Raw genomic sequence first — 46,651 nt, 5'->3', positions numbered from 1 at the left:
AGCTTGCCTCGCGATCTTTTGCCCTTTTAAAAGATCGCGAGGCAAGCTCGCTCCTACAGGAGGGTGATCAGTTGAACTCATCCCCCACCGGATAACGGCTGGCATTCAGGCTTTCTTTGATCTTGCGCAAATGCGGCTGGAAATCCACGCCCCGGCGCAGGGTCATGCCGGTGGCCAGCACGTCCAGCACCGTGAGCTGGATGATGCGCGAAGTCATGGGCATGTAAATGTCCGTGTCTTCGGGCAGCGGGATGTTCAGGCTCAAGGTACTGGCTTTGGCCAGCGGTGAGTTCTCTGCCGTCAGGCCCAGCACCGAAGCCCCATTGGCGCGGGCAATGCGCGCCACTTCAACCAGCTCGCGGGTACGCCCGGTGTACGAAATGATCACGAACAATTCGCCGGTGTGGGCCACCGAGGCGATCATGCGTTGCATCAGCACGTCAGCATGGGCCGTGACCGCCAGGTTGAAACGGAAGAACTTGTGTTGTGCATCCAGCGCCACCGGGGCCGAAGCGCCCAGCCCAAAAAAGTGGATTTGGCGTGCCTGAATCAACAAATCAACGGCGCGGCTGATCAGGTTCGGGTCCAGGGCCTGGCAGGCGCTGTCCAGCGAGGCAATAGCACTGCCGAAAATCTTTTGCGTGTACGCCGCCGGATTGTCATCGGCCTCAACCGCCCGACTCACGTAAGCTGCGCCACTGGCCAGGCTTTGTGCCAATTGCAATTTTAATTCCGGATAACCGCTGACCCCAAACGAGCGGCAAAAGCGATTGACCGTCGGCTCACTGACCGACGCCGCCTGCGCCAGGGCAGCAATGCTGAACCGGGTCGCTTGTTGCGGGTTCTGGAGAATAATTTCAGCTACCTTGCGCTCAGCCTTGTTCAGCTCTTCGAGGCGGCCTTTGATCTGTTCGAGTAAATTTCGCACGCGGTCCATTTGTGTTCCTTGGGTCGGCGATGCAATCAACCGTGCTAAAGCGGTTCGTGAGGTGGCCTATCCTACTGGTGGCCCGAGATGACCACTAGCGGGAATCTGTATTTAGAGAAAATGTTGTGTTTATTACTACATTTTTCCTTGAGTGATGCCTTGAAAAAAGGTATTTGTAGCTTAACTTGATAAAAGAACAAACATCATGCCTTCGATTACGGTTGAACCGTGCACCTTTGCCTTGTTCGGCGCCTTGGGCGATCTGGCCTTGCGCAAACTGTTCCCTGCCTTATATCAACTGGACCGTGCCGGCTTGCTGCATGCCGACACGCGCATTCTGGCGCTGGCCCGTGAGCCGGGCGACGCACTGAGCCACCTGGCGCATATCGACAGTCAGTTGCGCCAGTATGTCGGTGCCAAAGAAATCGAAGATGACGTGCTCACGCGCTTTTTGGCGCGCTTGAGCTACCTGCATGTGGATTTTCTCAAGACCGAAGATTACGTGCCGCTGGCCGAACTGGCGGGGACCGAACAGCGAGTCATCGCTTACTTCGCCACCCCGGCCGCGGTCTACGGCGCCATTTGCGAAAACCTGTCCAAAGTCGGCCTAGCTGACAACGCCCGTGTGGTGCTGGAAAAGCCGATCGGTTCGGACCTTGAGTCGTCGCGCAAGGTCAACGACGCCGTGGCGCAGTTCTTCCCCGAGAACCGCGTGTACCGCATCGACCACTACCTGGGTAAAGAGACGGTTCAAAACCTGATCGCCCTGCGCTTTGCCAACAGCCTGTTCGAAACCCAGTGGAACCAACGCTACATCTCCCACGTGGAAATCACCGTGGCCGAGAAGGTCGGCATTGAGGGCCGTTGGGGTTACTTCGACAAGGCTGGCCAGTTGCGCGACATGATTCAAAACCACTTGTTGCAGTTGCTCTGCCTGATCGCCATGGACCCGCCTGCGGACTTGTCGGCAGACAGCATCCGCGACGAGAAAGTCAAAGTGCTCAAGGCCCTGGCGCCGATCAGCGCCGAAGGCCTGACCACCCAGGTGGTACGCGGTCAGTACATCGCCGGCTACAGCGAAGGCCAGTCGGTGCCGGGCTACCTGGAAGAAGAAAACTCCAACACCCAGAGCGACACCGAAACTTTCGTCGCCCTGCGTGCAGATATTCGCAACTGGCGTTGGGCCGGTGTGCCGTTTTACCTGCGTACCGGCAAGCGCATGCCGCAAAAGCTGTCGCAGATCGTGATCCACTTCAAGGAGCCGTCGCATTACATCTTCGCTCCTGAACAGCGCCTGCAAATCGGTAACAAGCTGATCATTCGCTTGCAGCCGGACGAAGGCATTTCCCTGCGGGTGATGACCAAGGATCAAGGCCTGGACAAAGGCATGCACCTGCGCAGCGGCCCGTTGCAATTGAATTTTTCCGACACGTATCACAGCGCGCGGGTCCCGGACGCCTACGAGCGTTTGTTGCTCGAAGTGATGCGCGGCAACCAGAACCTGTTCGTACGCAAAGATGAAATCGAAGCGGCGTGGAAGTGGTGCGACCAGTTGATCGCCGGCTGGAAAAAGTCCGGTGACATGCCCAAGCCTTACGCGGCGGGCTCCTGGGGGCCGATGAGCTCCATTGCACTGATTACACGAGACGGGAGGTCTTGGTATGGCGATATCTGATTTGAAACTGCCCGAAGGTGTCACTGCGCACACCTTCAAAAACCCGGCGGTACTGGCCGAGGAGCTGGCCACTAAGGTGGTCGGGCAACTGAGTGACGCTATTAAAGCGCAAGGCACTGCGACCTTGGTGGTCTCCGGTGGGCGTAGCCCGGTGGCGTTTTTCCAGAGTTTGATCAAACAACCGCTCGACTGGTCAAAAGTGGTCGTCAGCCTGGCTGACGAGCGCTGGGTGCCGGTAGAGCACGCCGACAGCAATGCCGGTTTGCTGAAAAAACATTTGCTCCAGGGTCCGGCTGCTAAAGCGCGCTTTGTGGGCTTGTACAACGTTGCTGCCAATCTCGAAGATGCCGCAGAACAGGCCGATCGAGCCTTGGCCGAGCTGCCGCCGATTGACGTGCTGATTCTGGGCATGGGCGATGACGGGCATACCGCTTCGTTGTTCCCGAACAGCCCGAACCTGGCCGAAGCGTTGACGCTGGACAACCCCCGTCGCTGCTGGCCGATGCTGGCGCCAACTGTGCCGCATCAGCGTTTGAGCATGAGCCGCAGCCTGTTGGCGAGCGCAAAACACAAGGTCCTGTCGATTAGCGGGCAGGGCAAATTGAACACCCTCAACGATGCGCTGGGAGGCACCGACATTGCCGCCTTGCCGATTCGTGCCTTTCTGCAACCTACGTTAGAGATTTACTGGTGCCCATGAGCCAAGGATCAGCTGCCATGACAACACGCATTGCCAACGTCTCGATGGCGCAAAAAGTCGCCCTGATCGACGATTTGTGCGCCAAGGCGCGCATTTTGCCGGTGATTACCATTGCGCGTAAGCAGGACATTTTGCCGTTGGCCGATGCGCTGGCGGCAGGTGGCCTGACAGCCCTGGAAGTCACCCTGCGTTCAGAGTTCGGCCTGGAAGCCATCCGCGTACTGCGTGATCAGCGCCCTGAGCTGGTGACCGGTGCTGGCACCATTCTGGATCGCCACATGCTGGCGGCTGCCGAAGAGGCCGGTTCGCAATTTATCGTCACGCCGGGCATTACCCGTGACCTGCTCGAAGCCAGCGTGGCCAGCGATATCCCGCTGCTGCCGGGCATCAGCAATGCCTCCGGCATCATGGAAGGCTATGGCCTGGGCTATCGCCGATTCAAACTGTTCCCGGCTGAAGTCAGCGGTGGCGTCGCCGCCATCAAGGCGCTGGGCGGCCCGTTTGGCGAAGTGAAGTTCTGCCCGACCGGCGGTGTAGGCCCGGCGAATATCCGCAACTACATGGCGTTGAAAAACGTCATGTGCGTGGGCGGTAGTTGGATGCTAGACAGCGAGTGGATCAAAAACGGTGATTGGGCGCGCATTCAAGAATGCACCGCCGAGGCACTGGCACTGCTGGATTGATGACCTTGTAACGAATTGTTGTGTGTTCTACGGTTTTTGGTGCGCTTGGTCGGCGCACCTTTTTTTTGCCTGTCGATAGGGGCCTTTTAACCTTGCGGATCAAGATCAAAAGATCGCGAGGCAAGCTCGCTCCTACAACTACGTCCGGGCGCGCAGCGGCCGTATAACCCTCTCATCGTTCAATGACGTGGCTTGGGCTTGCCATGTTTGGCCCGCAACGGGTCCAGCAGGTCCGAGAGGCCGTTGTGATCGATCTCTTGCATCAACGCCAGCAAACCACCCAATTCCCCTTTGGGGAAGCCTTCGCGGGCAAACCAGTTCAGGTACTGACCCGGCAGGTCGGCGATGATTCGGCCTTTGTATTTGCCGAAGGGCATTTCGTGGGTGATCAGCAGTTCGAGTTTTTCGGGGTTCATTCCTGGGCCTTCAGTGCGTGCAGCAACAGGTGGAAAATACAGGCATTTTGCATGCAGGCCAAATGACAGATCATGCAAAACCGCCGGAAGCTGGTTTTCTATAATTAGGTAAGTTATTGATTTATAAGTTTTTATTTTTATTCAAAAGCTGGCACGAGGACTGCAATCTCTATTGCACGATCCTCAACTCAGCAAGGAATTGAAAAATGACTGACCTTAATAAAGAAGCCATCTCTGTCCTGAACGACCTGATCGAAACCAGCAAAGATGGCCAGGAAGGCTTCAAGACCTGCGCCGAAGACATCAAGAACCCTGAGCTCAAAGCGCTGTTTGTTAAGCGTTCTGCAGATTGCGGTACGGCCGCAGCTGAGCTTCAGGCTGAAGTGCGCAAGCTTGGCGGTGACCCGGAAACCAGCACCAGCGTAGCCGGTGACCTGCACCGTCGTTGGGTCGACGTTAAGTCGATCTTTACCGGCAAAGGTGAAGAGGCTGTGCTCAACGAAGCCGAGCGCGGTGAAGACCATGCGCTGAAAGCGTATAAAGAAGCGCTGGAGAAAATCTCCAAGCACAACCTGATCGGCATCCGTGATGTGGTTGAGCGCCAGTACTTGAACGTACAACGCAACCACGACCAGGTTAAAGCACTGCGTAACCAGGCGCGTGCCCGGGCTTAACCTCAGCCCTTAAGCCAATGTGGGAGCGGGCTTGCCCGCGATAGCAGCAACGCGGTCTTTAACAGGACCGCGTTGTTTTTATCGCGAGCAAGCCCGCTCCCACTTTTTTGGCGCTCAATCAGCCAATGCTGATGGCTGGCAACACCGGCAGGTTCACGGTTTGTTGCTTGCGTGGCGCAATGATCTCAGCTTCGCCGTCGACCACGATTTCTTCACGTTGGTTGAACACTCGGGTGGCAATGCGCACGCGAAACTTTGGCAGCTTTTCCAGAATCTCCAGACGCACGGTCAGGGTGTCGCCGATTTTGACCGGCTTCTGAAAGGTCATTTGCTGGCCCACATAAATAGTGCCCGGGCCAGGCAGCTCGCACGCCACGGCCGCGCTGATCAGTGCACCGCTGAACATGCCGTGGGCAATGCGCTCTTTGAACATGGTGGCGGCGGCAAATTCTGGGTCGAGGTGCACCGGGTTGTGGTCACCAGACATGGCCGCAAAAAGCTGAATATCACGCTCTTCGACGGTTTTGCTGTAGCTGGCAGTCTGGCCGACTTCGAGGGCTTCGTACGGGGTGTTGGTAACCTGGGTCATCTAGCGCATGTCCTGTGACGGGTGATTAGTTTCAAGTTTTTGATTTTAAAGTCTTTTTAAAAAAGAAGTGATTCGATTATTCGCTGCGCGGCGGGCGTGAACAGCTTAGCGCCTGATTCAGCCATGCGATGACATCAGCCGTCACATCGTCGCGGTTGGTTTCATTAAATAGCTCATGACGCGCGTGGGGGTACAGATTGAGTTGCACCTGTTGAAGTCCCGCCTTGCGCAAAGCGTCGCTCAGATCTACCAGACGCTTGCCTTCACTGACCGGGTCACAGGTGCCGCCGATAACCAAAACCGGAAGTGAAGAGTCAATCTGGACGAGATTGGACGCTTTGCTGATTTGCTGCAAGCCACCGAGCAGGTCGACCCACAACTGATTGGTGCACCTAAAACCGCACAACGGGTCATTGGCGTAGGCGTCGACCTCGGCCGGATCACGGCTCAGCCAGTCATAGCGTGTGCGATTGGGCTTGAAGGCTTTATTGAATGAACCGAACGACAGCCATTCGATCAGCGCGCTGCGGCCTTTAGGCCCTTGGCGCCAACGCTCGAAACGGGCAATCAGGCTGGCGCTGCGGTACAACGCCACCGGTTGAAAATTGGAAGCGCTGAGGATCGCGCCCTGTACGCTGGCGCTGTGATGCAGCAAGTACGCCTGGGCGATGTAACTGCCCATGCTGTGGCCGAGAATAAACACGGGTGTGCCGGGGTGCGACTGGCCAATGTGGCGGTTAAGGTTTGCTACATCGCTGACCACCGCGCACCAGCCGTCTTCATCGGCGTAATAACCCAGCGTGCCGCGTTCTGCCGTCTTGCCATGCCCGCGCTGGTCGTGGGCATACAGCCCAAAACCGGCCTCACTCAAGGCCTGGCCCAAACGTGCGTAGCGCCCACCGTGCTCGGCCATGCCATGGGCCAACAAGACAATTGCTTTGGGCTTATCCTCAGGTAGCCACTGGTGCACGAAAAGCCCTGTACGGTCATTCGTCTCCAGCCAAAAGGTGTGTGGGTTCATGGCAGTTCCTTTACACGGTGTCGTAGCACTGTATAGCGCATTAACGGCACCACAGGCGAAATCACAGTAATAAGATTCAAGATGTAAATGGCGAAGATCGCCTTATTTGCCTACTACTTGATAACTGTTAACGTCCGGATGCTGTGCTTTTACTGCATCACGATGCAGCCAGACATGCTCAGGTAAGAGGATAAAAACAATGCATCCTGATTTCTGGAACGACAAACGTCCCGCAGGCGTACCGCTGGACATTGATATGACTGCCTTCACCTCAGTGGTGGATGTCTTTGAGCGCTCCTGCAAAAAATTTGCAGACCGGCCTGCCTTCAGTAACCTCGGGGTCACCCTGACCTATGCCGAGCTTGATCGCCTCAGCGCGGCGTTTGCCGGTTATTTGCAGCAGCACACCAACCTGGTGCCCGGTGACCGCATCGCAGTTCAAATGCCCAATATTCTGCAGTACCCAATTGCGGTGTTTGGTGCGTTGCGTGCGGGCCTGGTGGTGGTTAACACCAACCCGTTGTACACCTCGCGTGAAATGCGCCATCAGTTCAAGAGTGCGGGCATACGTGCATTGGTCTACCTGAACATGTTTGGCAAGCGCGTACAGGAGGTGCTCGAAGACACTGAAATCGAATACCTGATCGAAGCAAAAATGGGCGACCTGATGCCCACCGTCAAAGGTTGGGTCACTAACCTGGTGGTCGATAAGGTTAAAAAGCTCGTGCCGTCCTACCGGTTGCCGCAGGCCATTCCTTTCAAGCAGGTGTTGCAGCAAGGAGCAGGGCATCCGTTGCGGTCGCTGCAAGTCAGGCTGGATGATATTGCTGTGCTGCAATACACCGGCGGCACCACGGGGTTGCCGAAAGGCGCAATGCTGACCCATGGCAATCTCGTCGCCAATATGCAGCAGATTCGCGGCTGCTTGTCCCAGCATGCCGAAGATGGTTTGCCGCTGCTCAAGGAAGGCCAGGAAGTCATGGTGGCGCCGTTGCCGCTCTACCATATCTATGCGTTCACCGCGAATTGCATGTGCATGATGGTGACCGGCAACCACAACATTCTGATCACCAACCCGCGTGACATCGCAGGCTTTATCAAGGAGCTCAAAAACTGGCGTTTCACTGCATTTTTGGGCCTGAACACCCTGTTTGTGGCGCTGATGGACCACCCGGAATTCAAGACCCTGGATTTCTCCTCACTCAAACTCACCAACTCGGGCGGCACGGCGCTGGTCAAGGCCACGGCCGAGCGTTGGGAAAAACTCACCGGTTGCCGCATCGTCGAAGGCTACGGCCTGACCGAAACGTCGCCGGTCGCCAGTGCCAACCCTTATGGCGGGTTTGCCCGACTGGGCACGGTGGGCATGCCGGTGCCGGGCACGCTCATGAAAGTCATCAGCGATGACGGAGCTGAACTGGGGCTGGGAGAGCGCGGCGAACTGTGCGTCAAAGGCCCGCAGGTCATGAAAGGCTACTGGAAAAACCCCGAAGCCACGGCCGAGGTGCTGGATGCGGAGGGCTGGTTCAAAACCGGCGATATCGCGGTGATCGATCCCGATGGGTATGTGCGCATCGTCGACCGTAAAAAAGACCTGATCATCGTCTCCGGTTTCAATGTGTACCCCAACGAAATCGAAGACATCGTGATGGCTCACCCCAAGGTGGCGAACTGTGCCGTTATCGGAGTACCCGACGAACGGACAGGCGAAGCCGTCAAATTGTTCGTGGTGCCGCGTGCTGGCGGGGTGAGCGTTGAAGAGCTCAAGGCGTACTGCAAAGACAATTTCACCGGTTACAAAGTGCCCAAGCAGATTGTGGTTCGGGATTCATTGCCCATGACGCCGGTGGGCAAGATCCTGCGCCGCGAGTTACGAGATACCGTCTGATTCGTTCAGTCAGGCGACAAATGCCCGTGTGCCATTGGCACGCGGGCTTTTTTATTGTGTGCAAAATCAACCGGTGCGCGTCTTCAAAAGGCCCTTAATGGCGCTGTAAGCCTTTGTTTAGACGGGTTTTGACAAAAATAGAGTTATGGCTCTAATGGTGACTTAGGATTGTAGGACAGTCAGAAAAGTGACGCTAAGGGCCTTTTTTGGCTCTAGGCGGCCTCTGGCAAAGCTGCTACTCTCGGCGCGCTTTGTGACTTCTCGGTAAGTAAAAAAGCCAGAATTACCATTACAAAAATCAAACAAATAATAACCGCATCAAATGCGGTGAAGAATTCGCGACGCTGAGGAGTGGGCTTCCATGATTGAAGACTTTTGGAAGGATAAGTACCCAGCTGGGATTGCTGCTGAAATCAATCCTGACGAATACCCAAATATTCAGACGGTATTGCGCCAATCTTGCCAACGTTTCGCCGATAAGCCGGCCTTCAGTAACCTCGGCAAAACCATCACCTACGGTGAGCTTTACGAGCTGTCAGGCGCCTTTGCTGCCTGGTTGCAACAGCACACCGACCTGCAACCTGGCGACCGTATCGCCGTACAACTGCCCAACCTGTTGCAATACCCGATTGCTGTGTTCGGAGCCATCCGCGCCGGTTTGATCGTGGTCAACACCAACCCGCTGTACACCGCGCGGGAAATGGAACACCAGTTCAATGACTCCGGCGCCAAGGCGCTGGTGTGCCTGGCCAACATGGCGCACCTCGCCGAAAAGGTCGTGCCGCAGACCTCGGTCAAGTATGTGATCGTCACCGAAGTGGCCGACATGCTGTCGCCGTTCAAGCGTGTGCTGATCAACAGCGTCATCAAGTACGTGAAGAAAATGGTCCCGGCGTACCACTTGCCGAACGCCATCAAGTTCAACGACATCCTCAGCAAAGGTCATGGCCAGCCCGTCAAGGAAGCCAACCCGATCAGCAGCGATGTCGCGGTGCTTCAATACACCGGCGGCACCACCGGCGTGGCCAAGGGCGCGATGCTGTCCCACCGCAACTTGATCGCCAACATGTTGCAGTGCAAGGCGCTGATGGGCTCCAACCTCAATGAAGGCAGCGAGATCCTCATCACCCCGTTGCCGCTGTACCACATCTACGCGTTTACCTTCCATTGCATGGCGATGATGTTGCTGGGCAACCACAACATCCTGATCAGCAACCCGCGCGATCTGCCGGCGATGGTCAAAGAGCTGTCGAAGTGGAAGTTCTCGGGCTTTGTCGGGCTCAACACCTTGTTTATTGCCCTGTGTAACAGCGAGGCTTTCCGCAAGCTGGACTTTTCGCACCTCAAGGTCACCTTGTCGGGCGGTATGGCGTTGCAATTGTCAGTGGCTGAGCGCTGGAAGACCGTGACCGGTTGTCCGATCTGCGAAGGCTACGGCATGACCGAAACCAGTCCGGTGGCGTCGGTCAACCCGATCCAGAACATCCAGGTGGGCACCATCGGGATCCCGATGCCTTCTACCTTGTGCAAAGTCATCAACGATGCGGGCGAAGAGTTGCCGTTGGGTGAAATTGGCGAGCTGTGCATCAAAGGCCCGCAGGTCATGAAAGGCTACTGGGAGCGCCCTGACGCCACCGCCGAAATCATGGACAGCGATGGCTGGTTGAAGTCCGGTGACATTGCGGTGATTCAGCCGGATGGCTATATGCGCATCGTTGACCGCAAAAAAGACATGATCCTGGTGTCGGGCTTCAACGTGTACCCGAACGAGCTGGAAGACGTCATGGCCTCGTTGCCAGGTGTTTTGCAGTCGGCGGCGATTGGTATTCCGGATGAAAAAACCGGTGAACTGATCAAGGTCTTCATCGTGGTCAAGCCGGGCATGACCCTGACCAAAGAACAGGTCATGGCGCACATGCGGGCCAACCTGACGGCTTACAAAGCACCCAAGATCATCGAGTTCCGTGAGAGCCTGCCAACGACCAACGTGGGCAAGATCTTGCGTCGCGAATTACGCGATGAAGAACTGAAAAAACTGGGCCTCAAAAAATAACCCCGCCCAGACACAACAAAGCCCCGCATTGCGGGGCTTTGTTGTTTTTGCAGCGGCTGCACACCCTCTGTAGGAGCGAGCTTGTCTCGCGATCTGTTTAAAAGATCAAAAGATCGCGAGACAAGCTCGCTCCTACAGGGGGCTAGCTCAATTACTTCTGCAGGAACTGCGCGAAATTGACGCCGGTGCCTGCTGGACGCACGTCCTGCAGGAAGGAGTCTTTGTCAGCGCTCAGTTCAAGGCTCATGGTCGGCGTGCGCTTGTGCGTCGCTCGGACCACCATGCCTTCGCGTTTTTCACGCAGGAAAGCGGTAGTGACCTTCAAATGCAGCAACTCATCGGTGCTCGGGGTGTGCAACAGCAGGTGCACCCATTCGTATTGACCGATGGCCAGGCGGGCCAGAGGAATATCGAACCACCAGATGTTCTTGTTGGTGTTCAACGTAGCGAGATGGCAGTTGTTGACGCCCAGTACCGCGCCGCCAAGTTCCTGGTTTCTGCGGGCGATGGCCTGCTTTTTATCGAGTTTCATAACCTTCCTACAATTGCGGATCTTCAGCGCCATAGCCTGAATACGTTGCGCATTCTCAGGGGTTAGCGGGCAAACATAAAGCGCAACCTGCGCTGCGCGACGAAATGAGCCACAGAAAATAAATGAAACTCTGCTCGACGTCTGCGGGTCAACCTAGATGTCGAGAATGACATCCGAACTTTCACTAGGAGAAATCCCATGAGCAGCACTGGCGATAAGATCAAAGGCATGGCGAACGAAGCAGTAGGCAATGTCAAACAAGCGGTGGGTAAAGCCACCGACAACGACAAGCTGCGCGCAGAAGGCAAAGCCCAGGAACTGAAGGGCGAAGCGCAGCAGACTGTCGGTAAAGCCAAAGATGCAGTGAAGAACACCGTCGATAAAGCGTAATCGGGTACTTCGTCACTTGCCCTGAAAACGGCCATCCTCGAGGTGGCCGTTTTTATGGGTTTTGCGGTTACGTATTTCCAAAGTCGCCATTTGAACTACTTTTGAGGTAAAACCCCCGTACTGAACCCGTTGCAGAGGGTGTGTCGAGCTCAATTTATAAGCGGCGAAAGGAGACGCTATGATTTTTCCGGTCTTGAATGGCCTGCCGTTAGGCAAAGTGTTGGTGCGTACGGTCAAAGAGTTTATCGACGATGAAATGTCGACCTACGCTTCGGCATTGGCCTATCAAATGCTCTTCTCGCTGTTCCCGTTCATCCTGTTTCTGATCGCACTGATCGGCTTTTTGCATTTGCCCGACTTTTTCAGCTGGCTGCGTTTGCAGTCCGAGCTGGTCCTGCCGCCACAAGCGCTGGAGCAGGTGAACCCGGTGATTGACCAGTTGGAGCAATCGAAGGGTGGCTTGCTGTCTTTCGGTATTGTCGTCGCGCTGTGGACTGCTTCGGCGGGTGTGCGCTTGATGATGAGTGCCATGAACGCCGCCTACGACGTGGTGGAAGGGCGGCCGATCTGGAAGCGTTTTCCGCTGTCGATTTTTTACACCATCGGCATTGCCGGAATGCTCCTGGCTGCTGCCGCGTTGATGGTGCTGGGGCCGCAAGTGATGGGCTGGCTGGCAGGGCAGGTGGGGCTTGAGGAGTTTGTGGTCACGCTGTGGACCATCCTGCGCTGGCCAGTGATTATCTTGCTGATGATGGTGGCCGTGGCGGTCATTTACTACGTGATGCCAGACGTTGAGCAGAAGTTTCGTTTTATTACGCCAGGCTCGGTGTTGGCCGTGGTGGTGTGGATCGCAGCGTCGTTGGGTTTTGCGTTTTATGTGAAAACCTTCGCCGATTACAACGCGATGTATGGCAGCATCGGGGCGATCATTGTGCTGTTGCTGTATTTCTATATTTCGTCAGCCGTATTGTTGTTGGGGGCTGAAATGAACGCTGTTATCGAGCACATGTCAGCTGAAGGCAAAGATCCGGGTGAGAAAACCTTCGAAGAGTCCGACGACACACCGCATGTGTCCGGGCTTGGGCGCGACCACTCCCTTAAATCCACTTCAGATGAAGCCTGATTATGATTCGTGAAATTTTGAAAATGGGTGATGAGCGCCTGCTGCGAGTTGCCAAGCCAGTGCCTCCCGAGATGTTTGACACGCCAGAGCTGTGGCAACTGATCGACGACATGCTGCAGACCATGGAGCACGCCGGGGGCGTTGGTCTGGCGGCTCCGCAAATTGGCGTTGATTTGCAACTGGTGATCTTTGGCTTCGAACACAGTGAGCGTTACCCGGACGCCGAACCCGTGCCGCAAACCATCCTGATCAACCCGCTGATCACGCCATTGAGCCCTGCGGTTGAAGAAGACTGGGAAGGTTGCCTGTCCGTGCCAGGGCTGCGCGGTGTGGTCGAGCGCTTCGAGAAGATCCGCTACGAAGGTTTTGACCCTAAAGGTGAACCGGTGGTACGCGTTGCTGAAGGTTTCCATGCGCGCGTGGTGCAGCACGAATGTGATCACCTGATCGGTCGTCTGTACCCGTCACGCATCAAGGACTTCAGCAAGTTCGGCTTTATTGAGGTGTTGTTCCCGGAGCTGGCGCCGGGCACGCAAGAGTAGGCTCAAGGCCCATCGCTATCATCGCTTTATTGCGTTGATAGCGAACCAGCCGCTCATGCAGCACATAGGGCAAGTCGACTTCCACGCTAAACCCCAGCCCTTCATAAAAGCCTTGCAACTCGGGGTCGCAGAACAGCCATACCGGCCCCTCGCAGGCTGCCACAGACGCCTTCACCAATGCTCCGGCAACCCCTTGCCCTCGTAGCGCGGGCGCAACAAATAACCCGGTCAGCCAGTAGCCATGTGCCATTGAGCGAAGGCACAACCCGCCAATGATGTCTTGTTGGCGTGCGACCCACAGTTGTGCGTCTTTACTGGCTTTCATCGACGACTGATGCGCGCGGTAAAACTTATTCATTAATGGCCACAATGGCGCTTCGAGCGGGGCGTAAACAATGGCGGTCATGTCGTCCACGGGCGTTGATAATAAGCGCGCAGTATATACACAGCGCTGAATCATTTAAGTCTCTCGATCTGTATTCGTTTGAGTGTTTATTGGCGATGAGAAAGTGCACTTTCCGGGCTTTTTTGAATATTCACGTTTAACCATAAGTTAGCCAGCTAACCGAATAGAGGAGCTGCGCGCAGCCCGTACTGTGCGTTTCGTCGCCCCTTGCTGGCAATTGGCTTGCACCCTGTTTAGGCCTGTCTATGCTTGGGATCATAGGGGCCCGAATATGAAGTGGTTTTTCCCCTGATTGGTTGTAATGCAAACAGCAAGCGTTACATGGGCTGAGGTTTTGTTGTGCCTTGAAAATTACACATCATCACAAGAAAGCACCATCAGGGGTTGAGTCATGTTTAATTCGCGTCGCAAAGCCGACCTGCTCGAGAATCAGCGCTTAAGTTGTTCTTTGGAGGACATGAAGGCCAAGGCATTGGCCGTCAGTCGTTCAATGGCCATCATCGAGTTCACCCCTGAAGGGATCATTCTTGAGGCCAATGACAATTTTTGCCGGGCGATGGGTTATACCGTCGACGAGATTCGCGGCAAGCATCACCGGATTTTTTGCGAAGACGCTTACCAGCGCGGCATTGAATACGCGCAATTCTGGAAGAGCCTGGCCAGTGGTGCGCCGTTAAGCGGGACGTTTACCCGGCTCGACAAAGCAGGGCGTGAAATCTGGCTAGAGGCCAGCTACATGCCGATCACCGACGCCAGCGGGCAGGTGCTCAGTGTGATGAAAGTGGCGGCCGACATCACCGACCGGGTCAATAAAGAGCACGAAAACCAGAGCATCGTGAATGCCTTGAGCCGCTCCATGGCCATGATCGAGTTTTCACCTGATGGCCGGGTCATCAATGCCAATCAGAACTTTCTCAACACTGTGCATTATTCGTTGCAAGAGATCGTAGGCCAGCACCACAGCATGTTTTGCCGTCGCAGCGAAGCCGAGTCCGCCGAATACAAAGCCTTTTGGGAGTCGCTTAATCGCGGCGAATACCATTCCAGACGTTTCGAACGGGTCGATAAATATGGCCACACGGTTTTTCTGGAGGCTTCCTACAACCCGATTTTCGATGCCAAAGGCCGCCTGTATAAAGTGGTGAAGTTTGCCAGCGACATCACTGCACAAGTCAGCAACCTGCAAACCGCCGCTGAATCGGCCCACGCGACCTCAGTGCAAAACGACGCGTGCGCGCAGAAAGGTTCGCAAGTGGTTCAGCAAACGGTGCAAACCATCGAGGCCATTTCCAAGGACCTCAACGAGGCCGCGAGCAGTATCGATGCGGTGAGCAAGCAGTCGGAAATCATCGGCAAAATCGTTCAGACCATTCGCGGCATTGCCGATCAAACCAACCTGTTGGCGCTCAATGCGGCCATTGAAGCGGCCAGGGCCGGTGAGCATGGCCGTGGCTTTGCGGTGGTGGCTGACGAGGTCAGGAGCCTGGCGGCGCGCACCAGTGCGGCAACCATTGAAATTGTCGAGGTGGTGCGTAAAAACCATGACCTGTCGTTGAGCGCGGTAAACAGCATGCAATCGAGCTTGAGCCGCACCGGGCTGGGGGTTTCACTGGCCAATGAGGCGGGGGAGGCGATTCTGGAGATCCAGCAGGGCTCCCGGCATGTGGTCGACGCCATCAGCCAGTTCAATTCGACGTTGCAGATCAGTTAAGGCGCGTGCCCGTGGGAACGGGCTTGCTCGTGATTGAATCGGCGTGGTTTAACGGTAAGACCGCGCCGATAGCATCGCGAGCAAGCCCGCTCCCACGATGCCCTTCTGTTACCGGGCTTATGATTCGAGGTGTGCGGTCACACCAGGTCGGTTGAGCGTTTCTCAGCAACCTGCTGCTGGGCGGCAGCTTGTTTGATCGCTTCTTTTTGCTGCATGAGCGCGGTGATCTGGTCGGTAATTGCCTGCTGCTTCTCTGGTGGCATGGCTTTCACATCGTCCTCTGTCAGGCCCATTTCCTTGAGCAATTGCTCGCGAATCCGTTGCGCCGGTGACTTGCTCATGTAGTCCTTGAACTCGTCGGTCGCCGAGGTCTTGGCCGCCGTGCCGGTGCTTGAAGCGCTGGCCTGCAGCATGACCCGGGTTTTGGCGAAAGCCGCGTTAACGTTATCCGCTTGCGCATTGCCGGCCACGGATGCCGGGGTTGCCTGGAGGTTGGTCAGTGGCTGAGCATTTTGCTGGGCCGCGCTGTACAACGCGCTGGCGGCAGCGTTCGCCGGGTCGAGGTCGGTGCGCTGGGTCTTTTGAATTGCAGACGTATGCTGCGTGCTGATCAACATGAATGTGCCCCTCTAAAAGGTGATGACTATTAGCAGGGCAATAACCGTGCCCAGTCGCAATTACCCATTTTTAAAGGGCCGCAGGCTGGGCGAGGGTGGAGGGGGCAGCGCGAGCGGACAATTCTTGCCGCTCGGCGGCGAACTCAGGTGCTTTCGCGCAGCATCAACTCAAAGCCCATGTCTTGCACCGGCTGTTGCACCTTGTTGCCCGCCATCAAGGTGAGCATCTGCTCGGCGGCGCGACGGCCAATGGCTTCTCGTGGCGTACGAATGCTGCTCAGGCGCGGCACCATGAACTCGGAAGAAGGCAGGTCGTTGAAGCCCAGAATGGAAATTTGCTCCGGGATTTTAATCCCGATGCGGGCGGCTTCCAGCAAGGCGCCGTGGGCAAGGTCGTCGTTACCAAAAAAGATCGCGTCCACGTGAGGGTGAGTGGCCAGCAGCTGTAAGAACAGCTCGCCACCCAGGCCCACGGAAGAGGGGCGTGGTGTCAGCACTTCCAGGTCCGGGTTGTACAGCCCGGCCTCCTGCAAGGCGCGGCGATAACCTTCGCCGCGCAAGAGCGTGCGCTGGTCGAGTTGCGCGCCGATGTAGGCAAGGTGTCGACGCCCGCGAGAGATCAAATGCTGGGCCGCTGTTTCACCGGCTTTTAACTGCGAGAATCCAACGCAATTAAGGCCAGCACCGGCATCCAGTTCCATCATGTACACACAAGGTGTATTGCTCGCTTCAAGCATGCGCCGCGAGCTTTCAGTGCGGTCAAAACCGGTCAGCAACAGGCCGCGCGGCTGGTACGCCATGTAGTTGCGCAGCAGGTTTTCTTCTTCCTCGCGGGAGTAGTGATAGTTACCGATCAGCACTTCAAAACCTTTGGGGCGCAAGACCTCGTGGATGGCTTCGAGGGTGTCGATAAACAGCAAGTTTGATAACGAGGGCACCAGCACCACTACCGAGTGGCTTTGCGCCGAGGCCAGTGCCCGAGCGGCAGGGTTGACCACGTAGTTCAGTTCGTCGGCAGCCTGGCGTACTTTTTCGGCCAGCTCTGTGGCCACGCTGCTGATACCGCGCAAGGCGCGGGAGGCGGTAATCGGGCTGACACCCGCCAGTCGGGCGACTTCATTAAGGGTCGGGCGGCCCGTGGTACGGGGGTTTTTATCGTTTTTAGAGGAGGTCATCAGGGCGGCTTGCCAAACAAAAAACAAGTCACTAAGGTAGCGCTGTCCTTGTCTGTCGGCAATTGCCTAATTGTCTGTGGGATTATTCAAGATCTTTGTATGTCGAGAGCGTCACGGCGTCTCCCCATAAAAATGAGAAATAGACGTCGGTAGCCTGGTCTTTGTGCTTTGCTTTCAGCTAGTGAACGCTTTGACTCAGACAGCGCTGTCTACGGACTGAGGTGTTTCATGAACCAACCTATCACTGCCCTGGTCATCATGGGTGTTGCCGGCTGCGGCAAATCCAGTGTGAGCCAGGCGTTGTGCCATCTTAATGGCGCAACGCCGATTGAAGGCGATGCCTTTCACCCGGCTGCCAACATTGAAAAAATGAGCGCCGGCATTCCCCTGACCGATGAAGACCGTTCTGGCTGGCTGGACAGCTTGTGCGATGAACTGCGCACGGCGATTGCCCGTGGCCAGCGCCCGGTGTTGACCTGTTCGGCGCTTAAACTGCGTTACCGCGAGCGTTTGCGTGCCGCCGTCGATGGCCTGGGGTTCGTGTTTCTGGAACTGACGCCGCAAGTGGCCGCTGACCGTGTAGCGCACCGCCCGGGGCACTTTATGCCCAAGACGCTCATTGACAGCCAGTTTGCGGCTCTCGAAGCGCCGAGCAAGGAACCCTTGGTGCTGACGCTGAACGCGGCAGCCCTGAACATTGACCAGTTGGCGCTCGCTTCTCATGAGTGGTGGCGTGAACATTCTTTACTGGCAACGTCATGATTTTGTTTCAAAAAGACAGCGCTGTCTGTTTGACCCCAGGCTGTTCATTCATCGTTGATAACAAAAACAAAGCAGGAGACGTCCCATGCTAGGCATGTCCCAACACACCTTTCTGCTGCTTGATGCAGTGGTGACGATCATCGGGCTGATCGTGCTGATCACCCGGTTCAAAATACATCCCTTTATTGCCCTTATTATCGCGTCGGCCTTTTTGGGCCTGACCACCGGTATGCCGACCGACCAGATCCTCAAGTCGTTCCAGGAAGGTTTTGGTGGCGTACTGGGTTTTGTCGGGATCATTTTGGCGTTGGGCACGATGCTCGGCAAAATGATGGCTGACTCGGGCGGTGCCGATCAGATTGCCCGCACCCTGATCCGTGCCTTCGGCAAGGAGCGGGTGCAGTGGGCGATGATGTTTGCCGCGTTCCTGGTCGGCATTCCGCTGTTTTTCGAGATCGGTTTTGTCTTGCTGATTCCGCTGGTCTTTATCGTGGCGCGGCGTACCGGCGTGTCGCTGATCAAGATTGGTATTCCGCTGCTGGCCGGTTTGTCGGCGGTGCACGGTCTGGTTCCGCCGCACCCTGGACCGTTGCTGGCGATTGGCGTGTTCGGGGCGGATATCGGTAAAACCATCCTGTACGGTCTGATCGTGGCGTTGCCTACAGCGATCATTGCCGGTCCGATTTACGGCACGTTCATCTCCAAATACATCCCGGGCAACCCGTCTCAGGAACTCGTCGATCAACTGGCCAGCGAGCCTGAGTCCAGCAGCCTGCCGAGCTTTGGCATCACCCTGGCCACGGTATTGTTGCCGGTGTTCCTGATGTTGCTGAAGACGTTTGCCGACGTGGCATTGCCCACGGGCAACTTCTTCCGCGGTTGGATGGACATGATTGGCCACCCGATCAGTGCGCTGTTGCTGGCGTTGCTGTTGTCGCTCTACACCTTCGGTGCGCGGCAGGGGATCGACTCCAAGCGCGTGCTCAAACTGCTCGATGCGAGCCTGGCGCCGACGGCTGCGATTGTGTTCATCATTGGCGCGGGCGGCGGCTTCAAGCAGATGCTGGTGGCCAGCGGCGTGGGTGACGTGATCGGCCATATGGCGGTGCACGCGAACATCTCGCCGATTTTGCTGGCGTGGCTGGTGGCGGCGGTGATTCGTATCGCGACCGGTTCGGCAACCGTGGCGACCATTACCGGGGCGGGGATTGTGTTGCCGGTGGTGGATTTGATTCCGGGCGTGAACCGCGAACTGTTGGTGCTGGCAACGGGCGCAGGCTCGTTGATCCTGTCGCACGTCAACGATGCGGGTTTCTGGCTGGTCAAGCAGTACTTCAACATGACCGTGGTTGAAACCTTCAAGACCTGGACCGCGATGGAAACCATCCTTTCGGTTGTCGGCCTGATCTTCATCATGCTGTTGTCGTTGGTGGTTTAAACGTTGTGAAACCTTGTAGCCGCTGCCGAAGGCTGCGATGGGTTGCGTAGCAACCCTCAAAAGCAGAAGGTCCTTCGGCCCTTAGCGCAGCCTGCGGCAGCGACTACAGGTATATGTTTAGCTGGCGCTCAAACCGTCCGCGCGGAACATCGCGCGGATACCGCGCAAGGCCTGACGGATACGGTCCTGGTTTTCAATCAGGGCAAAGCGAACATGGTCGTCACCATACTCACCAAAGCCTACACCCGGTGAGACACACACCTTGGCATCGGCCAGCAGTTTCTTGGCAAATTCCAGCGAGCCCATTTTGGCGTAAGCCTTGGGGATCTTGGCCCAGACGTACATCGAGGCTTTCGGGTTTTCGACCATCCAGCCCAACTCGTGCAACCCTTTGACCAACACGTTACGGCGCTGGCGGTATTGCTCGGCAATGTCTTTGACGCACTGCTGGTCGCCTTCAAGTGCGGCAATGGCCGCCACTTGCAGCGGGGTGAAGGTGCCGTAGTCGTGGTAGCTCTTGATCCGCGCCAGCGCGTTGACCAGTTCCGGGTTGCCGACCATAAAGCCGATTCGCCAGCCCGCCATGTTGTAGCTTTTGGACAGGGTAAAGAACTCGACGGCGACGTCTTTGGCGCCCGGAACCTGCATGATCGAAGGCGCTTTCCAGCCGTCATAGACGATGTCGGCGTAGGCCAGGTCGTGAACCACCAGCACGTCATATTGCTTGGCCAGGGCCACCACGCGCTCAAAAAAATCCAGTTCGACGCACTGCGCCGTCGGGTTCGATGGAAAGCCCAGGATCATCATTTTGGGTTTAGGGATCGAACCGCGAATGGCTTTTTCCAGCTCTGCAAAAAAGTCCACGCCCGGAATCAAAGGCACCGAGCGCACCTGTGCACCAGCGATCACGGCACCGTAGATGTGAATCGGGTAGCTGGGGTTCGGCACCAGCACGGTGTCGCCCTGGTCGAGGGTGGCGAGCATCAAGTGCGCCAGGCCTTCTTTAGAACCGATGGTGACGATGGCTTCGCTTTCCGGGTCGATCTCCACGTTGTAGCGATCGGCGTACCAGCGAGAAATAGCCCTGCGCAGTCGTGGGATGCCACGCGAAGTCGAGTAGCCGTGAGTGTCCTCACGCTGTGCGACGGTGCAGAGTTTTTCAACGATATGGGGCGGCGTCGGGCCGTCAGGGTTGCCCATGCTGAAGTCGATGATGTCTTCGCCACGACGTCGGGCGGCCATCTTCAGCTCAGCAGTGATGTTGAACACGTAAGGGGGGAGTCGATCTATGCGCGCAAAGCGGCGCGGCGAACCTTGGTCTGCCATGTATGCCTCTGATACGTAAGCGCCCGGAACCGTCCGAGCGACGTTGACCACTGCGGTGGTCTGCGGAAAGACAATAAACGGCGTAATGGCCTTTTGTCTAGATATCTGGCGGGAGAATTTTCTGAAAAAGAAGGTTTATTTAGGTGTTTTTCCTATTACCCACTCCGCGTTTTGCCAAAGGCTCGTTTTAACGGGGGGGCGGTCAAGCCGCAGGCTTTGCCTGCAAGGGCGTGAGAGGCAACACCAAACGCCGCTCACCCCGATAGGCTTCGCCGCGCTCAGACCAGCCCTGGCTTAAGTAAAAAGCCAGGGCTGACGTATTGTCGGGGCTCACCGACAACATCAACTGATTGACGTCGGGCCAGTAATGCTGAATGTCCTGCACGAGCAAGCGCAAACAGATTTTGCCCAGACCTTGGCCTTGCAGTTGCCTGTGCACCTGCAAGGCGTGCAGCGTGGCGCTGCCGGCGTCAGCCCAGTGCGCCAACAGCGGATGCCGCTTGAGCAGCATAAAGGCCACAGGTCGTTCATCGATTAACAGGGCAAAGCCTCTGATCCCCGGATGGCATTGCGCGGGCAATGAGTACAAGGCGCACGCGATGTCACCACTGAACGGTAACTGTTCTGGCAGCACCTCAATGGCGAGCAGTTGCTCGCGCTGCTCAGCGTTTAGGTCTTCGTAGGGGCAGAGGCGGGTCATGCTAGGCCTCAGGGGGCAGGGAAAGCGGCATGGTAAAGGTGAACGTGGTGCCGTGCAGTTCGTCCGACATCACACTCAAGCGGCCATTGTGAGACAGGGCAATCTGGCTGGCAATGTACAAACCCAGGCCAAGACCGGCTTGCGGCGTGTTGCTGGCAGGGCGCGAGTAAGGCTGAAATAAATGCTGCAGCGCTTCAACTGGGATCGGCTGGCCCTGGTTGGTCACGCTTAGCGCAAACATTGCGTTTTGCGTCGTCCCGGTGATGTGCACCGGCCCTGTGGCAGAACCATGGGCGATGGCGTTTGCAAGCAGATTGGAAAGCAACTGAGCCAGGCGGCTGCTGTCACATTCAATGCTTTCTAGCGAGCCGATTGTCGAGTCGATCTGCCGCTCAGGGTAAATATGGCGGACTTCCGAGATCACATGTTCGAGCACTTGCGTGAGGTCCGGGCACGGGCTCAGTAGCACCGGGATCCCGCTGCCGAGCCTTCCACGGGCGAAATCCAGGACATCTTCGACCAACTGCGAGGCGCGCAGGCCACAGGTCTTGATGTGTTGCACGAGATCATGGGTTTGAGGGTTCGGGTACTTGCAGAGCAAGCGATCAGCCGCAGTCGTCATGGCAAACAAAGGGTTGCGCAGGTCATGGCCGAGCACTGCAATAAACTGCTCGCGCAACTCTGCGTGCTCACGGGCCAAAGCCAGCTCTGATTGCGCCTGTTCCAGGTTTTCTTCGGCTTCAATCTGCAGCGAGAGCAGGCGCGAAAAAGACTCCAGTGTGGCCTGGATGGAGGTGTTTTTAAGGGTCGCGGGTTCAGGATCCAAGGCGCACAGCGAGCCAAAGAAGCGGCCGTCAGTGCGATACACCGGTATCGTGAAGTAGCTCTCGAACCGGTAGATTTTGGGCGTTGGGTGGTCGTGGTAGAGCGGGTCTTCGCTGGCTTTGTCGATGAGAATGGGTAACTGCGAGTTCATGCTTTCAAAGCACAGCGTCGTGACCAGATCCAGTTCACCACCGGGTTTCAAGCCAAACCCCAAGTTGTCGAGCACGGCGCAGGCTGTCCAGCTATTAGGCGTCACCCGGGCAACGGCAGCAAAGCGCATGCCGGTCATTTCAGTAATGACTTGAAGGATTGCCGGGACTGCGCTGATCCGGTTAATCGTGGCGATATCCGCAGCGGCACTTGGCCTCATAGAAGAGAATCTCGGCTTGAATGTTATAAAAAGATGATTCTAGCCAGTCTGGGAATAACGGTACAAATTTGTATAAATATTGTATGCATTTGCTCGCCTGACCTCTGCAGGAGCGGTGGGGTAGTCGAGATCAGGTGTCTTGTTTGTCTTGCAGGACTTCGGCTGTTTTGGCGTCCATGTCTACATCCCACTTCACGCCTTTGGTGTCGCGCAATTCAACTTCATACACCAGCTTGCCGTAGGAGTGGTCCAGCTCGGTGTCGAGGATGGTCGCGCCGGGGTGCTTGTCCAGCGCCGCTTGGTTGAGCTTCTCAAAAGCGGCGATTTCGCCCGACTTGAGCAAGCCCGGAATATGGTCTGGGCGCACATCGGCTTGAGCCAGGCCGGCAGTCAGGGTGAGGGCGGTAGCAGCGAAGATGACGTTAAGTGCTTTCATGGTTAATTCCTCTGGGGTGATCTGTTTAGGTGGGATCAGAGTAACCATGGCAACTTAACTCACCCTTAATTTTGCCCTTTGCCTGAAACCAAAGGTGTGACGTACCCTTGGGGTCATTAGCGTCCCCGCCAGAGGGATGAGCGTTCACCTTGTGTGTAAACCATCGTTTCCAGAGAGAGGTTTACCATGCGCATCACTTCGCAACTCATCTGCCAGGCCGCCGACGAGCTTCACGGTTTTGTCGGATTCAATCGCAAGACGCAGCAGTACATCGTGCGTTTTAGTGAGGACTCGTTCGGGATGGATGTTGCCGACGACGCCATCACCCCCACCAGCGAGTTTGTCTGGCAAGACGCCGGGGCCGACACCATGACCCTCAAGCGCGAGTTAATTCAGTTGTTGCTGGATCAAAATATCGACGATCGCCTGAACATCACAGAACCCTTGCGGGTGTACATGCGGCGCGAAGATGTACCGGAAATTTCAGCGGTGCGTCGCTGCCTCAGCTAAGGCTCACCCGGTACGGTGTTTGCCAGCAGGTCGCCAGAACCGATACTGATTTTATTGCGTCCCGTGTTCTTGGCGATGTACAGCGCCTTGTCGGCTTCGTTGAGCCACATCGAGGCGTCGGTGAAGGCCGCCTGGCACGAGGCCAGCCCGATGCTCAGGCTAAAGCGCAGTTCGGGTGCATCGGGGTAGCGAAAGTCGCAACAGCGGTAGCGCAGACGCTCCATGATTTCTTGCGTCTGCGCCAGAGAGCGATTGGGCAAAATCACGCAAAACTCATCGCCGCCGTAACGTCCGGCCAAGTCTTCTGCGCGCAGGTTTTCCTTGAGCGCAATGCTGAACTGGCGCAGTACGCTGTCGCCGACAATATGCCCGTAGGTGTCATTGATACGCTTGAAGTGGTCGATATCAATCAGCGCCAGCGTGGCGTCCGCGTGTGTGTGCTTGCAGGTATGGAAGCTGAGTTGCAGCAGGTCTTTCCAGGAACCGTGATTGAGCAGGCCGGTCAGGCTGTCGGTACGGCTGAGGGCGCTGAAGGCGCGCTTGTGCGCGGCCAGGGTGGTGGCCATTCGATAGCTGATCATGCCCACGGTAAACGGGTAGAGGATCAGAATGGGCAGGCACGCATAGAGTTGTATCGATGTGGTCTCAGGGTTGAAGGCAATCCCGAACATCAGCCATGAGATGACAATGCCCACGCATTGCGCCACGAGCCCGCGGAGCAGCATTTTTGCACCGCCGACCGCCACGTTGTTCATGGTCATCATCGACACAATAATGATGGCCGGCAGAGGATTGAACTGCAGGGTGGCAGCCCAAAAGCCGCCCAACACAGAATCCATCAATATGTTGCTGCGTTCAGCACGATACGGGTATGGCGAGCGGGAAGAGCGCAAGTAGGCCAGTTGTGGCCAGGCAAAACCCGAGGCGAAGAACAATACCCAGACCCAGGTGGGCATGTTAAGTGGGTACAGAGCAGGCATCACGCACAGGCAACCAATCCCCAGGCCAAAGGTTCGCGGCACATAAATGCGCCGTGAAAATGACAAACCTTTACCTCTTTGAGTGTTCATAGGTATCTGCGCAAGGTGTTGAGGCACGGAATGCCACACCCGCTCGTTAAACACAGACGTGTCGGTTTAACGTGCAGGTAATGTCGATCATCGATGCTGGCATTCTGCCTGAGCTTTAAGGGGAATAACCTTAAAACTAGCGTCTCGATGTTAGAAAATGACGATTGACCTTCTGCGGTTCAAAAAACCAGCGTAATAATTGCACTTTGTCTTCTGGAGTCTTTGAAGCATGCCAATCGAGTCTTCTACAAAGGCTGAGCTTAAGCCTGCCGAGCAGCATCAAGGGAAGTTTCGAAATCAGGGTGTCAGGCCAGCCGCAAGCCTGGGCAAAACCTTGGGCATTTTTTGGAAGATGCTGTTTCAAAAGCCTTCAAATACTCGGCCCGCCGCAGCGATCCCGGTCACCCCATTGAGCCGCGAAGCGCTGGACAAAGCGCCTGACTTCAGTGTGTTCCGACTGGGGCACTCCACCTTGTTGCTCAAGCTCAAAGGCAAATTCTGGCTGACCGACCCGGTGTATGCCGAGCGCGCTTCGCCGTTTCAGTGGGCGGGGCCCAAACGTTTTCATGCGCCGCCGATCACCCTGGATGAACTGCCACCGTTGCAAGGCGTGATCTTGTCGCATAACCACTACGACCACCTTGACCAGAAAACCGTGCTGCAACTGGCGGGCAAGACCGAGCACTTTTTGGCCCCGCTAGGGGTGGGCGACCTGCTGATCAAGTGGGGCGTGCCTGCAAACAAAGTACAGCAACTGGATTGGTGGCAAGAAACACAGCGTGACGGCATTCGGTTTATTGCCACGCCGTGCCAGCATTTTTCGGGTCGAGGGTTGTTTGATCACAACGAAACCCTGTGGGTGTCGTGGGTCATGATTATTGATGACGTGCGGATTTTCTTTAGTGGTGACTCTGGCTACTTCGACGGTTTTAAAGTGATCGGTGAACAGTTTGGCCCCTTTGACCTGACCCTCATGGAAACGGGAGCCTACAACGTTGACTGGCCCGATGTGCACATGCAGCCTGAGCACAGCCTGCAAGCCCATATCGACTTGAAAGGCCGTTGGTTGCTGCCTATTCACAACGGCACTTTTGATTTGGCCTTTCATGCCTGGTACGAACCGTTTGAGCGCATTGTGGCGTTGGCAGCAGAACGTAATGTGCTTATCTCGACGCCTGCCATGGGTGAAGCCTTTAACCTGATGCAACCCCACAAAGGCCACGCCTGGTGGCTTGGCGTGCAAACCACCGACGAAGTGCCGGCCAAACAGGCCAGCCTCTGAGGTGCGGGCGGTTTACTCGATCAGGGCGAAGTCCTCCCGGCCCATAGGGTCTGGGGTGGTGCCGCGAAAGTTACTGGCCCAGCTTGGCGCAAAGCCCGGGAAAAACACCAGGCCTTCGGCTTCAAGGGAGTAAGCCAGGGCCAGGAGAGTGACATCGCGCACCCGTTCGGAGGCTTCAAACCGTTGAATGGCCGGCACCGAGACCTTTGACTTGTCGCTCAGTTGTTCAAGGCTCCAGCCGAGCAGTTCCCGGGCTTGCGCACAGTGCAGCGGGGTGAATTGGTTGATGATGATGCGTTCAAACGTGTTGCGCATGGCTGAGTTGGGCATGGGGAAATCTCCAGGGCTGAGTCAGTGCTTGAAAATATACTGTGTTTTTATACAGTTGTTTTCGAGATCGATCAAACTCATTTTTTGAATCAGTGCGCTCGCAGAGAACCCGTGATTCAAGCCCGTTTGCGCGGTAAGCAACGGTCGAAATCTTCGATATAAACAATGCTGTGCGGGCTTTTAATTTTTTACGACTGCTGCGCAGCCGGACGTAGCCTCGCAAGGCTCGTCAACTGCTACAGGGTTGGGGGGCAGAGTTTTTGTCGCGATCTTTAGATTTTGAAAAACAAAAAAGGCCACCTCGCGGCAGCCTCTTTTATCAGCAGTCAGTTCAAGCCCGGGATTAATCCCAGCTCAACGCGCCGCCAGTTTGGTACTCAATAACCCGCGTCTCGAAGAAGTTTTTCTCTTTCTTCAAGTCCATGATTTCGCTCATCCATGGGAATGGGTTGGTGGTGCCCGGGTATTCTTCTTTCAGGCCGATCTGCGACAGGCGGCGGTTAGCGATGAACTTGAGGTAGTCCTCCATCATGGCCGCGTTCATGCCCAGTACACCGCGTGGCATGGTGTCACGCGCGTATTCGATCTCGAGCTGAGTGCCCTGCAAGATCATCTGGGTCGCTTCTTCCTTCATTTCAGCGTCCCACAGGTGCGGGTTTTCGATTTTGATCTGGTTGATCACATCGATGCCGAAGTTCAGGTGCATGGATTCGTCACGCAATATGTACTGGAACTGCTCGGCAACGCCGGTCATCTTGTTGCGGCGACCCATCGACAGGATCTGGGTGAAGCCGCAGTAGAAGAAGATGCCTTCCAGAACGCAGTAGTAGGCGATCAGGTTGCGCAGCAGCTCTTTGTCGGTTTCAACGGTGCCGGTTTCGAACTTCGGATCGGAGATCGAACGGGTGTACTTCAGGCCCCAGGTTGCCTTTTTAGCGACCGACGGGATCTCGTGGTACATGTTGAAGATCTCGCCTTCATCCATGGCCAGCGATTCGATGCAGTACTGGTAGGCGTGGGTGTGGATCGCCTCTTCGAACGCCTGGCGCAGGATGTACTGGCGGCATTCCGGGTTGGTGATCAGGCGGTACACGGCCAGCACCAGGTTGTTGGCAACCAGGGAGTCAGCAGTAGAGAAGAAGCCCAGGTTGCGCATCACGATGCGACGCTCGTCGTCGGTCAGGCCTTCCGGGTTTTTCCAGAGGGCGATGTCGGCGGTCATGTTGACTTCTTGCGGCATCCAGTGGTTTGCGCAACCGTCCAGATACTTCTGCCAGGCCCAGTCGTACTTGAACGGTACGAGCTGGTTGAGGTCGGCACGGCAGTTGATCATCATTTTTTCGTCAACGGCAACGCGAGCGCTGGCGCCTTCGAGTTCTGCCAGGCCTTCAGCGATGTCGAGCTTGTCCAGGGCCGCTTTGGCGCGCTTGATCGCTGCCGAGTCGGTAGCGGTGACAGCACGGGCTTCCTGGGCAGCTACGCCGCCAGCGGCGTCGAGGCGGTCCATGTTGGCTTCGGTTGCATGGCCTGCGTTGGCGCCTTTAACAGCGACTTCGCCTTCGTCTTCTTTGTCGAATTCGTCCCAGCTCAGCATGACGTGTCGTCTCCTGCGTGAGGGCCTTGTGCCCGTGTGGTAACACTGATGGTTTGGTATACACACGGCCCATAGGCCACTTGGATCTAAGAAATGTTGCTGCAGTAGCGGTTTACGCACGCATAAACATGAATGTTTTCGGAGGCTGCCCCGCTGTCGCTCGGGGGATGCAGTAACGATAGCATCTCGCCCTGGCCTTTAAAGCCGGAGCAGCTTGGTGGTCAGCCCGCTCAGGGTGTTAGCACCCTTTGGAGGGCCGAAGTATACGGGGTTTGTACAGGGTATTTCAGCCAGTTTTTTTTCGGCCGATGCGACGAAATGACCTAAATCTGGCCTGGACTTCAACGCAGTGGCGGCCGGGCACGGCTTTCCCGGCTCAGGACCGGTCGGCTGGTATTTTTATGAGGGGGGACAAGCACGGGAGGGTGAGACCGATATCCGTATAGTTCTATGTAGTGCCAGTGCAAGCGGCAAGACACGTAAGGTCTTTTTCATCAGGGTGCGTGACGTGGATGACGCGTAACTGCCCAACCATGAGAAGGTCGCCAAAATGAGTCAAATAGAAGCGTTTAAGTATTATTCGGAAAATTCTTTAAAATCGAGTTTTGAGCAGTGTACGAATTCGGCGCTTGCTGATGGACTGATCACCGGCGTTGAAAAAATCTGGCTTCAACAGGCCTTGGGGACTTATGCGGTCAATACAGTGCCTGCGATTGCCCCGCTGTATGTGAGTCAAGTAGCGTTAGCGCGAGCAGATGACAAGCCGGAATATTTACGCGGGGCATTTGTACTTGCTACCGGGGTGCTACCTTCGGACACTTATTATTTTTATACTTTAATGACGGGGATTCATAAGTTTCTGAGCTGGGCTGATTTAGTCAGGGCTATAAATAAACAGTTTATCGTGAATGATAAATCCCCTCTTTTACACTGTATTCCTTTGGCCAGTCGGCATGCTTTATTGGGCGACGATGTGATAAATTTGACGTTGTTGCCGCTGGAGCTACCCATTTTCAAGACTCTCAGCCAACTCTTTGAACGCTCATTGGGAAATGATCAGTTTGTCGTCCATCAAGTGGTGTCGTACATACCTTCAATTCGATCTGTTCTATTTGACAGACTGAAGTTCAAGCAGGAAGAAAGAAGGCAGGCCACTCCGGCAGACTGTGCAGGGAGTGTTATTACGAGTGAAATGACAATTAATAGCTCTTTGGTGGATTGGGCGTTCGAATATTATTTGAAAAAAGCGCTGCCCAAGCATGAGGGCTTTAGCTATGCGCCCCGTTTGCCCTGCGGCAGTGAACGTGGCAAAAGCAGTGCTGAGATAGAGTTAGAGTTTGTCAGTTTTCTCCACGACTCTACCCATGATCTGGTGAGCACGTTTAGTAAGGCCATAGGCCAATACTGGAATGAGTCACGAGGATTTTTCCCCAGCTTAAAGGTATGTGTGCATGACACTTTGAGTGAGCGTCTATATAGCAGTCTTATGCAGGCGCAGCATGATGGAACACTCTCTGCCCTGGACGTAAAACAGTTGCAAGAACGTATGCAAGGCGTTGATGTGTCACACGTAGAGCTTGCGTTGATACACCTTAAGCAAGCAGCGGATGCCCCCGTTGAGTTGGTAGCCTGGTACGGTCTTTTTATTGGCGGTGTCGATGGTCGATTCGTTGTGATGGGGGACCGGGGGCTGGAAGTATTTAACAATTGGTCGCATTTTCAGCGTGTCACATCCCCTCGCTTCAACGTGTTGCTTCCTAAGGAAGCCGAGAGCGGCCCGCCGTTGCCCGATGATCATCTGAGTCGGTATGTAGCGCGAGCGGACAGTGTTCGGTGGAGCGCTTCAAACCCTATCAGCATGGGGTATACCGTGTTGCATGACGATTTGTACGCAGCACTGGAATCTCAGATTTATAAAAAAGTGCTATCCGATATGGAGTACTTAATTGAGTGGTTAGACGTTAAACATGTTTTTGCAGAGCCTGTAACATCTGCGGACTATGCAAGTACCGCGTTGGCCGTACTGGACGATGCGCTCAATATAAAGACATTGCTGAATCCTGATCGATCCATCCCGTTTGACAGTTATCGTTGGAGTGCCCGATTTTCACTGGAGGAAACCATGGCTGAAACAAGCGGAGAAGTGCTTGAACAGCTTAATGTTTCGATTGATCTTATTCGGCTACGTATCGAGGAGTTGGAGCAGGCAGTAACAATAAAGCTATCAATATTTCCAACCGTGAGCGCCTTCTGCAAAAAAAAGTTGGCTGAGCTTTGGCAGCTTGGCGGGCGAGACTCACTTGATCCAGGAAATGTTTCGGTCAGTATTATTGATTCAGACTCCAACGCATCCTCTTCCGACGTGCCTTCGATGCCGTTGGTTGATGTATTTTTGGAGCATGTGACGGGAAAACATCCTTTACCTGTCGAGCCCTGGCGCGTCCGGTTTCAACAGGCAGCAGGGGCGTCAGGGCAGGTCGCGTATTTTGCTGCGGATGAGAACCTGACACTTCATGGCGTCTTGCTTAAGTTGGCCGATGATTTTGCCAGCCAGTTTGAACGGTACCTTGAACGTTCCATCTTTAAAGATCAGTCACCAGCGGGTAACACGTTACTGGATGATCTGGTGCAACTGAAATCTCAACTGTTGTGGGCGGGTGGCTATTATTTTTTTGGCCATGATAAACGACTTGCCAAGCAGGACGTCGGTTGTTTGACCGCACTGCAGACGTATAGAGTGAGATCGGAGCGGCCGTCCTATTATTATTTTGTGCCCGAGGTCTACCGGATATCGGTGAATGTGAAAAGCCTCAATTTTACGGCGTTTTTAGAAAACTGTTTTTTGATTACCGAGAGAGGCGGGCTCCAGTCAGCCTGCGCTGGACATGCTATTTTTTGGTCTCCAGCACGACAGTACGAGGCATTTAATTCAGTTGATAAATGTCGCGCTGTATTACGACAGCGTATTCTGGATTCTGTTGAATATGTGGAGTTAACAAACACCATTAATAGTTTTCAGCGTGCCGCTATTCTTGAAAGTAAAGCGTTGTTGAGCTTGACCGATGATTTGTTTTATTTTTCTGTTGTTGAGGAAGACTACTTGCTGGTGCTGGAGAACAGCCGTCTACAGCACCATCTTGATGACGCGCGGCGTGCTTATCATCACGGCGTTGTTGCGAGGCTTTCTAGTCAAGAGCTTCAAGACAGTGTTGACAACTATGTTGTAGCCATTGAAGCCGGTTTTAACGTGGCTTCGTTACTGCTTCAAGCCGATACGGTAATGTTTGAGTCCGCCCTGCCTGAGGTGTTGGCTCACGCCACACTGAAAGAAAAATATGACTATTCGCGTATTTTGCAACGTTATCGCAATGCGGTGGTTGACGATCGCGATTATTTCCATGGCATTGTGGGTATTGATGAGTACACGGTCAACGCACTTAAAAAACAACTGGCCCTGGACTTTCCAATGCAATCGGTGGACCCGGAAACCGTCAATGTCATTATCACTCAAGTGAGTTCGCCGGCCTGGTCAGGAGAAATTGCATCGTTGGGCAGTGCGGTGTCCAGTACGAGTCAACCATTGAGCACGTATGCCTTGCGCGGGTTTGGTCAATTGACAGGTCATCTGAAATTTTCGACGTCGGGGAAGGTGTCGCTGCCAAATGGTTTTAATGAGCACTATGTAAAAGCGTTAGTCAGACAATTAAACGTCGGTGAAAATTATCGCACCTTGCTTGAAAATAAATTGGTAGTGGATGCGGGGGAGTCCAGTGAGCGCTTAAAGTTGTTTTGTGCTCAGTTGCCACCACAGATTCTGGAAATGGCATTCCGGGATAAATTGAAAGGTGCGCTCAGTGAAAAGGCTTACTGTTACCTGGAACATGTGCTCAACAGGCCTGATGCAATGGCGCGAGAATTATTAAATGGACAACGTATTGTTATGCGCCCTCTTGCTCTGCGGTCCAGTCCCGATGCGCTGCCTGATGAGGTCAGTGGGATATACCTGGTTGGGCCTGATGCCAGGACGCCTGGTCCATTGGTAGTAGTTGTCATGTATAGCCGTGAATATTCAATTAAAGAGTACCCTGATGAGGCGAGTTTTGTAGCGGATATCATTAATCGAGACATTCTGCAAACTCAACTATTAAATCGCCTGAGCCCGTGGCAACGTAAGGTATACGCGAATGGTGGATTTAAAGAGCCACATATTAATTATATTAGCCAGGATTTTTTCAGTATTGATCTGTTCGAGACGCCGGCACCCGTGACGATTTCGCAGGATGAGTACGCGGGGAATTTACTCTCGAAAATGTATAAGGATAATTGCCAACAGTTGCTGTACATGGCGAAATCTCAATCTGTTACCACGGCTGAGGCAGATTGGGGTTCTTTCAAGGAGCTGCTGTCATTGGTCATGGCAACTGTGATCCAGTTTATGCCCGCACGGTTGGCTATCCCTGTGACAATATGGCAAACCCGAGACACCTTGAAAGCGGCTGCTAGTGCTGCGTCCCAGGCTCACTGGGGGGAGGTCGTAACCGAGTTTGTGACTAGCCTGTCGATGCTCCTGACGTTAAGACAGTCCAGAGCATCAGAGCGCAATGCGGGCACTACGCAAGTCAATTCCTCAGACCCAGCTCATGAGTCACCTCCGCTATTCAAGGAGGCGAGCGGGCAATCAGGTTTGACGACGCACTATGAATCAGCGCTTGAGCCCTACATAGAGCATTCGGTTTCCTTGTCAGAGTTAAAGCACGACCCGCTAACCGATATCTATCAGCATGTATTGACTAAAAAATATTACGCGGTCGTGCTCGGCAGGGTATTTCAAATACAGCTATTGGAAAGGCGCTGGCGTATCTATATCGGTGCTGATCAGGACGGCCCGGCCCTGCGTCGCGACGATGCATCTAACCGTTGGGAGGTTGACGTCAGGGAGCCGCTGGCCGGCGGCGGTCCGATACTCAGCAGGCATGCACAAGCGCGTGGTGGTACTGGTTTCATTAGCGAAGCTATTGGCATGGCCCAGATTCGAGCGCTTTTTCCAGGCAAAGCAACGGCTCTCCAGGAGGCCCATCAACGGGCAATCGCTTATCTGAATGAGGGGCGCGATGTGCTCAGGCATATTTTTGACAATGACGTGACTTCGCAGGAGCATGCTGCGTGGTTGAGAGATTTTCTGGGCGTTTCTCGCTTGAGCTTGGTCCAAACCCGAAAAATAGATTCAGTAATCGGTCTTGTTTTTAGCCGCTTGATCAAGCCCTCCATGAACCCGATAAGTTCAAAACGGTACGTTGTAGGGCGAGGCAATATTTATGGCGCTGGTCGTATTGCTTTTGTGAATGCACTGGACAAGCGTAAATATATTTATTTGTTGGATGTTTTTTTTAATACCCCATTAGATACTCGTCTGGCCGGGACGATGGACGAGCTTAAAACGACTGTGCCGCCCTTTGATTTCAATGGTCATTTCAGAGCGGTCACGATGATTCACGAGGTAAGCCATCAAGTCGCGGGTTCAGAAGATATTGCTTACATGAACTCGGCTCTTCCGTTTGTTGAACTGTTGAAAGATGTTGTGCCAGTAACGCTCAGTTCGGCATCCAGAAATAGGGTCTTGCAGGCTCAGGCCCTGTCTGCACTGACTCCCCGTCATGAGTTATTCAAGATACAAAGTTCAAAGCTCACACCCAAGCCGGATGTCGGCTTGCGAGTGTCTGAACATATTAAGAAATTGACGGGCGCACTGACGCTGGATCAGGCACGGGATATATTTATCAATGATGAGTTAAAGCGCGCAGAAATCATTCTTTCGAATGCCGACTCGTTGGCACTTATCATCAGTCGATTGGGTGGGGGGCGGGAAAACTATAGCGTGATCAGGCTTGGACCTTAGCCTCTCTCGCTGAGCGAAAAGCCGCGGCGGGCTGCACTGTAATTAATGTGCGCCCTGCCGCATATCGCTGGGGGATAGTGTGTTCTTAACCGTTGGAGCAACCGTTACCCATGACACGGTATTCGAGAGTGTGCTTGATGCCTTGCGAGTCTTCGTAAACCATGCGGGCCGGGACGACTTCGCAAACATTAGGGATTTCGCTCATGGAAATCACTTTGGCAATATCAAGTTCGGAAGAGTAGGAATAGTGTTCTACAACCGGTTGCTGGTGCGAGACCTGAGTACTTGCTTCATCAGCAAACGCGCTAACACACACACTGCTGAGGGCCAGAACTAACAACGCTTTCATTTCGTATTTACCTGTCTAGGGTCGAGTAGGGGCACGCGGCCCTTGTGAGGCTGCGTGTGAAACTTGGTTTAAGTAAGAGCGATTAAACATGCCTTCGTGGGGGCTGTAACTTGCGTTAATCGCGGTGCCTTGGTTGGCGAGGTGAATTTTAGGCCGCTGCCGGGCGGGCATATAGAGGGGCTTTTGATAAAGACTGTTGACAGATTCTGCAACAATCGTCGAAAACAGGCTGTGTTCACAGGCATTTCAAATCCGTCGGCGCGGGGTAAAGCGCTGTAAGCATCGGTCTTGAGCCTTGCGCGGAAAAACCATGGTTTTTCTGGGTGTTTCTTACTACCAACGTCGAATGGATCTCACGCCAAGGCCCGGCTAAAACAGGGTCATAAAACAACAACTACAAATATAGAGGTATGAAACATGAGTGCCGCTTCCCTGTATCCCGTACGCCCTGAAGTTGCAGCCAATACGCTGACTGACGAGGCGACCTACAAGGCGATGTACCAGCAATCGGTCATCAACCCGGATGGCTTCTGGCGTGATCAGGCCAAACGTCTGGACTGGATCAAGCCGTTCACCACCGTGAAGCAAACCTCCTTCGACGACCACCATGTCGATATCAAATGGTTTGCCGACGGCACTCTCAACGTTTCCTACAACTGTCTGGACCGCCATCTCGCCGAGCGCGGTGATCAGGTCGCGATTATCTGGGAAGGCGACGATCCTTCCGAACAGCGCAACATTACCTACCGTGAACTGCACGAAGAAGTGTGCAAGCTGGCCAACGCCTTGCGCGGCCAGGACGTTCACCGTGGCGACGTCGTAACTATCTATATGCCGATGGTGCCCGAGGCGGTTGTCGCCATGCTGGCCTGTACCCGCATTGGCGCGATTCACTCGGTGGTGTTCGGTGGCTTCTCGCCAGAAGCGCTGGCCGGGCGGATTATCGACTGCAAATCGAAAGTGGTGATCACCGCTGACGAAGGTGTGCGTGGCGGCAAGCGCACGGCGTTGAAAGCCAACGTCGACGTGGCGTTGACCAACCCTGACACCTCCAGCGTGCAGAAAATCATCGTGTTCAAGCGCACCGGCGGCGACATCGCCTGGTACAAGCACCGCGATATCTGGTACCACGATTTAATGGCCGTGGCCTCGACCCACTGCGCACCCAAAGAAATGGGTGCCGAAGAAGCCCTGTTCATCCTTTATACCTCGGGCTCAACGGGCAAGCCGAAGGGCGTGCAGCACACCACCGGTGGCTACCTGCTGTATGCCGCGCTGACCCACGAGCGCGTGTTCGATTACCGTCCGGGCGAAGTCTACTGGTGCACGGCGGACGTGGGCTGGGTGACCGGCCACACCTACATCGTCTACGGCCCTCTGGCCAACGGTGCAACCACCGTGTTGTTTGAAGGGGTGCCGAACTACCCGGACATCACCCGCGTGTCGAAAATCGTCGACAAGCACAAGGTCAACATCCTCTACACCGCGCCCACCGCCATTCGCGCCATGATGGCCGAAGGTCAGGCGGCAGTTAAAGATGCCGACGGCTCAAGCTTGCGCTTGCTGGGTTCGGTGGGTGAACCGATCAACCCTGAGGCCTGGAACTGGTACTACACCACGGTCGGCAAAGAGCGCTGCCCGATTGTGGATACCTGGTGGCAGACCGAAACCGGCGCGTGCATGATGAGCCCGCTGCCGGGCGCCCATGCGCTCAAGCCGGGTTCAGCTGCGCGTCCATTCTTTGGTGTGGTGCCGGGGCTGGTGGACAACCTGGGCAACCTGATCGAAGGCGCGGCCGAAGGCAATCTGGTGATTCTGGATTCGTGGCCGGGCCAGGCACGTACCCTGTACGGCGATCATGATCGCTTTGTCGACACCTACTTCAAGACCTTCCGCGGCATGTACTTCACCGGCGACGGTGCGCGCCGCGATGAAGACGGCTACTACTGGATCACCGGTCGTGTGGACGACGTGCTCAACGTGTCTGGCCACCGTATGGGCACAGCAGAAATCGAGAGCGCGATGGTTGCCCACTCCAAAGTGGCTGAGGCAGCTGTTGTCGGCGTGCCTCATGACATTAAAGGGCAGGGCATCTATGTCTACGTCACCCTTAATGGCGGCGAAGAGCCTAGCGAGGCGCTGCGTCAGGAGCTGAAAAACTGGGTGCGTAAGGAGATCGGTCCGATTGCCTCGCCAGATGTCATCCAGTGGGCGCCAGGCTTGCCAAAGACCCGCTCGGGCAAAATCATGCGTCGTATCCTGCGCAAGATTGCCACGGGCGAATATGACGGCCTGGGCGATATCTCGACCCTGGCGGATCCGGGCGTGGTGCAACACCTGATCGACACCCACAAGAGCATGAAGGTCGCCTGACGCCTCCTTCGTTGTAAGAAAGCCTCGCCTGGCGTTGTCAGGCGGGGCTTTTTATTTGGCCGATCAAATCCCCGCCCAACCTTCGGAGGCTTTTATCAAACATAAAATAAGTGATTGATTCTAAAGACCCTGTAGGAGCGAGCTTGCCTCGCGATCTGTTGATCTTGATCTAAGAGCCCCCTCACCACGCCTCTCCCGTAGGAGAGGGAACCGATTGGGGGATGCTGAAGATATTCGGCGGCCTGTTTGCTACGCGACAGCGCGGCGTCGAAGACGGGGCGGCCACGCCTGCGGGGTCCGGGGTTTATTCAAGTGTTACCCCATGTGTAACCGTGCGCCCAAAAACGGGGCTATGTGACACCAAAGGCACCGTTTTAGAGCGCTCGGGTGGCCCTTAAAAAATTAGATTAAAGGCTACACTTGCCGGAATAGAAGGGTTTGCGAATAATAGGCCCGCTATTTGCAACTCATATAGGTTCTATATCTTTTGCTCTTGCACGAATTTGAAGAGCTGTCAATGCCTGTAGCCGCCTTTCTCGGTGCATTTGTAATATGTTGTCGCATTGAAGAAATAACGGCTTGAAGCCTGTCGTTAGAATGCCGATCACTCGCTCGTTGTCGTGGTGCTGAACTCGTTTCAACACAAACAGGACGTGGCGCCGCATTCCCGGTTTAACCTCCGCATATTGGGCTCAGGCTCACTCTGCATTTATTGCCCTTTACCGATGGAGTCCTAAGATGAAGAAACTCGTGCTTCTTGGCGCCCTGGCACTGTCCGTGCTGTCCTTGCAGGCGTTTGCTGATGCAAAGCCGCTCAAAATTGGCATTGAAGCCGCTTACCCTCCGTTTGCCTCCAAGGCACCGGACGGCAGCATTGTGGGCTTTGACTATGACATCGGTAACGCTCTGTGTGAGCAGATGCAGGTCAAGTGTGTGTGGGTCGAGCAAGAGTTCGACGGTCTGATCCCGGCACTTAAAGTGCGCAAGATCGACGCCATCCTGTCCTCGATGTCGATCACCGACGACCGCAAGAAGTCTGTGGACTTCACCAACCGCTACTACCTGACCCCGGCTCGCCTGGTGCTGAAGGACGGCACAACCGTTTCTGATTCGCTGGAAGAGCTCAAAGGCAAGAAGATCGGCGTGCAGCGCGGTTCGATTCACGACCGTTTCGCCAAGGAAGTCTTTGCACCTAAAGGCGCCACTGTTGTGCCTTACAGCTCGCAGAATGAAATCTACCTGGACATCGAAGCCGGTCGTCTGGACGGTACCGTGGCTGACGCCACCCTGTTGCAGGAAGGTTTCCTCGATACCCCGGCTGGCAAAGGCTACGCGTTCGTAGGTCCTTCGTTCACTGACGCCAAGTACTTCGGTGACGGCATCGGTATCGCCGTGCGTAAAGGCGACAAAGAGCTGAAAGACAAAATCGACGGTGCAATCACTGCTATCCGTGCAAACGGCAAGTACGACGAAATCCAGAAAAAATACTTCAACTTCGATATTTACGGCCCAGAAGCCAAGTAATTCATCGCGGCTGTAAGTCTGAAATGGCGCAAGCGACAGGGTCTCTGAAGTTTGCGCCATTTTTTCATCCTAATTTTCACGCTTTTTTTTCGAGGGCCTGAATCATGTTGAAAGGCTACGGGGCTGTCATCCTCGATGGCGCTTGGCTGACGCTACAGCTCGCCTTGTCGTCCATGGCCCTGGCCATTGTTCTAGGTCTGATTGGTGTTTCAATGCGCCTGTCGCCAGTGCGCTGGCTGGCTTGGCTGGGCGATCTGTACTCTACGGTCATTCGTGGGATTCCCGATCTGGTGCTGATCCTGCTGATTTTCTACGGCGGTCAGAACCTGCTGAACAACGTCGCCCCGCTGGTGGGCTACGACGACTACATCGACCTTAACCCCTTCTCGGCTGGCGTGTTCACCTTGGGCTTTATCTTTGGTGCGTACCTGTCCGAAACCTTTCGCGGTGCCTTTATGGCGATCCCCAAAGGTCAGGCGGAAGCGGGTGTGGCCTACGGCATGAGCCGTTTCCAGGTGTTTTTCCGGGTGTTGGTGCCGCAGATGATCCGTCTGGCGATTCCGGGCTTTACCAACAACTGGCTGGTGTTGACCAAAGCCACGGCCCTGATTTCGGTGGTCGGCTTGCAAGACATGATGTTCAAGGCCAAGCAGGCGGCAGATGCCACCCGCGAGCCTTTTACGTTCTTCCTCGCGGTGGCCGCGCTGTACCTGGTAATGACCAGTGTGTCGCTGCTGGCGTTGCGACAACTTGAAAAGCGCTACTCGGTCGGCGTAAAGGTGGCTGAGCTATGATCTTCGACTACAACGTCATTTGGGACAGCATGCCGCTGTACCTCAGCGGCATGGTTGAAACCCTCAAGCTGCTGGGTATTTCACTGTTCTTTGGTTTGCTGGTGGCGCTGCCGCTGGGCCTGATGCGGGTGTCCAAGCGCCCGTGGGTCAACTTCCCGGCGTGGCTCTACACCTACGTGATTCGCGGCACGCCGATGCTGGTGCAGCTGTTTTTGATCTACTACGGCCTGGCCCAGTTTGAAGTCGTGCGCGAAAGCTTTATGTGGCCTTTGCTGTCCAGTGCAACCTTTTGTGCGTGCCTGGCGTTTGCAATCAACACCAGCGCCTACACCGCCGAAATCATTGCGGGCAGCCTCAAGGCCACGCCCCATGGCGAGATCGAAGCCGCCAAGGCGATGGGCATGTCCCCGAGCAAAATGTATCGCCGTATTTTGCTGCCGTCGGCCATGCGCCGGGCGCTGCCGCAATACAGCAACGAAGTGATCATGATGCTGCAGACCACCAGTCTGGCGTCCATCGTGACCCTGATCGACATCACCGGCGCTGCGCGTACCGTTAACGCGCAGTATTACTTGCCGTTTGAAGCCTACATCACCGCAGGTGCGTTCTACCTGTGCCTGACCTTCATTCTGGTACGCCTGTTCAAATTGGCAGAACGCCGCTGGCTGGGCTACATGGCCCCGCGCAAGGCCTGAGTGTTGAGCCGCGCTCAACGTCTGACCCACTGTTTTTGTGAGAACCGACAGCATGTACAAACTTGAAGTCCAAGACCTGCATAAGCGCTACGGCAGTCACGAGGTGCTGAAAGGCGTATCTCTGGCTGCAAAGGCAGGTGATGTGATCAGCATCATCGGTTCCAGCGGTTCAGGCAAAAGTACCTTTTTGCGTTGCATCAACCTGCTTGAGCAGCCGCATGCCGGCAAGATTTTGCTCAACAACGAAGAGCTCAAACTGGTCGCGAAAAAAGACGGCGCTCTGGTAGCGGCAGACCCTAAACAGTTGCAGCGCATGCGTTCGCGCCTGTCGATGGTGTTCCAGCACTTCAACCTGTGGTCGCACATGACCGCGCTGGAAAACATCATGGAAGCGCCCGTGCACGTACTGGGCATGTCCAAGGCCGAAGCGCGGGAAAAAGCCGAGCACTACCTCAACCAGGTCGGCGTGTCCCATCGTAAAGACGCCTACCCAGGGCATATGTCCGGAGGTGAGCAACAGCGTGTGGCGATTGCTCGTGCGTTGGCGGTGGAGCCAGAGGTCATGCTGTTTGATGAGCCGACCTCGGCGCTGGACCCTGAGCTGGTCGGCGACGTATTGAAGGTCATGCAAGACCTCGCCCTGGAAGGCCGGACCATGGTGGTGGTGACTCACGAAATGGGCTTTGCCCGCGAAGTGTCCAACCAGTTGGTGTTCCTGCACAAAGGCGTGGTTGAAGAAAGCGGTAACCCGCGCGAAGTGCTGGTGAACCCGCAGTGCGAGCGTCTGCAGCAGTTCTTGTCGGGCAGCCTCAAGTAATTTAATGGATTGTGAGACTGCTTTTTGCACCAACTTAGTGCATGCTTCCCGGAAAAAGCGGTGGCGGATCTAGCTTGGTTGTTGCCACCTTCGGCATTAACACTGTTTTCGTTTCGGATTGCATGCCATGACTGCCCATCGAATAGGTTTCCTGATTTGGCCCAGCACCAAAGCATTGACGCTGGCGCTGGCCGAGGAGGCCTTGCGGGTCGCCCAACGGGTGCATCCCGAAGTGGCTTACGAGCTGGTGTTTCTGCAAGCAGAAGCACCGATCGACGTCGTGGCAGGCGGTTGGCAATTACCCGGTGAGCCGTGGGTCGGGAAGCTTGAGGGGTGCCAGAAGTTGTTTCTGGTGGCCGATGAGCCGCCCGCCGCCATTGCTCCGGCACTCAGCAGTGCGCTCAAGCAATTGGTGCGTGCCGGGTGCGTGATCGGCGGGTTGTCGGCCGGGGTTTACCCGCTGGCACAACTGGGCTTGCTCGATGGCTACCGAGCAGCCGTGCACTGGCGCTGGCAGGATGACTTCGCTGAACGCTTCCCCAAGGTGATTGCCACCAGCCACTTGTTTGACTGGGACCGTGATCGCTTGAGCGCTTGTGGCGGCATGTCGGTACTGGATCTGTTGCTTGCCTTGCTGGCCCGTGATCACGGTGCCGAACTGGCGGGCGCGGTGTCTGAAGAGCTGGTGGTTGAGCGCATTCGTGAAGGCGGTGAGCGCCAGCGCATTCCCTTGCAAAACCGTTTGGGTTCCAGCCACCCGAAACTGACCCAGGCCGTTTTGCTGATGGAAGCCAATATTGAAGAGCCGCTGACCACGGACGAAATCGCCCAGCATGTGTGCGTTTCCCGTCGTCAGCTGGAGCGCATCTTCAAGCAGTACCTCAATCGCGTCCCGAGCCAGTACTACCTGGAGCTGCGCTTGAACAAGGCGCGTCAGATGTTGATGCAAACCAGCAAATCGATCATCCAGATCGGCTTGTCGTGCGGGTTCTCCTCGGGTCCGCATTTCTCCAGCGCTTACCGCAACTTCTTCGGTGCCACGCCCCGCGAAGACCGCAACCAGCGCCGCAGTAGCAGCCCGTTCGAGTTGTCGTCGGTGCCATCCGAACGCGGTTAACCCGCCGTCCACCGCCTGCGTAGGAGCGAGCTTGCCTCGCGATCTTTTGACCGTTAAAAGATCGCGAGACAAGCTCGCTCCTACCGTTATGGGGTGCTGGTGTTTTTTCTCGTTACAAAAGGCTTTTCTCGACGCGCCCAGCGTTTAAACTGCGTCTTTGCGACGCAATATGTCGCATTGCTATAAACCCGCTTAAACCGGGGTTTGGCGCTATAAGAAGTTGTCGCTTGGCGGCAAGGCCGCATCACCATCTGTCCTTACAATCCCCCCATCGCTCGCCATTTTAGGCAGGCGTTTCTCATCAGGAGACTCCGATGTCCGTTGAGCAAGCCCCGGTGCAACGCGCCGATTTCGATCAGGTCATGGTTCCGAACTACGCACCTGCTGCTTTCATTCCTGTGCGTGGCGCCGGTTCCCGAGTTTGGGATCAGTCGGGGCGCGAACTCATCGACTTCGCAGGCGGCATCGCGGTTAACGTGTTGGGCCACGCCCATCCGGCGCTTGTAGGCGCATTGACCGAACAGGCCAACAACCTGTGGCACGTGTCCAATGTGTTCACCAACGAGCCTGCGCTGCGCCTGGCTAAAAAGCTGGTAGACGCCACCTTCGCAGAGCGCGTGTTCTTCTGTAACTCCGGCGCCGAAGCCAACGAGGCCGCCTTCAAGTTGGCCCGTCGCGTGGCGTTCGACCGTTTCGGTGAAGAGAAATACGAAATCATCGCGGCCCTCAACAGCTTCCACGGCCGCACGCTGTTCACCGTCAACGTAGGCGGGCAGTCGAAGTACTCGGACGGTTTCGGTCCAAAAATCACCGGCATCACGCACATCCCGTTCAATGACCTCGACGCGCTGAAAGCGGCGATCTCGGACAAAACCTGTGCCGTGGTACTGGAGCCCATCCAGGGCGAAGGCGGCGTATTGCCAGCCGAGCAGGCTTACCTGCAAGGCGCGCGCGAGCTGTGCGACCAGCACAATGCCTTGCTGGTGTTTGACGAAGTGCAAACCGGCATGGGCCGTACCGGCCACCTGTTTGCCTACCAGCACTACGGCGTGACCCCGGACATCCTCACCAGCGCCAAAAGCCTGGGCGGCGGTTTCCCGATCGCGGCCATGTTGACCACCGAAGACCTGGCCAAACACCTGGTTGTCGGCACTCACGGCACCACCTACGGCGGTAACCCGCTGGCGTGCGCGGTGGGCAATGCTGTGTTCGACGTGATCAACACCCCGGACGTGTTGCAGGGCGTTGAAGCCAAGCATCAGCTGTTCAAAACCCGCCTTGAACAAATCGGCCAGCAGTACGGCGTCTTCACCCAAGTGCGTGGTTTGGGCCTGTTGCTGGGCTGCGTCTTGAGCGATGCCTGGAAAGGTCGCGCCAAAGACATCTTCAATGCGGCTGAAAAAGAAAACCTGATGATCCTGCAAGCCGGTCCGGACGTGGTGCGTTTCGCCCCAAGCCTGGTGGTTGAAGAAGCAGACATCACCGAAGGCCTGGATCGTTTTGAGCGTGCCATCAAACACCTGACGCAAGCCTGATCCACGCATTAACCCTGTAGGAGCGAGCTCGCCTCGCGATCTTTTAAAAGATCACGAGGTGAGTGGCTCCACAGGGTCCCATTTTTTATTTTCTGGATTAAGGAGTGACACCATGCTGGTGATGCGCCCCGCGCAAATGGCTGACCTGAGCGAGGTACAGCGTCTGGCTGCGGACAGCCCGATTGGTGTCACTTCATTGCCGGACGACCTCGACCGTCTGCGCGACAAGATCGCCGCCTCCGAAGCCTCGTTTGCCGCTGAAGTCAGCTTCAATGGCGAAGAAAGTTACTTCTTCGTCCTTGAAGACACCACCGCAGGCAAGCTGGTGGGCTGTTCGGCCATCGTCGCGTCAGCCGGGTACTCCGAGCCTTTTTATAGTTTTCGTAACGAGACCTTCGTTCACGCCTCGCGCGAACTGAAGATCCACAACAAGATCCACGTGCTGTCGCAGTGTCACGACCTGACCGGCAACAGCCTGTTGACCAGCTTTTACGTGGTCCCGGATCTGGTGGGCACGGCCTGGTCCGAACTCAACTCCCGAGGCCGCTTGCTGTTTGTGGCCAACCACCCGGAGCGCTTTGCCGATTCGGTGGTCACTGAGATCGTCGGTTACAGCGATGAAAACGGCGACTCGCCGTTTTGGGATGCCATCGGCCGCAATTTCTTCGACTTGAACTACGCCGCCGCCGAGCGCCTGTGCGGGCTGAAAAGCCGCACCTTCCTCGCCGAGCTGATGCCGCATTACCCGATTTACGTGCCGCTGTTGCCCGACACTGCCCAGGAAGCCATGGGCCAGGTGCACCCGCGTGCGCAAATCACCTTCGACATTTTGATGCGTGAAGGTTTTGAAACCGATCATTACATCGACATTTTCGACGGCGGCCCGACCCTGCATGCGCGGGTCTCGGGCATCCGCTCGATTGCTCAAAGCCGCGTGGTGCCGGTCAAGATCGGTGAGCCGATTCGCGGTGGCGGTCGCCAGTACCTGGTGGCCAATGCCCAGTTGCAGGACTACCGCGCCGTCTTGCTGGAGCTCGACTGGGCGCCGGGCAAGCCGGTCACGCTGGATCTGGAAGCGGCCGAAGCGCTCGGCGTTGGCGAAGGCGTCAGCGTGCGAGTGGTTGCGGTTTAACGCGTTTGAGCGAGTGTCACGGGGTTCGCTCGCGAGCCCTGTTTAAGGAGATAGCATGATCGTTCGTCCTGTACGCAGTAGCGATTTACCGGCCCTGATTGAACTGGCCCGCAGCACGGGCACCGGCCTGACCACCTTGCCGGCCAATGAACAGCGCCTGCTGCACCGTGTCAGCTGGGCTGAAAAAACCTTTCGTGGCGAAGCTGAACGCGCTGATGCCGACTACCTGTTCGTGCTCGAAAACGACGACGGCAAAGTGGTAGGTATTTCGGCCATTGCTGGCGCCGTCGGCCTGCGTGAGCCGTGGTACAACTTCCGGGTCGGCCTGACCGTCAGCGCCTCCCAGGAGCTGAACATTTACCGCGAAATCCCGACCCTGTTTCTGGCCAACGACCTGACGGGCAACTCTGAGCTGTGCTCGTTGTTCCTCAGTGCCGATCACCGCAATGGCCTTAACGGCCGCATGCTGGCCAAGGCGCGGATGCTGTTTATCGCTGAATTCCCCGAGCTGTTTGGCAACAAGATCATTGCCGAAATGCGCGGCATGTCAGATGAAAACGGCCGCTCGCCTTTCTGGGAAAGCCTGGGGCGGCACTTTTTCAAAATGGAATTCAGCCAGGCCGATTACCTGACCGGCGTGGGCAACAAAGCCTTTATCGCCGAGCTGATGCCCAAGTTTCCGGTGTACACCTGCTTCTTGTCCGAAAGCGCCCGCGCCGTGATCGGCAAGGTGCATACCGACACCGAGCCTGCGTTGAACATGCTCAAAAGCGAAGGGTTCAGTTATCAGGGCTACGTCGATATTTTCGACGCGGGCCCGGCGGTGGAATGCGAAACCACCAAGATTCGCGCGGTGCGTGACAGTGAAGCGCTGGTGCTGGCCATCGGCACACCGGGCGATGACGCCCCGGCTTACCTGATTCACAACCGCAAACGTGAAGAGTGCCGCATCACCGCCGCCCCGGCACGTTTGGCGGCGGGCACGTTGGTGGTCGACAAACTGACCGCCAAGCGTCTGCAATTGAGTGCAGGCGACCAAGTGCGCGCCGTCCCGTTATCTGCCCAGCCAGCCGCTTCGCGGGAGTCTAAATAATGAGCACGTTGTATATCGCAGGCGCCTGGCAGAACGGTCAGGGCGAAATTATTGAGTCGCTGAACCCGGTCACCCAGCAGGTGCTGTGGACGGGCCACGCGGCCAATGCCGAGCAGGTGAGCGAAGCGGTCAAAGCTGCGCGTCAGGCGTTTCCGGCCTGGGCCAAACGGTCTTTCGAAGAGCGCCTGAGCGTGCTCGAAGCCTTCGCCGCGAGCCTGAAAGCCCATGCCGATGAACTGGCCCGCTGCATCGGTGAAGAAACCGGCAAGCCGCTGTGGGAGTCGGCCACCGAAGTCACCAGCATGATCAACAAGGTGGCGATCTCGGTACAAAGCTACCGCGAGCGCACTGGCGAAAAAAGCGGCCCGCTGGGCGATGCCACGGCGGTGCTGCGCCACAAGCCCCACGGCGTGGTTGCGGTGTTCGGCCCGTACAATTTCCCGGGCCACTTGCCTAACGGACATATCGTCCCGGCGTTGCTGGCGGGTAACAGCGTGGTGTTCAAGCCGAGCGAGCTGACCCCTAAAGTCGCTGAGCTGACGGTCAAGTGCTGGATCGAAGCCGGTTTGCCGGCGGGTGTGCTGAACCTGCTGCAAGGTGCGCGCAAGACCGGTGTCGCGTTGGCTGCCCACGCAGGTATCGACGGGTTGTTCTTCACCGGCTCCAGCCGTACCGGTAACAGCCTGCATCAACAGTTCGCCGGGCGCCCGGACAAAATCCTTGCCCTGGAAATGGGCGGCAATAACCCGCTGGTGGTCGATCAGGTGGCAGACCTGGACGCCGCGGTGTACACGATTATTCAGTCGGCCTTTATTTCGGCAGGCCAGCGTTGCACTTGTGCGCGGCGTTTGCTGGTGCCGCAAGGCGCGTGGGGCGACCGCCTGCTTGAGCGGCTGGTCGAGGTCAGCAAAGACATTGAAGTGGGCGCGTTTGACCAGCAACCGGCACCGTTCATGGGCTCGGTGATTTCGCTGTCAGCGGCGCGTGATCTGCTGGCCGCACAGACACTGTTGATCGACAGCGGCGCGCAGGTCTTGCTGCGCATGACCCAGCCAAGCACCACGGCGGCGTTGCTCACACCGGGCATTATTGATGTGACGGGCGTGAGCGAGCGCTCGGACGAAGAGCTGTTCGGGCCGTTGCTGCAGGTGTTTCGTTACAGCGATTTTGACGCGGCGATTGCCGAGGCCAACAACACCGCGTTCGGTTTAGCCGCAGGTTTGCTCTCGGACTCCGAAGCGCGTTACCAGCAGTTCTGGCTTGAGAGCCGGGCCGGGATTGTGAACTGGAACAAGCAACTCACGGGCGCCGCCAGCAGCGCACCGTTTGGCGGTGTCGGCGCGTCCGGCAACCACCGTGCCAGCGCGTATTACGCCGCTGATTATTGCGCCTACCCGGTAGCGTCGCTAGAAACCCCGACCCTGGCGCTGCCCGCCGCCCTGACCCCGGGCGTGCGATTGTCTTAAGGCCTCATGTCGTCACTGTGGGAGCGGGCTTGCTCGCGATGCAGGCTGCGCGGTTTTACGGTTAAGCCGCGTTGATGCCATCGCGAGCAAGCCC

General features: G+C 56.0%; 41 protein-coding genes. 25 read left to right on the top strand and 16 right to left on the bottom strand.

From position 1 onward, the window contains the following. Positions 1-67 precede the first annotated feature (67 nt). Entirely contained in the window at positions 68-928 is an 861-nt protein-coding gene (locus QMX84_RS13380) for a MurR/RpiR family transcriptional regulator (RefSeq protein WP_173430580.1), read from the bottom strand. A 205-nt stretch (positions 929-1,133) separates the two neighbouring features. On the opposite strand from QMX84_RS13380, the gene zwf reads away from it, so the two are divergent. From zwf to QMX84_RS13365, 3 genes are read left to right on the top strand one after another with little or no spacing between them, the layout of a single operon-like run. Next, entirely contained in the window at positions 1,134-2,603 is a 1,470-nt protein-coding gene (gene zwf, locus QMX84_RS13375; RefSeq protein ID WP_262125031.1) for a glucose-6-phosphate dehydrogenase, read from the top strand. Further along, on the top strand, positions 2,590-3,303 hold the full coding sequence (gene pgl / locus QMX84_RS13370) for a 6-phosphogluconolactonase (RefSeq protein ID WP_282363995.1): 714 nt from the start codon (positions 2,590-2,592) through the stop codon (positions 3,301-3,303). The genes zwf and pgl overlap by 14 nt, the downstream gene beginning before the upstream one ends. Beyond that, positions 3,300-3,986, top strand: coding sequence for a bifunctional 4-hydroxy-2-oxoglutarate aldolase/2-dehydro-3-deoxy-phosphogluconate aldolase (locus QMX84_RS13365; protein ID WP_273222985.1), 687 nt, complete (start codon positions 3,300-3,302; stop codon positions 3,984-3,986). The genes pgl and QMX84_RS13365 overlap by 4 nt, the downstream gene beginning before the upstream one ends. 179 nt (positions 3,987-4,165) lie before the next feature. Here the strand turns inward: QMX84_RS13365 and QMX84_RS13360 are convergent, their stop codons facing one another. Further along, positions 4,166-4,402, bottom strand: a complete 237-nt coding sequence (locus QMX84_RS13360; RefSeq protein ID WP_048367925.1) for a DUF3820 family protein — start codon at positions 4,400-4,402, stop codon at positions 4,166-4,168. A gap of 206 nt (positions 4,403-4,608) precedes the next feature. Between QMX84_RS13360 and QMX84_RS13355 the strand changes: the two genes are divergently transcribed. Continuing rightward, positions 4,609-5,076, top strand: coding sequence for a PA2169 family four-helix-bundle protein (locus QMX84_RS13355; RefSeq protein ID WP_153336007.1), 468 nt, complete (start codon positions 4,609-4,611; stop codon positions 5,074-5,076). 118 nt (positions 5,077-5,194) lie between these two features. On the opposite strand, the gene QMX84_RS13350 is transcribed toward QMX84_RS13355, so the two are convergent. Together QMX84_RS13350 and QMX84_RS13345 are read right to left on the bottom strand one after the other, a co-directional pair. After that, positions 5,195-5,665 (bottom strand): MaoC family dehydratase, encoded by a 471-nt coding sequence (locus tag QMX84_RS13350; protein WP_123749777.1) that lies wholly within the window; start codon positions 5,663-5,665, stop codon positions 5,195-5,197. 76 nt (positions 5,666-5,741) lie between these two features. Beyond that, complete coding sequence (locus QMX84_RS13345) at positions 5,742-6,686, bottom strand: alpha/beta hydrolase (RefSeq protein WP_282363994.1); 945 nt, start codon at positions 6,684-6,686, stop codon at positions 5,742-5,744. Positions 6,687-6,885: 199 nt separating this feature from the next. Here QMX84_RS13345 and fadD2 point away from each other — a divergent pair, with 199 nt between their 5' ends. Beyond that, entirely contained in the window at positions 6,886-8,574 is a 1,689-nt protein-coding gene (gene fadD2, locus QMX84_RS13340) for a long-chain-fatty-acid--CoA ligase FadD2 (RefSeq protein ID WP_282363993.1), read from the top strand. A gap of 361 nt (positions 8,575-8,935) precedes the next feature. Then, positions 8,936-10,627 carry a long-chain-fatty-acid--CoA ligase FadD1 gene (gene fadD1 / locus QMX84_RS13335; RefSeq protein WP_123749780.1) on the top strand — a complete coding sequence of 564 codons (1,692 nt, stop codon included), beginning with the start codon at positions 8,936-8,938 and terminating at the stop codon, positions 10,625-10,627. 151 nt (positions 10,628-10,778) lie between these two features. On the opposite strand, the gene QMX84_RS13330 is transcribed toward fadD1, so the two are convergent. Next, entirely contained in the window at positions 10,779-11,159 is a 381-nt protein-coding gene (locus tag QMX84_RS13330; RefSeq protein ID WP_048367916.1) for a hypothetical protein, read from the bottom strand. A 198-nt stretch (positions 11,160-11,357) separates the two neighbouring features. On the opposite strand from QMX84_RS13330, the gene QMX84_RS13325 reads away from it, so the two are divergent. The 3 genes from QMX84_RS13325 to def all read left to right on the top strand — a co-directional run bounded on the left by QMX84_RS13325 (position 11,358) and on the right by def (position 13,214). After that, entirely contained in the window at positions 11,358-11,549 is a 192-nt protein-coding gene (locus QMX84_RS13325) for a CsbD family protein (RefSeq protein WP_048367915.1), read from the top strand. A 178-nt stretch (positions 11,550-11,727) separates the two neighbouring features. Next, entirely contained in the window at positions 11,728-12,672 is a 945-nt protein-coding gene (locus QMX84_RS13320; protein ID WP_048367914.1) for a YihY/virulence factor BrkB family protein, read from the top strand. Between the two features lie 2 nt (positions 12,673-12,674). Next, positions 12,675-13,214 carry a peptide deformylase gene (gene def / locus QMX84_RS13315; protein WP_123749782.1) on the top strand — a complete coding sequence of 180 codons (540 nt, stop codon included), beginning with the start codon at positions 12,675-12,677 and terminating at the stop codon, positions 13,212-13,214. Here def and QMX84_RS13310 read toward each other — a convergent pair. Then, positions 13,168-13,620: a GNAT family N-acetyltransferase gene (locus tag QMX84_RS13310; protein WP_048385613.1), complete on the bottom strand. Its 453-nt coding sequence runs from the start codon at positions 13,618-13,620 to the stop codon at positions 13,168-13,170. The genes def and QMX84_RS13310 overlap by 47 nt on opposite strands. A 391-nt stretch (positions 13,621-14,011) precedes the next feature. Here QMX84_RS13310 and QMX84_RS26490 point away from each other — a divergent pair, with 391 nt between their 5' ends. Then, on the top strand, positions 14,012-15,331 hold the full coding sequence (locus tag QMX84_RS26490; protein WP_048367911.1) for a PAS domain-containing methyl-accepting chemotaxis protein: 1,320 nt from the start codon (positions 14,012-14,014) through the stop codon (positions 15,329-15,331). A gap of 137 nt (positions 15,332-15,468) precedes the next feature. Here the strand turns inward: QMX84_RS26490 and QMX84_RS13295 are convergent, their stop codons facing one another. Both QMX84_RS13295 and QMX84_RS13290 read right to left on the bottom strand, forming a co-directional pair. Beyond that, a complete protein-coding gene (locus QMX84_RS13295) occupies positions 15,469-15,948 on the bottom strand; it encodes a hypothetical protein (protein ID WP_282363992.1) in 480 nt (159 codons plus the stop codon). A 143-nt stretch (positions 15,949-16,091) separates the two neighbouring features. After that, complete coding sequence (locus QMX84_RS13290; protein ID WP_153433131.1) at positions 16,092-17,123, bottom strand: LacI family DNA-binding transcriptional regulator; 1,032 nt, start codon at positions 17,121-17,123, stop codon at positions 16,092-16,094. A gap of 228 nt (positions 17,124-17,351) precedes the next feature. Between QMX84_RS13290 and QMX84_RS13285 the strand changes: the two genes are divergently transcribed. Together QMX84_RS13285 and QMX84_RS13280 are read left to right on the top strand one after the other, a co-directional pair. Next, positions 17,352-17,885, top strand: coding sequence for a gluconokinase (locus QMX84_RS13285; protein ID WP_262125024.1), 534 nt, complete (start codon positions 17,352-17,354; stop codon positions 17,883-17,885). 85 nt (positions 17,886-17,970) lie between these two features. Next, the gene (locus QMX84_RS13280; RefSeq protein ID WP_123749784.1) at positions 17,971-19,323 is read left to right on the top strand and encodes a GntP family permease; all 1,353 of its coding nucleotides are present in this window, start codon (positions 17,971-17,973) and stop codon (positions 19,321-19,323) included. A gap of 117 nt (positions 19,324-19,440) precedes the next feature. On the opposite strand, the gene alaC is transcribed toward QMX84_RS13280, so the two are convergent. From alaC to QMX84_RS13260, 4 genes are all read right to left on the bottom strand, one after another. Next, complete coding sequence (gene alaC, locus QMX84_RS13275) at positions 19,441-20,649, bottom strand: alanine transaminase (protein WP_153336831.1); 1,209 nt, start codon at positions 20,647-20,649, stop codon at positions 19,441-19,443. Between the two features lie 202 nt (positions 20,650-20,851). Beyond that, on the bottom strand, positions 20,852-21,349 hold the full coding sequence (locus tag QMX84_RS13270) for a GNAT family N-acetyltransferase (RefSeq protein ID WP_282363991.1): 498 nt from the start codon (positions 21,347-21,349) through the stop codon (positions 20,852-20,854). A gap of 1 nt (position 21,350) precedes the next feature. Next, positions 21,351-22,544, bottom strand: coding sequence for a GAF domain-containing sensor histidine kinase (locus QMX84_RS13265; protein ID WP_282363990.1), 1,194 nt, complete (start codon positions 22,542-22,544; stop codon positions 21,351-21,353). A 130-nt stretch (positions 22,545-22,674) separates the two neighbouring features. Beyond that, a complete protein-coding gene (locus QMX84_RS13260) occupies positions 22,675-22,980 on the bottom strand; it encodes a PepSY domain-containing protein (protein WP_048385414.1) in 306 nt (101 codons plus the stop codon). A gap of 186 nt (positions 22,981-23,166) precedes the next feature. Here QMX84_RS13260 and QMX84_RS13255 point away from each other — a divergent pair, with 186 nt between their 5' ends. Next, positions 23,167-23,490 (top strand): DUF2025 family protein, encoded by a 324-nt coding sequence (locus QMX84_RS13255; RefSeq protein WP_262124819.1) that lies wholly within the window; start codon positions 23,167-23,169, stop codon positions 23,488-23,490. Here QMX84_RS13255 and QMX84_RS13250 read toward each other — a convergent pair. After that, the gene (locus QMX84_RS13250) at positions 23,487-24,560 is read right to left on the bottom strand and encodes a diguanylate cyclase (protein WP_282363989.1); all 1,074 of its coding nucleotides are present in this window, start codon (positions 24,558-24,560) and stop codon (positions 23,487-23,489) included. The genes QMX84_RS13255 and QMX84_RS13250 overlap by 4 nt on opposite strands. Before the next feature lie 229 nt (positions 24,561-24,789). Between QMX84_RS13250 and QMX84_RS13245 the strand changes: the two genes are divergently transcribed. After that, positions 24,790-25,842: an MBL fold metallo-hydrolase gene (locus QMX84_RS13245; protein WP_262124821.1), complete on the top strand. Its 1,053-nt coding sequence runs from the start codon at positions 24,790-24,792 to the stop codon at positions 25,840-25,842. A gap of 12 nt (positions 25,843-25,854) precedes the next feature. Here QMX84_RS13245 and QMX84_RS13240 read toward each other — a convergent pair whose 3' ends face one another. Together QMX84_RS13240 and QMX84_RS13235 are read right to left on the bottom strand one after the other, a co-directional pair. Beyond that, positions 25,855-26,172, bottom strand: a complete 318-nt coding sequence (locus QMX84_RS13240; RefSeq protein WP_048367892.1) for a helix-turn-helix transcriptional regulator — start codon at positions 26,170-26,172, stop codon at positions 25,855-25,857. A gap of 343 nt (positions 26,173-26,515) precedes the next feature. Next, entirely contained in the window at positions 26,516-27,766 is a 1,251-nt protein-coding gene (locus tag QMX84_RS13235) for a ribonucleotide-diphosphate reductase subunit beta (protein WP_048367891.1), read from the bottom strand. 550 nt (positions 27,767-28,316) lie between these two features. Between QMX84_RS13235 and QMX84_RS13230 the strand changes: the two genes are divergently transcribed. Further along, positions 28,317-33,662 carry a DUF6543 domain-containing protein gene (locus QMX84_RS13230; protein ID WP_282363988.1) on the top strand — a complete coding sequence of 1,782 codons (5,346 nt, stop codon included), beginning with the start codon at positions 28,317-28,319 and terminating at the stop codon, positions 33,660-33,662. 85 nt (positions 33,663-33,747) lie between these two features. Here the strand turns inward: QMX84_RS13230 and QMX84_RS13225 are convergent, their stop codons facing one another. Next, positions 33,748-34,011 (bottom strand): DUF2790 domain-containing protein, encoded by a 264-nt coding sequence (locus QMX84_RS13225; RefSeq protein WP_048367889.1) that lies wholly within the window; start codon positions 34,009-34,011, stop codon positions 33,748-33,750. 417 nt (positions 34,012-34,428) lie between these two features. Here QMX84_RS13225 and acs point away from each other — a divergent pair, with 417 nt between their 5' ends. The 10 genes from acs (at position 34,429) to astD (ending at position 46,557) form a co-directional block, all read left to right on the top strand. Beyond that, positions 34,429-36,384 carry an acetate--CoA ligase gene (gene acs / locus QMX84_RS13220; RefSeq protein WP_048367888.1) on the top strand — a complete coding sequence of 652 codons (1,956 nt, stop codon included), beginning with the start codon at positions 34,429-34,431 and terminating at the stop codon, positions 36,382-36,384. 738 nt (positions 36,385-37,122) lie between these two features. Then, entirely contained in the window at positions 37,123-37,908 is a 786-nt protein-coding gene (locus tag QMX84_RS13215) for an ABC transporter substrate-binding protein (RefSeq protein WP_153336367.1), read from the top strand. A 104-nt stretch (positions 37,909-38,012) separates the two neighbouring features. Next, positions 38,013-38,702, top strand: coding sequence for an ABC transporter permease (locus QMX84_RS13210; RefSeq protein WP_048367884.1), 690 nt, complete (start codon positions 38,013-38,015; stop codon positions 38,700-38,702). After that, positions 38,699-39,397 (top strand): ABC transporter permease, encoded by a 699-nt coding sequence (locus QMX84_RS13205; protein WP_048367882.1) that lies wholly within the window; start codon positions 38,699-38,701, stop codon positions 39,395-39,397. The genes QMX84_RS13210 and QMX84_RS13205 overlap by 4 nt, the downstream gene beginning before the upstream one ends. A 52-nt stretch (positions 39,398-39,449) precedes the next feature. Continuing rightward, entirely contained in the window at positions 39,450-40,214 is a 765-nt protein-coding gene (locus QMX84_RS13200) for an ATP-binding cassette domain-containing protein (RefSeq protein ID WP_153375691.1), read from the top strand. A 127-nt stretch (positions 40,215-40,341) separates the two neighbouring features. Beyond that, positions 40,342-41,331 (top strand): transcriptional regulator ArgR, encoded by a 990-nt coding sequence (argR, locus tag QMX84_RS13195; RefSeq protein WP_282363985.1) that lies wholly within the window; start codon positions 40,342-40,344, stop codon positions 41,329-41,331. Positions 41,332-41,645: 314 nt separating this feature from the next. Next, a complete protein-coding gene (locus tag QMX84_RS13190; RefSeq protein WP_282363984.1) occupies positions 41,646-42,866 on the top strand; it encodes an aspartate aminotransferase family protein in 1,221 nt (406 codons plus the stop codon). A gap of 112 nt (positions 42,867-42,978) precedes the next feature. Next, positions 42,979-43,998, top strand: coding sequence for an arginine/ornithine succinyltransferase subunit alpha (aruF, locus tag QMX84_RS13185; protein ID WP_262124831.1), 1,020 nt, complete (start codon positions 42,979-42,981; stop codon positions 43,996-43,998). A 55-nt stretch (positions 43,999-44,053) separates the two neighbouring features. Further along, entirely contained in the window at positions 44,054-45,091 is a 1,038-nt protein-coding gene (gene astA / locus QMX84_RS13180) for an arginine N-succinyltransferase (RefSeq protein WP_048367873.1), read from the top strand. Then, positions 45,088-46,557: a succinylglutamate-semialdehyde dehydrogenase gene (gene astD / locus QMX84_RS13175; RefSeq protein WP_282363996.1), complete on the top strand. Its 1,470-nt coding sequence runs from the start codon at positions 45,088-45,090 to the stop codon at positions 46,555-46,557. Before astA ends, astD begins: the two co-directional genes overlap by 4 nt. Positions 46,558-46,651: the final 94 nt, after the last annotated feature.

The organism is Pseudomonas sp. PS01297, from assembly GCF_029959305.1.
Lineage (GTDB): Bacteria > Pseudomonadota > Gammaproteobacteria > Pseudomonadales > Pseudomonadaceae > Aquipseudomonas > Aquipseudomonas helleri.
This window is presented reverse-complemented; position numbering and strand designations above follow the sequence as displayed.

Excerpts from the sequence above, each read along its gene's own strand:
- QMX84_RS13280 (WP_123749784.1), top strand. The coding sequence starts at position 17,971 with ATGCTAGGCATGTCCCAACACACCTTTCTGCTGCTTGATGCAGTGGTG.
- zwf (WP_262125031.1), top strand. The coding sequence starts at position 1,134 with ATGCCTTCGATTACGGTTGAACCGTGCACCTTTGCCTTGTTCGGCGCC.
- QMX84_RS26490 (WP_048367911.1), top strand. The coding sequence starts at position 14,012 with ATGTTTAATTCGCGTCGCAAAGCCGACCTGCTCGAGAATCAGCGCTTA.
- QMX84_RS13345 (WP_282363994.1), bottom strand. The coding sequence starts at position 6,686 with ATGAACCCACACACCTTTTGGCTGGAGACGAATGACCGTACAGGGCTT.
- argR (WP_282363985.1), top strand. The coding sequence starts at position 40,342 with ATGACTGCCCATCGAATAGGTTTCCTGATTTGGCCCAGCACCAAAGCA.
- QMX84_RS13325 (WP_048367915.1), top strand. The coding sequence starts at position 11,358 with ATGAGCAGCACTGGCGATAAGATCAAAGGCATGGCGAACGAAGCAGTA.
- QMX84_RS13230 (WP_282363988.1), top strand. The coding sequence starts at position 28,317 with ATGAGTCAAATAGAAGCGTTTAAGTATTATTCGGAAAATTCTTTAAAA.
- QMX84_RS13355 (WP_153336007.1), top strand. The coding sequence starts at position 4,609 with ATGACTGACCTTAATAAAGAAGCCATCTCTGTCCTGAACGACCTGATC.
- QMX84_RS13200 (WP_153375691.1), top strand. The coding sequence starts at position 39,450 with ATGTACAAACTTGAAGTCCAAGACCTGCATAAGCGCTACGGCAGTCAC.
- QMX84_RS13245 (WP_262124821.1), top strand. The coding sequence starts at position 24,790 with ATGCCAATCGAGTCTTCTACAAAGGCTGAGCTTAAGCCTGCCGAGCAG.
- QMX84_RS13290 (WP_153433131.1), bottom strand. The coding sequence starts at position 17,123 with ATGACCTCCTCTAAAAACGATAAAAACCCCCGTACCACGGGCCGCCCG.
- pgl (WP_282363995.1), top strand. The coding sequence starts at position 2,590 with ATGGCGATATCTGATTTGAAACTGCCCGAAGGTGTCACTGCGCACACC.
- QMX84_RS13205 (WP_048367882.1), top strand. The coding sequence starts at position 38,699 with ATGATCTTCGACTACAACGTCATTTGGGACAGCATGCCGCTGTACCTC.
- QMX84_RS13235 (WP_048367891.1), bottom strand. The coding sequence starts at position 27,766 with ATGCTGAGCTGGGACGAATTCGACAAAGAAGACGAAGGCGAAGTCGCT.
- QMX84_RS13260 (WP_048385414.1), bottom strand. The coding sequence starts at position 22,980 with ATGAAAGCACTTAACGTCATCTTCGCTGCTACCGCCCTCACCCTGACT.
- QMX84_RS13240 (WP_048367892.1), bottom strand. The coding sequence starts at position 26,172 with ATGCCCAACTCAGCCATGCGCAACACGTTTGAACGCATCATCATCAAC.
- QMX84_RS13265 (WP_282363990.1), bottom strand. The coding sequence starts at position 22,544 with ATGAGGCCAAGTGCCGCTGCGGATATCGCCACGATTAACCGGATCAGC.
- QMX84_RS13255 (WP_262124819.1), top strand. The coding sequence starts at position 23,167 with ATGCGCATCACTTCGCAACTCATCTGCCAGGCCGCCGACGAGCTTCAC.
- QMX84_RS13320 (WP_048367914.1), top strand. The coding sequence starts at position 11,728 with ATGATTTTTCCGGTCTTGAATGGCCTGCCGTTAGGCAAAGTGTTGGTG.
- fadD1 (WP_123749780.1), top strand. The coding sequence starts at position 8,936 with ATGATTGAAGACTTTTGGAAGGATAAGTACCCAGCTGGGATTGCTGCT.
- alaC (WP_153336831.1), bottom strand. The coding sequence starts at position 20,649 with ATGGCAGACCAAGGTTCGCCGCGCCGCTTTGCGCGCATAGATCGACTC.
- QMX84_RS13270 (WP_282363991.1), bottom strand. The coding sequence starts at position 21,349 with ATGACCCGCCTCTGCCCCTACGAAGACCTAAACGCTGAGCAGCGCGAG.
- QMX84_RS13360 (WP_048367925.1), bottom strand. The coding sequence starts at position 4,402 with ATGAACCCCGAAAAACTCGAACTGCTGATCACCCACGAAATGCCCTTC.
- QMX84_RS13225 (WP_048367889.1), bottom strand. The coding sequence starts at position 34,011 with ATGAAAGCGTTGTTAGTTCTGGCCCTCAGCAGTGTGTGTGTTAGCGCG.
- QMX84_RS13215 (WP_153336367.1), top strand. The coding sequence starts at position 37,123 with ATGAAGAAACTCGTGCTTCTTGGCGCCCTGGCACTGTCCGTGCTGTCC.
- QMX84_RS13350 (WP_123749777.1), bottom strand. The coding sequence starts at position 5,665 with ATGACCCAGGTTACCAACACCCCGTACGAAGCCCTCGAAGTCGGCCAG.
- QMX84_RS13250 (WP_282363989.1), bottom strand. The coding sequence starts at position 24,560 with ATGAACACTCAAAGAGGTAAAGGTTTGTCATTTTCACGGCGCATTTAT.
- QMX84_RS13295 (WP_282363992.1), bottom strand. The coding sequence starts at position 15,948 with ATGTTGATCAGCACGCAGCATACGTCTGCAATTCAAAAGACCCAGCGC.
- def (WP_123749782.1), top strand. The coding sequence starts at position 12,675 with ATGATTCGTGAAATTTTGAAAATGGGTGATGAGCGCCTGCTGCGAGTT.
- aruF (WP_262124831.1), top strand. The coding sequence starts at position 42,979 with ATGCTGGTGATGCGCCCCGCGCAAATGGCTGACCTGAGCGAGGTACAG.
- fadD2 (WP_282363993.1), top strand. The coding sequence starts at position 6,886 with ATGCATCCTGATTTCTGGAACGACAAACGTCCCGCAGGCGTACCGCTG.
- QMX84_RS13330 (WP_048367916.1), bottom strand. The coding sequence starts at position 11,159 with ATGAAACTCGATAAAAAGCAGGCCATCGCCCGCAGAAACCAGGAACTT.
- QMX84_RS13310 (WP_048385613.1), bottom strand. The coding sequence starts at position 13,620 with ATGACCGCCATTGTTTACGCCCCGCTCGAAGCGCCATTGTGGCCATTA.
- acs (WP_048367888.1), top strand. The coding sequence starts at position 34,429 with ATGAGTGCCGCTTCCCTGTATCCCGTACGCCCTGAAGTTGCAGCCAAT.
- QMX84_RS13190 (WP_282363984.1), top strand. The coding sequence starts at position 41,646 with ATGTCCGTTGAGCAAGCCCCGGTGCAACGCGCCGATTTCGATCAGGTC.
- QMX84_RS13210 (WP_048367884.1), top strand. The coding sequence starts at position 38,013 with ATGTTGAAAGGCTACGGGGCTGTCATCCTCGATGGCGCTTGGCTGACG.
- astA (WP_048367873.1), top strand. The coding sequence starts at position 44,054 with ATGATCGTTCGTCCTGTACGCAGTAGCGATTTACCGGCCCTGATTGAA.
- QMX84_RS13365 (WP_273222985.1), top strand. The coding sequence starts at position 3,300 with ATGAGCCAAGGATCAGCTGCCATGACAACACGCATTGCCAACGTCTCG.
- QMX84_RS13285 (WP_262125024.1), top strand. The coding sequence starts at position 17,352 with ATGAACCAACCTATCACTGCCCTGGTCATCATGGGTGTTGCCGGCTGC.